Genomic DNA, 57671 nt, shown 5'->3' with positions numbered 1-57671 from the left:
AGCTGTCTGAACTCCGACTTACTTCGGACAGCTTTTCTTCGTTTCGCACTAAACCTGTCCGAACTTCGGCTTACTTCGGACAGCTTTTCTGCATTTCCCGCTAAACCTGTCCGAACTTCGACTTACTTCGGACAGCTTTTCTGCATTTCCCGCTAAACCTGTCCGAACTTCGACTTACTTCGGACAGCTTTTCACCTCCAGCACCCAAACCTGTCAAAATTACCTCACTTTCTTGACAACTTTTCACCTCCAACACCCAAACCTGTCAAGATCCCCTCGATATCCTCCCACCAACCACAATCCAAAGCAAACAAAAAAAACCGTTCAGAGTATCTCCTGAACGGTTTCCAAATCGTAATTATGCTGCTGGGTTTACTTCTAGTTCTACTTTGATCTTGATGTCTTTACCAACCAGAACGCCGCCTGTTTCTAGTGCTGCATTCCATGTAAGACCGAAGTCTTCACGGTTTACCTTTGCTTCTGCTTCGAAACCGTACACTTCGACGCCCCATGGGTTTGTACCTTTGCCGCCGTATTCTACATCGAATGTAACCGGCTTTGTTACATCTTTGATTGTCAGGTCGCCAGTTACTTTGTAATCGTCGCCATCGCGAGTGATGTTTGTTGATTTGAAATCGATTGTTGGGTAGTTCTCAACATCAAAGAAGTCTGCTGATTTCAGGTGGTTCTCGCGGTCCTCGCTGCGTGTGTCGATGCTTGCAACATCAATTTTGAATGCGATTGAAGCTGTTGTTAAATCTGCCAGGTCTGCTGCCTCAACGTCAGCTGTATAAGAGCCGAATTGTCCTTTTACTTTTGATACCATCATGTGTTTCACTTCAAATCCGATTGCTGAGTGTGCCTGGTCTACTGCAAATTTAGCCATTATTAATTCCCCCTGTTTTGTTTTTATCTCGAATTCGAGATATGATTCTAAAAAAATATCTCAAAACTAATTATTTTTAATTCGAGATAAATTTATCATGAAATGAACTTGATTGTCAACACCATTTCGCAAAAAAATTTACATTTAGGCGTACCAAAATTTACAACGCCTGCCCCTCTTTCCCTTTCAGCCTGATCTCTTCGATCCTCCACTTTTCCGTCATATCGTAAAAGCCCCCACCTTTTGACATGACGAATTGATAATTGTTTTCCAAATCGTCAACGGTAAGATAAGTAAGGACAATTTTTCTTTTTTCAACATTAAACTCGCTAAGGTCCAGGACTACACCAGGGTTCCAATCATGAGTACGATATTTAAAAGTAATAGTGCATGGACAATTGCCAGCACCATCAAAAGTGCCATAACCTATGAAATTTTGATGCAATATTAATTCCATCGCTTCTTCAATATTCCCCGCCGCTTTAAAAGCTTCAACAACTTCGATCGCATCCAAAAAGTCCTGGTATGAAACAGCGGATTGCGCTGCGGCCATTTCATCCTCCAAGGTTGAAAGATTCCCGGCCAAAGTATCATTCTCATTCTTCAGATCATCCGCGATCCTCGACCGGTTTTCGACCTCTTTTTCCAGACTGGCAACCTTCTCTTCTAACCACTTTTTGTCCTCCGCCAACCTCGAAGCCGAATCTGCTGTTCTGGCATTATCCAAAAGAGCAATCACTGTGATGACCAATAAAATAATGAGACTGAGGTTACGTAATTTTTCTTCCCGCCCACCATTTTCACCCCAATTGCCTTTTTAAAATTTCATAGTGACTTCTTCTGCGTCCTCCCAATTCGGATCAACTTGAGGAATGTATTTTTTCAATTCATCAGAGTAATCTTCAGGCTCTACCATGTTGAAAAGCTCAATATTCACCTCGGTATCATCTTTTTTCAATAATCCAAGGTAGCTCGATGACCCTCTCCAGAAATGGTAAAAGCCTTTAATTGACTTAATCTCTGCCGATTCCAGGTCTGATTTGATCCATCCATCCTCAACTACAAAAACCACTTTCGGCTTGATTAAATAAATCGTCGCACGAATGAAAATCGGGACAAAGAACAAACACCCGATTCCAAATGCTATCAAAATCCAATTAAGATTTAGGACGCCAAACAACAATGCCAGCAAACCCGGAACTGCGAAAACCGCTGACGCTAAAAATTTTACAACCAGCCTTCTCCGCCTCATCACTACCTTCATACTTTTGCCACCTTCCCATAGACATTTATAGGAAAATTATAAACTCTCATCCTTCCATTTTCAAAAATTTTCCACAACATCTACAGTAAAAGCATCCGCCCTCGTGTCGAAGGCGGATGCTTTTACGATCTCAGTTCAAAATAATCCATCGTGGAAGTCTCTTCAAAACCGCATGATTTATAGAGGTTAAGCGCATTGGAATTGTCTGCCGCTACCTGCAGCATGATTTCCTCTGTGTTTGCCTCTTTCAGTTTTTCGATTGCCAGCAATAAAAGTGCCCGTCCGTATCCTTTGCGGCGGTGCTCCGGCAGTACGCCAAGGCCAAAAATCGCGCCAAGCTTCGAGGTCACCTGCAGATTCACTTTCCCGATGATTTGTCCGTCTTTTTCAACAAGGTACGAAGTCATCCCCCGCTTTTCCTCTTCCTCGGGAAGAATCATATCCTCGGCTTCGACACTTTCTTCGTCATCATTAAAATAAATCACATTTTGCCTGGCAATCTCCTTCGCGTCCGCATTCGTCGCTTTCCTGAAAGCGAGACCTCCCCGCTTCTCTGTCGCAAAGCCCAGCGCCTCATTTTTCAAAAACATCTCATATTCCGTGTGCTTATATTGCGCTCCACTCCCGGCAATAAACCCTTGACCGGCAGCCGAATCGCGGTCACTTAACAGCAGCATGCTTCCTGAACCCCTGCGTTTCCACTCATTGACAACAAGCTCAAACAATTTTGAAAAAATCCCCTGGCGCCGATACTCTGGATCGACCATCCCATTTACTTCCCATGGTCCGCCAAAGCTGCCAATGCCAATATACCCAATCAGTCTCTCCCCATCGAAGTACATGAATTCATTTACTGCCTGAATGCCTTTTTCATTCCCGCCTACGCCCAGTTTATAATCAAGCTCGAGCTTCAAAGCAGTACGGTCATGTTCCATGCATCGCTCCTGGAGTTGGCCGACTATTTCATAATCATCTTCATCAATTCCCTCTTTTAATTTGATCCACGGTTTCCCGATTTTCCTCACAAGCAGCACCCCATCTGTATAAAATCCCCACAATAAAGGATGTAACCATGATAACAAGCGGAACCGCCATACTGCGGTCTACCCCTTCCATGATCCCAGCCACCATGATTCCCAACAGCATAAAACCTGATAGGGTAAAATAGACTAAAGACTGATCCTTCTTCTGTTTGGTCGTATATTTTATTCGCTTAAACACCGGTTCACACCTCTTTCTCCCAAGAAAATTCTAACAAACCATCATGTAAAAATAACATCCAGAATATTTTTTTAAAAAACCAGTCTAAAACAGTGAAAAAAATAAAAACAGCATGCTAAATCTCATATGATTTTTAGCATGCTGTTATTGTTGCCATAAGAATTTATGCCATTTGAACATTAGAGTTTGCACTATCATTAATACGCCATGATCTTGATGCACAACAAATGGTCCGGCTTTAGATGACAGTCCTTGTCCAACAAAGCACCCTCTAAATTAATAATGAAAATGAATACGTATTGTATATTGTCTTCTTACTCACGAGCAGCTTAATTGAAACCAGAGATAAAGATTGTAAATCCAATGTATTAGTGATAGCCTGTACAGACATAGTGTCTTTTCCTATGTAAAGGAGTAAATACACTATGCTTAGTAAGGATGAACACTTACTATTTATAAGAGAACTTGGACGTTTACAGAACGAGTTAAAATACTGTAGCGATGACCAAGTAGGGAATGCTATTCAACAGGACATTCTACTACTCCTAAACGTATTATCTTTGACTGCTAGAAATTAGCAGTTTTTTTAATTCCGTCCATATGTATAAATACACTATCTTACTAAACATTCCTGCTTTGTATGTTCAATATGACTCTTTAGCTTCTGTTTCTAAAATTATGGAGTGACATTAGGATTAGAGATGATGTGGCAAATAAGAGGCTAATCCCTACCCATAGTCACATTCCATCATAAATACCTCGTATACTCCTTCAACAAATAAAAAAATGGCTCCCAGTCATACTGGCAGCCATTTCTATTTAAAAGGGGGATTTTACAAAGGTTAAGCAGCGTTGCGTTCGACGGCTTCTCCGCGTTTGAATACAGTTTTGCGGATGAATGGAACAACCCAGCGGTCCAATCCGTATTTACCGGCGTTGAAGCCAGCAGCCAGGATGATGAACCCGAAGAAGATGTCAGTTGGGTTGTGAGATACGGTTCCGGCAAGGAAGAAGCTGAAGTTCATCACAAGTCCAAAGAACATCGCGGCAGTTGTCAGTGTTCCAAGCAGCAATCCAAGTCCGACAAGGAATTCCCCCAGCGGGACGATTGTATTGAAAATATCAACATTCGGGATCGCGAAGTTTTCAAGGAAGTTCACGTACCAGCCATACACCATATTTCCATCTGGACCTTTAACCGGGTTTGCGACAGCTCCTTTTAAAAAGCCAGTAGCGTCGAATCCAGGGCCTGTTAATTTACCCCAGCCAGCAGTCATCCAGTTGTATCCAAGCCATACCCTAATGACAGTCAATATACCAGCAGCAACATTGTTTTCTCTTAACCATTTAGCAAACATGTTCCTCACTCCAATAAGTTAATTATTATTATTACACTTATAAGATATCAAATTTATCTTGAAAATAGGGTGTTTTGTGAATGAATTCACAATTCCGTTGAAATCTTTTGAACGAATGGTGACAATGGCGTTTTTAGAGGGCAATTTTTAAAAAGGCTGCCTTCTCTTGACTATTGCTGATCATCTTTCTTCCGCAATTCAACCAACTTCCGTACTACAGGAAGAAGCAAAACTTCCTTTCTGCCCCCTGCATATCGCTCCAAAATTTAGACATCATAAAGATGACTAAACCAAACTAGGAGTGATCTGGATGAAAAAATCAATCATCATTGCAGGATGTGCAGTTTTTACAATGGGCCTGGCCGGATGCGGAGCGAATAATAATGCAGCCGAAAACAATCGTGACCAGCAGGTAGAAATCAACCAGGTTAGACGTGGTCCTGTAGCTACCGAGGATAACAGACTTCAGCTTGCTGACCGTACGGAACGCCAAATTGAGCAGATGCCGGAGGTTGATGATGCACGGGTCATCATCTCCGATAACAATGCGTATGTTGGAGTAAGACTGGCGGACAATAACCTCGACAACTATGGAAATGCCCAGGTCAATGATGCACTGGATGGCAATGGAAGGACTTTTGCCAAAAATGGCTGCGTTGACCAGGATGAAAGCTCAGCCGGGAATGATGGCATTATTGACGGGCAGGGCGATGCTGGAAAAGACCGCAGGAATGATGGCAATAATGGTGCCAATATATTGGGCAATGGAAATGACAATGACATGAATGGAACAGTCGGCAATAATGGCGAGGACGTTACTTTATTGGAAAAGCAGATTGAGCAAAGAGTCCGCCAGACTAACAAAGGGATCGACAGAGTTTATGTTTCTGTTGACCGCACCGCTTATAACAGAATGGGAACCTTCGCCGATGATATCCGCACCGACAGAAACAGGGACGGTCTGTTCGAAGATTTCCGCAATTCGATGGACGATCTCTTCAGAAGATAAAATCAAAAGCATAGGATTTGCTTCCTATGCTTTTTTTGCTGCCCATTAAAAACAGGAATTTCTCCCTTTCCTCGCGAAATATATCTTAGATCTATACTAAGGGAGATTAACATGGTAGTTGACACTGAGATAAAAGAGGAGATCTTTGAAGCGGTCACACGCTTGTTTGGAATCGAAATTCAAAGCTGGAATCCAATCCATTTAGGATATAAAAACTTAAAATGGCAGGTCAAAACAACTGCCGGCGATTTATTTGTAAAGCAATATAACAAGCAGCGATATCCGGAGGAAAGGGTTCCCGGCCTGGAAAAAGCACTGCAGATTCAAAACATGTTGTACGAGGAGGGCCTGCCGTGTCCTAAGCTTTTTCCCTATAAAGGGAATTTCGTCTTAAATACGGAGAATGGCGAACGCTTCGTTCTCATGGGTTTTAATAAGGGATTCACCCTCCCTCCAGGCAGCGCTAACTCCTATCAAATGTACAGTCTGGGAAAGGTCATTGGCAGGATGCACGTGCTGCTTGAGAAAAATATAGCCAGGGAACCGCTTCATTGGGATCTTTTATCAAAACCTGAAATGCTGGAAAACTGGAATGAGAGATATGAAGAAGCCATTGCTCTTGATTGCAGCAAAACCCTTCAAAATCTGGAGATACAAAGAAGGATTCTCGCGGAAAACGATACATCCTTATTTACTCAATGTGATAAAGGCTGGGCACATTGGGACTTGTTTGCGGATAATATTTTATTCAGCGAGAATGGGGTTTCTTCAATTCTTGATTTTGACCGGATGAATGTTGTCTATACCGATTTTGATATTTCACGGCCGATCTTGTCATGCTGCGTTGATGAAAATCGAATGAACGTGGATGGCGTTTCGGCATTTGTCAGAGGTTATCGGAAGTACAAGCCCCTGCCTTTTGCACAACTGATAAAATCGATAAAACTAACCTGGTGGAGAGAAGCTGAATGGGTCCGGGTTGAGAAGCCTGGAGACTCCACGCCCCTTAAACGGTTCAGTGAAGAGAATGTGTGGATAGCGGAAAATTGGGATTGCCTGGAGGACTTGTTTTCAGGAATATAAAAATGCTGCCAGGATTTCCCGGCAGCACGATTTATGAATATGGGGGGAGTTAACTCTGGTTATGCTGCGTTTCGGACACCATCTTCACCGCGTTTGAATACTGTTTTGCGGATGAATGGAACAACCCAGCGGTCTAATCCATATTTACCAGCGTTGAAACCAGCAGCCAGGATGATGAATCCGAAGAAGATGTCAGTTGGGTTGTGAGATACAGTTCCGGCTAAGAAGAAACTGAAGTTCATCACTAGGCCGAAGAACATTGCGGCAGTTGTCAGTGTTCCAAGCAGCAATCCAAGGCCAACAAGGAATTCCCCTAGTGGCACGATTGTATTGAAAATATCGACATTCGGGATCGCGAAGTTTTCAAGGAAGTTCACGTACCAGCCATATACCATGTGTCCATCTGGACCTTTAACCGGGTTTGCGACTGCTCCTTTTAAAAATCCAGTAGCGTCGAATCCAGGACCAGTCAACTTGCCCCAGCCAGCAGTCATCCAGTTGTATCCAAGCCATACCCTAATCACAGTCAAGATACCAGCGGCAATATTGTTCTCTCTTAACCATTTTGCAATCATGTTCCTCACTCCAATAATTTAATTATTATTATTACACTCTTAAGATATCAAATATATCTCGAAAATAGGGTTATTTGTGAAACTGTTCACATTTCTGTTGAAATGTTTTGAACGAATTTTGACAGCCTTTCATTTTAGGGATCCTTTTGCTTCTAAAAGCACCTTTATGATTGCGATTCCAGCCGCATAAGGGTCCCTTTCTTCTCTAAATACATCCCCTTTCTTGCCTCATAAGGGTTCCTCTCCTCACGAAACCCACCTTTCTTTCCCTTTCCAGTCATATAAAGAGGATTTAAGTCGGCTGTTCTAGAATGTAGAATTACGAGTCATGCTTAGTAAATGGAGGGAGGATTTTTAAAGTGTACGAACTAAAAACAAAAGAAAATGATCATAGTGTCATCAGCTTTATCGAGAGTGTAGAAAGCCCAAAGAAGCGTGACGAGGCTTACAAATTATTAGATATTTTTACAGAAACGACAGGGTATCAAGCTAAAATGTGGGGGCCAAGCATCATTGGTTTCGGATCCTACCACTATAAATATGAATCCGGCCATGATGGAGATGCCCCGCTTGTCGGCTTTTCACCGCGCAAAGCCAAAATCAGCTTGTATTTTGCCACTGGCGACACCGAAAGAGAGGCTTTGTTGAAGGATTTCGGCAAACACACCTCAGGAAAAGCATGTGTGTACATCAACAAAGTGGACGATATTGATACTGAAATATTGAAAGCACTGATTCATCAGTCTGTTGCCTTTTTAAAAGAAAGATACCCTGCAAGATAAGGAGGAATACGAATGGAACCTGTAACAATCCCAGATCTTACTGCCAGGCCATATGGCTTCACCGTTGAAAGGATCATGAGTTCCCCGCCTGAGGTTCTTTTTGAAGCGTGGACCGAAAAGTTCGACGAATGGTTTGCGGCCCCCGGCACGCTAATTATGAAGGCCGAGGTCAATTCAGTTTTTTTCTTTGAAACAGTGTTTAAATTGGACGAAAAAAGTGAGATACAGCGGCATCCTCATTACGGAAGATTTCTGCAAATCGTACCGAATCGCCTGATTGAATTCACCTGGCTGACAGGTGCAGGTGGAACAGAGGGTGCAGAAACAGTGGTCACGATTGAATTAACATCTCATCAAAATGGGACACTTTTAACCCTGTCACACAAAGGTTTCCCTAATGAAGAATCAAAAAGCCGCCATGATTCGGCTTGGGAAATGATCCTTGAACATCTTGATGAGAAAATGAGATAAATGGTTCCCAATCTCCCCTCCTGCAACAAAAATGTAAATAACTGGTCTTTTTAAAGACATATAAAACGGGAATTAAAAGGGCAAGAGTAGTTATTTTCAGATGGAGGGACCGATGATGAAAAAATCGACCAAAAATTTTGTACTGGCTTCCTTGCTATCAGCGGGCGGCGCTGTACTTCTGACAGCTGCCTACCGCAAGAGCCAGCGGGATGCGATACGCTTCCTTGAGGATACCGACATGAGGAACAGCGCGAAAATTGACCAGATGGAAAGTGTCGATGCGGGCATCGATCCCGCGGAAAAAGGGCTTACCCAGCTAGACTCTGCGATGCGCGCTGAGTGGATCGCCAATGGATTCCCGCAGACTCATATGGAAATGGAAGTATTGGAGAAGGAAACAGATGTTGAAAACAACACGAACTATGCACCGATGTAAAAGGTATAAAAAGAACCTCACCATTGTCTGGTGAGGTTCCTTTTACGCATCATGCACAAGCCTGTTTTCTTTTTTACCATGTAAAAAGTAATAGAAAATAAACCCTACAAGAATCAGTGGCACCATGGCAAGATACAAGCCGTTATAACCATAATTCGGCACCATGAAGCCGAGCAAGAATGGCCCAACACCTATGCCCATGTCCATTGCAATGAAAAACGTGGAGGTTGCGAGTCCCATGCGGTGCGGCGGTGTCATTTTGATGGCAACCGTCTGGGCGATGGATTGAAAGTTTCCATATCCTAAACCGATCAGCGCTGCAGCTGCCAGGAAAATCAGACTGGAACTGACCTGGCTCAGGGCATACATTCCGACCGCAAATAAAAGCAATGCAGGGTATGCCACGCTGTTTGCGCCTCTGGCATCCATCAGTTTGCCAGTGAATGGCCGTGAGAATAAAACGGCGATCGCATAAACGAAGAAGTACATGCTGCCCACCTCAACAAGGCCTGCCTCTTTCGCATATGATGCGATAAAAGAAAGCGTTCCTGAATACGCAAGCGCGATGATGAACATGACAATCGATACCGGAAGGGCATTGGGCTCAAAATAATTAGCCAGGCTGAACCTTCTGCTTTTCGTTCCATCGGCCTGGTAGTCCACGACCGGTTCTTTGATTGTGAGTGCAATCGGCAAACACGCAGCACCGACGACCAGGGAGAATATGAACATGCTCATATAACCAAACTCATTGATCATCGCCAGGCCAATCAGCGGGCCAATGGCTGTAGATAAAATCACACTCAAGCTAAAATAGCTGATCCCTTCCCCTTTCCTGCTGGCAGGAACAACCTGCGCCACAATCGTTCCGGTTGCTGTCGAAGCAAACCCGATCCCAATCCCATGCATGAAACGGATGACAAGCAGAAAATAGATGTTAGAAGGAATGAGATAAAGAGCAGATATAAGAACAAAAAACTGAATTCCTCCAAGCAACATCTTTTTGCTGCCAATCCTTGCAATTTCTTTACCGCCATACAATCTGGCAAAAAGAACCCCAATGATGAAAATACTCGAGGCCAGCCCCGCCATACTGCTGGTAGCGTCGTATGTATCGGCAGCGTATGAGGCCATTGTCACAATCAAAAGATACATCGACAACATAATGACGAAGTTCACGACCGAGATTGAAATAAAATCCTTCGTCCAAAGTTTTTCTTTTGGCATCAAGCTTCCTCCTCGCTTTACTTGTTGAATGCAATAGTCTATTTTGCTTGATAAAATTATTTCGGAAAACGAATTAAATTATAACGCTTTAACATGGATGTGTCCAGAGCCTTAAGTATCTGCCTGCATGCAACCATACTTTTAAAAATGCTATAAACCTTGTAGAGGTGGAGTTACCATGATCAAAAACATCACGGACAGCGCCACTAACCTCCCTTCCGAGCTGATGGCGAGATATGACATAACCGTTGTTTAGGATTATCTGAAAAAAGCAGAGCTGACTCCACAGGAATTTTTTCATAAAATGTTTGCTTCTAACGAGCTGCCAAAGACGTCAAAGATTACTCGGTACATATGCCGGGAAAATGGGATGATAATATCTTTTTAGACGGGATAAAATAAGAATACTTCAGCCACGCCTCCCCTCACACCACAGTTTTGTTCCAATCATAAGCGGGTAGTTTTATTTATTATGAAAGGGGAGTACATATGTGGAATGCAGCATTTTGGGGAGCAGTGTCAGGATCTGCAGTATTGCTAGGTTCCCTGGCAGCAATGATTTTTTCCATTCCTAAAAAGGTCATTGGTTGGATCATGGCCTTTGGCACAGGTGTCCTCATTGGCGCCGCTTCCTATGAACTTTTAGGAGATGCGGTTTACGAAGGCGGAATTTTCGCAAGCAGCATCGGGTTTGTCGCAGGTGCTTCTATCTTCACTCTGCTAGATATACTAGTATCCAGAAAAGGAGCATCCGACCGGAAACGTTCCGGCAAGCAGGCAGCTGAAAATGCAGGAATTGCGATCTTTATAGGGACAGTCATGGATGCCATACCAGAGTCGATCATGATTGGCGCAAGCCTTCTTGAACAAAATACTGTTAGCTTCCTTCTCGTCATCGCCATTTTCGTCAGCAACATTCCTGAAGGACTTTCCAGTACAGCAGGATTGAGGAAAAGTGGATATTCACGCCTGAAAATCTCAGTGATGTGGGTTTCCGTCCTGGTGATTGCCACGCTTTCTTCCTGGTCTGGCTACTTTTTTCTCAAAGATGCCTCGGAGGCTTTCATGTCTGGAATCTCAGGATTCGCAGGCGGCGGCATTATTGCCATGATCGCATCCACGATGATGCCAGAAGCTTACGAAGAAAGCGGACCCGTCACCGGCCTGATCACCGCGCTTGGTCTGCTGGCTTCATTGGTTCTGCATCATCTGTCATAAACTATGCCGGGCGACAAGCCCGGTCGTTTTCTTGGAACTTTTCCTCTTTCTCGGGCACATATTCTTCGTTTATGTTACCGAACTCTTCTACTTTTCTCTTTTACGGACACATATTCCCCTTTTATCTGACCCAACTCCTTCACTTTCCTCTTTTACGGTCACATAATCCCTTTTTATGTGACCCAACTCCTTCACTTTCCTCTTTTACGGGCACATATTCCCCTTTTATCTGACCCAACTCCTTCACTTTCCTCTTTTACGGGCACATATTCCCCTTTTATGTGACCCAACTCCTTCACTTTCCTCTTTTACGGTCACATAATCCCTTTTTATGTGACCCAACTCCTTCACTTTCCTCTTTTACGGGCACATAATCCCCTTTTATCTGACCCAACTCCTTCACTTTCCTCTTTTACGGGCACATAATCCCTTTTTATGTGACCCAACTCTTCCACTTTGCTCTTTTACGGGCACATAATCCCCTTTTATGTTACCGAAATCCTTCACTTTGCTCTTTTTCGGGCACATAATCCCTTTTTATGTGATCCAACTCTTCCACTTTGCTCTTTTACGGGCACATAATCCCCTTTTATGTTACCGAAATCCTTCACTTCGCTCTTTTTCGGGCACATAATCCCTTTTTATGTGATCCAACTCTTCCACTTTGCTCTTTTACGGGCACATAATCCCCTTTTATGTTACCGAAATCCTTCACTTTGCTCTTTTTCGGGCACATAGGACTCTTCAGCATTACCGTTCCCTTATGTATCTTCCAAATCAAAAACCTATGAAGCTTCATCATCGAGAGCTATGTCAAGAAGCCGGGAAAGTTCAAATAAAGGCTGCCAGCATCATACCGGCAGCCTTCACTCTTTTATTCAGTCATAATGTTTTCCATTTCATTGAATTCTTCTTTTACCGCTTTGCCTGGTCCTGTTGTGATTTTACTTACAACGATCACGGCAATCAGGCTCAGGAAGAATCCTGGGATCATTTCATACATGAACTCTGATAGTCCATCGATGCTGATCCAGATGATGACGGTTAGCGCACCGACAATGATTCCGGAGAGTGCCCCCCATCGGTTCATGTTCTTCCAGTATAGGCTCAGGAGCATGACCGGTCCGAATGCAGCACCGAAACCAGCCCATGCGTTACCGACCAATGAAAGTATTGTATCGTTTGGAGTGTATGAAAGCGCGATTCCGACCAATGCTACAAGCAGCACGGCTGCACGTCCAACAAATACTAATTCCTTGTCCGATGCTTCGCGGCGGAAGAACGCTTTGTAAAAGTCCTCCGTCAGCGCACTTGATGTAACAAGCAGCTGAGAAGAAATCGTACTCATGATCGCAGCTAAGATCGCAGCGAGCAAGAATCCCGTGATATATGGGTTAAACAGGATGTTTGCAAACATGATGAATACTGTTTCAGGGTTATCAAGTGCAACATCATTTACCTGAACATAAGCTATCCCAACCAGTCCTACTGCCAAAGCACCGATAATCGATACGATCATCCAAGTCATCGCGATTCTTCGTGCAGGCTTAAGCTCTTCTACAGAATTGATTGCCATAAAGCGTACAATGATGTGAGGCTGGCCAAAGTAACCAAGACCCCATGCCAATAGTGAAATGATTCCAAGGAAAGTCGTCCCCTTGAAGAGATCCATCATTGTAGGATCAATTGCACTTACTGTTTCCATGACATTTGTTGGTCCTCCAAGTTCTGTGAAAGCAACCACAGGCACCAAGACAAGCGCAAGGAACATGATGACACCTTGTACGAAGTCAGTCAAACTAACAGCAAGAAAGCCGCCGAATAGCGTATAAATGATGACGACACCAGCTGTCACGAACAATCCCGTACGATAATCAAGCCCGAATGCCGATTCGAACAAAGTACCGCCCGAAACAAAACCCGCTGAGGTGTACAGCGTGAAGAAAATGATAATAACAACTGCAGAGACAGAACGCAGAATTTTAGTTTTATCTGAAAAGCGGTTTTCAAGGAAATCGGGGATTGTAATTGAATCATTTGCCAACTCCGTATAAGTTCGAAGTCTTGGAGCTAAAATGAGGTAGTTCAAATAGGCACCAATCGATAGCCCAATTGCGATCCAGGCGCTGGAAATACCCGAGGCGTACATTGCTCCAGGCAAGCCCATCATCATCCAGCCGCTCATATCAGACGCACCTGCTGAAAGAGCAGTTACCGACGGCCCAAGACCTCGCCCTCCAAGCATATAGTCTGACAGATCAGACGTTTTGCGGTATGCATACAATCCAATGAGGATCATTGCAATAAAGTAAATCCCTAAAGATATAAATACTTCAAAAGTCATGAAATCTCTCCTTTTCGTTTTCCCTAAACGAAATAATTAACATAGTGGTAATATACTCAGGCATACAAAAAAATTCAGCCGAACCACACTGAAAAAATCTTTATGTTAATTATGCCGTCCAAGTTTTTTTTGCCCTCAGGGGGCTTACGGTTATCTAACCTAACAAACATCCTGAATTGTTTCAAGGATGTTACACCTTATTTTGAACAGGCAAAAACCGCGCCCTGACTAGTCCGTTGGGAATGGAAGCGCTTCCAAAATTAATAGAAGTAAATATATTTAAAAAATTCAGAAATGCTTATTCAGCGACTGTGCAAGTAATATTTATCCAAATTAAAACTCCATGAAAGCAAGGAGTTTTGATTATAATCCACAATTGAACAGTCATTTGCAATCACGGCACTTTCACATCAAGACAGACAAAATAAGGCTGCTCAATGTGATGAATGACTAACCAGGTAAAGCACCATGAACAAACTGCCCATTCCAAGAACAATCAGACTTGCATAAAACAATTTTCGCGCTAAACCTCCGATGAAATAGATGTTCAGCAGAACATAATAAATAAAGGCACTGCCCGCGATGAAAAGCAAATATTCTTTAAGGTACCCGACTGGCATTGGGTTAGTGATACTTGTCAGTACTAGCCCTCCAAATATGAATAGACCGATTATATTCATTACCTTTTTCAAATCTGAGTCCCGGTCCTTCTCATTTTTCGCATTTAGCTGAGTTTTCATCTTCCACCCCATTAATCAGACTTACTAAGTTCTACGATTTCAAACATCAAAGGTTCCAGTAAAAAAGAAAAACTACCCTCTTCCCAAGACAGGCACCCTTACCAATACATTTCCCCAGCATATCCTATATGGAAAGCAAATTATAAAGGAGGGAGTTTGATGAAACTATATTTAGATCCTGGCCACGGCGGCTCGGATCCTGGCGCGCAGGGAAATGGTCTCCGTGAAAAGGATTTGACCCTCGATATTGCGCTTAAACTCCGTTCAATACTGGAAAATAACTATAAAAACGTTGAAATCAGGATGAGCAGGACAGGCGATGTCACGAAAAGTCTGGTTCAGCGTACTGATGAAGCCAATTCATGGGATGCTGATTTTTATCTGTCGATCCACATAAACTCTGACAATGGTTCAGCCAGCGGGTACGAGGATTATATCTATAGCAGCCTTTCAAATAATTCATCAACCGCGAATTACCGCGATACCATCCACACTGAAGTCATGAAACTGAACCAGCTCAATGACCGCGGCAAGAAGAATGCCGATTTTCATGTTCTACGAGAATCAAAGATGGATGCCATGCTCTCAGAAAACGGCTTTATCGATAATGCCCAGGATGCCGCCCTCATGAAGCAGGAATCCTGGCGACGCGATGTTGCCCGGGGACATGCCAATGGCATTGCGAAAGCATCCAATCTGACACCGAAGGATAATGTCGATCGGGAAGAATCAGCGACCGATAGCGTACAATCTCTACACAAAGTGATTGCCGGTTCTTTTAAGGATAGATCGAATGCTGATCAGCTAGCCGCAGACCTGAAAGCAAAAAGGTTTGAAAGCTTCGTAACAACTGATGAGATTTCAGGCGAGACCTGGTACCGTGTACAAGCTGGGGCCTTTTCGAATCGTGAAAATGCAGAAACTCTGATCAAGCAGATTGAAAGCCAGGGAATCGATGCATTTATCACGACAGACTAATATGTATGAACAGCCGGATCCTTCCCGGATTCGGCTGTTTTCATGCAGTTACTGCTCGTAGCTTTCTTCCAGCTCGGTGATGAGCTTACCGACATATTCAACTGCCTCATGGATTGGTTCCGGCCTGGACATGTCGACTCCTGCCTTTTTGATTAAGTCCAATGGCTTCATCGTACCTCCAGCCTTCAACACTTCGAGCCATTTTTCCACTGCCGGCTTGCCTTCTTCAAGTATTTGCCGGGAAACCAGCGTGGAGATGGTTAATCCGGCAGAATACGTATATGGATATAAGCCCATATAGTAGTGTGGCTGATGCATCCAGGTCAGGCCGGCTCCTTCATCCATTTCAACAGAATTTCCCCAGAAATTTTTCAAAACCTCCAATTTTAACTTGGATAATAAATCTGCTGTCAACGGTTCTCCCTTTTCGGCCAGATTGTATACCCTGCGTTGGAGCTCTCCCTCAAGCAGGTGGGTAACAAAATTATGATAATATGTCCCCAATAACTGCAGGATGACCCAGCGCCTTTTACGAGTGTCGTTTGTGTTTTTCAATAAATGATTTCCAAGAAGCATCTCGTTCATCGTTGACGGCGCTTCGATAAAGTACCTAGAGGGGCGGGTGTTCGTCATCCTCTGATTTTTACCTGCCAGGTAAAAATGGCCGGCATGGCCCAATTCATGGGCGAGTGTGAATGCGCCGCGCATCGTATCTGGCCATGTCATCAAAACGTATGGATGTGCGCCATATGGACTCGAGCAAAAAGCACCCGTACTTTTCCCTACATTGTCCGCATAATCAACCCATCTCTCGGAAAAAGCCATCTTGATCATCTCGCTGTACTCTGGCCCCATTATTTCTAACGCTTCTTTCACTGTTTCAGCCGCTTCCTCGTAGCTAGTCTCTATTTTATAATCCGGGTCCAAAGGGGCTTTAAGATCGGCGTTTTTCATCTTTTCCAGGCCTAAGACACGCTTTTTTAAATTTGCATAGCGCCTCATATGCGGAGCCAATTCTTTCTGAATGACATCCAGCTGGTTATCGTACATCTCCTGGGTGACCTGCTGATCATGCAGAAGCATTGCCGTGGCAGACTCATAATTCCTTAGCCTGGCCATGGTCACTTCTTGATTCACCTGGGTTGCGTAGGTTGCAGCAAAGGTATGTTTATAACGGTTCAAGGTCTTGTTAAAAGATTCATATGAATTCCGCCTTACCGTGCTGGAAGGTGATGAGGCATATTTTCCTGCATACAAAGCAAAAGATAAAGGAATTTCATTTTCCTCATCATCAATAAAAGGAACGAATTGCATATCAGACAATTTGCCGCGATTATAAATATTGTAAGGCGAACTGAACAATGAACCGAGAGCTGCCAGCGTTCCCTCCGTTTCCTCACTAAGTGCATACTGCTTCCGATCCTGCAGGTCGCTTAAATACTTTTTGAAAGGGTCTAATCCTGGCTCCTCATTTAAAAAACTCTCTAGTTTCCCTTTCGGAAGCTTGATGATTTCCGTCTCTGCAAAAGCCAGCTCCGCATTGACAATCGACTGGGCATCACTTGCGAAAGCCGCATCCTTCTGCCTTTCAGAATCGGAATGGTCAACCGATTGCCGCAAATCTGCATACATCGAGACAAGGTTAAGACGCTCCAACAGCTTCTCTCTTGCCTCAAGGCATTCGAGCAGTTCAGCTGCACTATTCCCAAGCTTCCCCTTATATTGAGTAACTTTCGGCAAATCTTCCTTGACAGCCTTCAGTTCCCTCTCCCAGTCCTCTCTCGTTTCAAAAAGAGCCGTCAAATCCCATGTCTGTTCTTGATCCACATCCTGCCTTTTCAATCGTTCATTTGATTTCGTCATTTGCTCCCCTCCTCATTATTTTTCGTCTATTACAGCTATACCACAACAAAAAATCAATACACTTGGAATCTTTGGACGTCTCAGAGCAGTAAAAAGCCTGGCACTCAAACAAATGCCAGGCTTTGTCTCCACTGTCAGATGTCCATCGTCCATCTCTCTTCTTGCGTCTTTTTAAGCTGCTTTTCCGTCTCCTCTGGATAGACCGTCCGGAATTTATGATGGTCGGCAGGAATGACCTCAACCATTTTTGCGATCATGTCCTCAGGATCAAACTGATCCTTCAGTCCTTCTTCCTGCTTTTCCATATCCTCTTTCCTGGTAAAATTCTTCTCCTCATCGTACCACTTCCATTTCTCCTCAGCTGCACGCTTATTGAAGCCCGTTTCAAATGCTCCAGGGTTAATCGTCGCCACTTTCACATTGAATTCCGCAAGCTCTGACTTCATTGTTTGCGCGATTCCTTCAATTGCATGCTTGGTAGCCGTATAAGGTCCAACATAAGGCGTAGCCGATATGCCAGCCATCGAGCTCATGAAAATGATTTTCCCGCTGCCTTTCTCCACCAGCTTTCGCGCTGCGATTTGCACCGTTTCAAGCGTGGCAAACACGTTCACTTCAAAAAGCGCGCGGATCCGATCCATCGGCACCTCGGCCAGCGGTCCGCCCTCATTGATCGCCGCATTCGCGACAAACACATCAAAATCATATTCACGGATCTGTTCACGATCCCGCGCATTGGTTATATCAAGCTTGAACACTTCCATATCAAGTCCAAGATCCTCAGCCTCTCGCATCAAATCCGTCTTCTGCGAAGTCAGCTCCGTCGTCGCAATCACACGGTGACCCTTTTTCGCCAGGCCCAGAGACGCTCCTCGGCCAAGACCGCTCCCGGCACCCGTGATGAAAATCGTTTTCGCCATTTCCGATTCCTCCAATCCTATAACAATAGTTCCCTCTTCCCACGATAATGTCAGGCGAAACATAGAAGTCTTACATGTAAAAAAAGCCCAGAGCATTAACTCTGAGCCTGTTGCTGCTTGCAATCAATATAGTGACTTGAATTGGGATACCGGTCACTCTTCGAAAACCCAATGGAACAATAAAATAGATCCCCCTGTTCCGTGTCAGTATGAAGCACCAGAACCTTATAATGTTTATTCGCTTCATCCATGATCCTTTTTACCAGAAGGCTTCCGATCCCGTGTCTCCTATACGCCTTCCTTACATAAAACCTTCTCAGCCTGCCAATTTCCTTTTCATTCGAAAACGGGTCTTGATTCAAGCCGCCAATCGCAATCAGAGTACCTTCCTCACTGAAAACGCCAAACAACCCTTCCCCAGCATCGCTGAACGTATTACTGCCATATTTATAGTCATTGATCAACCTTTCCACAAACCGAAAGCCCTCTTGCTTGCTTTCAGTCACCAGGTCATCCAGCTCAATATCCAGCAGGTTATTTATTTGCTTGATCTCATATTTTCCGATTAAGTCCCCCTCCCGTTCAATCAATCATTTATTTGTTCCGCTTCACAACGCAGGCTATAAAAATACTGAATAATCTCCAGTTCGTTTTTGATCGATTCCCTCAGCTTTATTAAAGTTCGCTTCCCTGCCCTCCGGTCGATCAACGCAAGAATTTTCACGACCATATCTTCGGATTTCAAAGCCTGATCTATTGGCAGATTCAAAAATTCTTCTACACTATCGTAAAAATCGTACTGTGCATAGATTCCTTCTTTTTTTACCAATTCGTGTGCTGTAACACCTATCTCACGATTAATTCCGGGATCATCATAGCCCATTTCATTCAGTCTGTGTAATTCACGATCCTTTCTATGAAGTCTTATATCAGAAGTAATCGTACACATATTAAGAACTTCCTTTTTATCCACTGTGACAAATGCCCTTCCCATCTGATCGTGTGCCCTTCGATAGTTAGTGACTGTAAAATTCACTCTCCCTTTAAGAGAATCGCATATTAAACTATCCAATCTTTTCTTCAACTTACTCCATAGTTGGCTGCGCAATTATGCAAGCTCCTCCTCCATAACCTCTTGTATTAACTCTTCCAAACTCCCAATACATTTCTGCACTTCAGGCAAATGATAGAACGTACTGGTTGTTTCGAAATGATCCACTTCGCCATTTGGTGAATATAGATAGATTCGTTTCCCAAGTCCAAGTGCTATCCCCATTTCGATATGGCTGCCTTTTCCTGCTGGCAAAAGAACGATCACGACATCGGCCTCCATGACTGCGGCCTTTTCTTTTTGGCCTATTTCTTTTAAGTCTTTAAATGTAGAGGCTCTTTCATTCCTCGTCCAATCATATGTCTGAATATAACCTCTATCGATCAGCTGCTTGCTGATATACCGAACTGCCTCTATGTTCTTAAAGCTCGATGCAGCGTAAAACTTTTTCACTTTCCTTTTCCCCCTCTAAAAAAAGACCGCCGTCCAAAGGCAGCCTACGCTATAAAACTCACTTCCAAACTTCCTCCAGCGTATCCCTGAAAAGCTGGTCCAGCTTTGGGGTGAAATCAGGCAAATCAATTTCAAGTGTTGATGCATATTCTCTTAATCGTGTAATCTCTTCGTTCAGGAATTCGTTGATGACATCAATTTTCGGTTCAAAATCCAGTTCATCCCCGCTTATTTTCCTTTTCAGCAAGGTATCAATCTCGCCCTTCAATTCCCCTTCAGGCAAAAGGTCCTCGAGTAGTTTCGGAAATTCTAATGGCGGGAACTCGTTGTACTTTTCAATCCATCGGGCAGCCAGGACCGGCCTTAGGACATAAAAATACTTTTTGATTTTCACTTGATCTCCCTGCAAGTACTCCCTGAAATTATTGCTCGCCATATTCAAATAATGGTGCAGGCAGGAATTCGGCGCGAAAACCTCTTTGCTTAGCTCCTTCATCTTGTCGACAGTTGAAAAATCCTCATAGTACACGATCCCTGATCGCAGCCATTCCATTAACGGCGGATTTGATTTTCTGAATAACTTCAGGGCCTTGGTCAGTTCCCACCCGGTGATATCCAGCAAATCATTGATCGGCAATTCGATCACATCTCTTTTCTTGCCGATCCCCATCTGGTCAATCGTCAGATAGTCTTCTTTTTTATGAACATAGATGAAACGGACATCATAATCACTATCCTTTGAAGGAAATTCCCAGGCCCTGCTGCCGGATTCAACCGCATAAAGGATTTTCACATCAAAGTCTTCTTCGATTTTTGTAAGGGATTTTAAAATGGTCTCTTTCAAAACGATTCTCTCCATTCACTTTGCTGTTTTCACGGCCCATCTGATGGCCAAAAATAGATACAGGATTGCGGCATATATAATGACGCTGATCATATAAAAAACTGGACTATCATATTCCCTGTTGATTCCGTGCATCCTGTCATACTCTTCAGCTGATATAAAATATGACCTGATGCTCATCACCGTAAACAATAACAGCAGCAAAGCAAGAATGGCCATTTTATGTAAAATCAACCTCTTCAAACTCACCCGGAAAGCCTTTGAAAACGCCACATTACCATCCAAACGATATCGATCGTTAAAAGGAGTCAGGAAATAGACCATCAGCCCGCCCCAGACAACTGCAAAGACCACTATTGCTGTGAGTTGCATTCAGATCCCCCGCTCGGTTGCTTTCCTGCCAGGTGTTTTTTATACGCAACCGGACTTTGCAAATGCTCCGGAATGATTTCTGACACCTGCTTCTGCTCCGAAACCTCCTTTATATCCGGCGACATGATCACCAGCCTTTTACGAATATCATTCAGCAAGTAAACCGCTCTGAATAAACTGCCTGCAATCACCCCAAATGCAATTACACCGCCAAAAATCGGCCCGATCACTAGTAAAAAATATCCCAGAACCAGGCTTAGTAAGATCGCTAATAACAAATACATGCCCGCTCTCTCCTAATTCAATAAAATGAAATTCCCTCGAAACTCTCTCTCATTGACCGCAATCCTCGTCGTCAAATCTTTAGTGCGCAGCACATACTCTTTTACACCGATGAATTCGGAATCAGCTATCAAATAGAATTGCGTCCCTTTCTTCAATCCCCTGAAATTCTTTTTAAGCATATATCTCTTCATTCTCTTTGCTCCTGTAGTTTCTCTTCGTTTATTTCAACAAAAAGAAGCGTGAATCCTGCTGATTGACGCTTCTGCTGGTAATATTCAATTACTCTAAAAGAAAAAATGCTGCCAGGATTGGCAGCATACATTCTATTCAATTAACGTGAAGCTTTCGGCGGCTGGCACACTTCGCATTTGCGCTGATGATTATCCTTGAACTTCTTGAATGATTTTTCGAAATTGTTGCCGCATTCGCATTTAAACAGTAGTTTTTGCGAAAAGCCATGGTACTCCGTCGTCAAAAGCTTACTCGCTGAATTTTTCTCTACAAACTCTTTAATCTTATCGATCGTCCATCGCTTGTTCATCTTTATACCTCCATATTTGAATCGCCAGGCGGAGGCTTATCAGGCATCCGTGCAATTTTGGTGAAATTCATATAATCCTGAGTTCCTCATTATACCATGTGCAGACATACAATTATATAAACTGTTTATTCCTTATTATCCTTTTCAAGCAGCTCTATAATCCGATCCAGTTTTTGTTCCATGCTCTACTGCTTGTCAGGCCCTATGACCAGTGACCGAACTGCATAGAAAACCGCCGCGAACATTCCGATTAGAAAAATGAAAAATAATAGTTGAAATAACAGATCCCCAATATTCATATTATCCACCCTTTTTTGCCCAATTTTATCATAATTTAGTGATAAATAGACCTAATCCATTTACATTCCACCCCTGCTGGATTTACTATTAAACTAAATTCTGGACAGGGGTGGTAATTTTGGGAAAGTTTAGAGTGGGAATAATCGGAACGGGTTTTGGCGCAAAAGTCCATGCACCAATGATGGACTACCACGTAGGGTTCGAGGTTGTAGCTGTATCGAGTGTATCGAGGGGCAATATTGAGGAAGCAAGGAACGCAAGCGGGATTGAAAATATCTATACTGACTGGCGGCAAATGCTTGAAGAGGAAGCTCTCGATTTAGTAGTGGTCGCATCTGCAGTTAATTTACATAAGGAAATGGTTAAAGCTGCCTTTGAGAAGGGCGTCCATGTAGTATGTGAAAAACCAATGGCTCTGAATGTTGCCGAAACAGAAGAAATGATTACGGAGAGAGACAAGGCGGGAAAACTTGGGCTGATCAACCATGAATTTCGCTTCCTTCCGGCCCGTACAAGGGTAAAGGAAATCCTTGAGAGTGGGAAACTCGGGGAAGTTTTACATGTCCGTTACTTGTGCTCATTTGCGAGCTATACTGGCCTGGTATCAAAACCCCGCGGCTGGCTGGGACAGGAAGAAAAAGGCGGCGGCATGCTTGGCGCGATTGGCTCCCATATGACAGACTCCCTTCAATGGTGGCTTGATAGCAAATTTAAAGAGGTGTTTGCGCAGCTCCCAATCCATGTTCCCAATCAGACGGATGATAACGGGAATACAGAACACCGGACAGCGGATGATGCTTTCCAGATCATCGGCTCACTGGAAAACGGCGCGACTGTAACACTGGAACTCATTTCTGCTGCGCGCAAAACCGAGAACACATGGCGTCTTGAAATATTCGGTACGGAAGGCACCCTTGTAATGCTGGATGACAATAAGGTCCTGCTTTCCGCCGGAGATTCACCACTCGAAGAAGTTGACCTGGTGCCGGATATAGAAGCTCCTTCTGGTATGCCAGAGGTTGCAGCCCGATATTATAACGGCTTCCAGAGGGCTTTGGATGCGCTACATGAAACGCTGGTTTCCGGAGAAAAGCACCCCTATCTCGCAGATTTTGAGCAGGCACATTCGACACAAAAAGTATTGGACGCAGTCAGGGCCTCTGCTCGCGAAGGCAGGAAAGCAGAAGTGAAATAAACGATCCCAGTTTGGAATTACAGCCACAAGTATGTGAGGAAAAGTCTAAAGATGGCTCACATCCAAATTATTAATCAAACGTTTGATTAATAATGCCTAACGCTGTGGCCGATGGGAAAAATGGGTTTAATCAACCCTGTGGTTTTGCAAAATAACCAGGCATGAGTCCCATATCCAATTGGACTCATGCCTTTTATATCCCGAGAAAGAAACCTAATCAAATATTAGGCTGTCGTTCTACATCTCACGAAGCATAGTATTCAATGTGCTTAATTCCTCTTCAATCGCGGCAAGACGCTTTTCCAGCGGATGGAGATTGCCTTTTACGGATTCCAATTTCTCGAGATTATGCTGGAGCTGCAGGTACTCATCCTTTAGTTCGACGATTTTGTATTCAATTTCTCTTTTATCCATTTCCATTCCCCCTGCTTTGACGTTTTCTTCCTATAGGATAGCATTCTCCAAGCTTTTGGGCACACAAAAAGGCGTACAGCATTGTACGCCCTTCCATCTGATTATTTATTCACTTTTGATAAAAGCGTGATGCTGTAGATAGCTGCGAGACCTACAAGAATGTAGACTACCTTTGCGATTGGGCTGTCCATGCCGCCGAAGATTCCTCCGACTAGGTCCCATTCAAATAATCCAACTAAAAGCCAATTTAGACCGCCGACAATAAGCAATACTAATGATAACAGATTTAAAGTTTTCAAGATAACACCGCCTAATGTATAATTTTTGTATAACCTTTCAAAATTAATTATACAAAACCTATACAAATAATGCAAACATTTTAGATAATATTTTCAGAAAGTTGATTTAACAACATTTTGTCTGTGTAATTTTTGTATAACTTATCTATAATGAGGAGTGGAGGTGAATAGTTTGTATAGCATTAAACAGGTTTCTGAACGATTGGATATTCCTGCGGTCACAATCAGGGCTTGGGAAAACCGCTACAATGTCGTTACGCCTAAAAGGACGGAGGGCGGCCACCGGTTATATAGCGAAAAAGATGTTGAAACACTCAAATGGATCAAGAAACAGGTGCATGAAAAAGACATGAAAATCAGTGATGCAGTCCGGCTTTTACAGGAATCTGCGCCAGCACCTGCCACACCTCCATCTGAAAATAGTAAATTCAGCGAGTTGAAAGATGAGCTCTACAATGCCCTGGTCAATCTAGATTCCCAGAAAGCGAATCAGCTTACGGATCTCGCTTTTTCTTTATATGACTTTGAAGAGGTCTTCCATTTTATCCTGGTTCAGGTTTTGTATAAGGTCGGGGATGAGTGGGAGAAGGACGTTATCAGTGTCGCCCAGGAGCATTTTGCTTCGCAGTTCATCCTTAACCGCTGCAGCCAATTTTTGCGGGTCCTCCCTGTTCACCCCGCACTCCCAAAAGTACTGGCCTTTTGTCCAGAGGGGGAACACCACCAAATCGGACTGATGGTCTTCAGCTTATTCTTGAAAAAGAAAGGCCATGACGTCATCTATTTAGGCCCTAACACCCCTCTTGAGGGATTGGCGGGTTTGATAAAAATGAAGGACATCAGCATTGTGGCCATCTCGATGACCAACCCTGCTCCGATTGCCAAGGTGGAGGATTGGATTCGCTCTAGTCTCAAAATGGATCCATCCCTGAAATTCATCGTTGGAGGAAGCTGCATCAAAGACTGTCCGAAGCTTGAATCCAAATCGGTCACCTACTCGCTCGGTTCTGATTGGGATGAATGGTATGCCTCATATATGCGATGATGTTTAACAAAAATGCCTTAGACAAGCTGACACTATAGAAAAGCGAAATGATAAGCTTGAACTGTAGTATTATGAGGGAGGATTATTTGTGAAAAAACTTTTACATCCAATTACCGATTGGGTCTCAACAAAGCGCGGCATGTGGATCACACTTATCGCCTGGCTTGTCCTGATGGTCGGCTTAAGTGCTGGTCCGATGCTTAGCGAGTACAAAACGACCAACTTTCAATCGCTTCCTGATGAAGCAAAATCGATGATTGCCGAGAAAAAGACGGAAAAACTTTTCCCGAACGAACAGGGAACGCCGGGAATCCTGGTTTTTCATAATAAAAATGGTGACATCAACCTGGATGAAGTCAAAGAAATATTGAACGGAATCATCGCTGAAGATATTGATGGAATCGACAATATTGTCAATATCAGCGCGCTCCCGCCTCAGGCATTGGGCGGTTTCATCTCTGAGGATGGGTCGACGATCATCGTCCCGATGGAGCTGGAAAAGGGACTCGGAAACAGCGAGTATTCCGAGATCAACGACAAGACACTCGAAACCGGCAATAAGATTGCTAAAAATCTTGAAAGCACCGAGTTTTATATTACAGGACCAGCCGGGATTGCCGGAGATACCGTCAAGCTGTTTGAACAAGCTGACTTTGTCCTGCTGATCGCAACAGTCCTTATCATTTTGATTTTGCTGATTGTCATTTACCGCTCACCCCTGCTCGCGATCATCCCGCTGCTTGCGACGGTCATCGTCTATCAGGTCGTGAACCAAACTGTAGCGCTCATGGGTGCAGGTGGCCTGGAGGTCAGCAGCCAGACTTCTTCGATCATGAGTATCCTGCTTTTTGCAGCGGTCATTGACTATTCCTTGTTTGTTTTCTCCCGCTATCGCGAGGAGCTGAACAAATATGAAAGCAAATATGAAGCAATGAAATATGCGATGCGTGCAACTGGCGAGCCTGTGTTCTTTGCAGGTGGCACTGTTCTCGCTGCCATGCTTATCCTGTTCTTTGCCGATTTCCGTGATTACCTGAATTTCGCACCCGTTTTCGGGACGGCCATGTTCTTCATCATAATTGCATCGGTCACGCTGCTGCCGGCGCTGTTCACGTTATTCGGACGCAAAGCATTCTGGCCGAAGGTTCCAAAATACGGTCAGGAAACCGAAGTAAAGCATGGGATCTGGGGGCCGGTCGCCAGATTCGTTGTCAACAAGCCTGTCATCTCGGGCGGACTCGTCGCTGTTTTCCTGGTTATCACCGCATTCAATGTCCTCAACCTCGACTTTGAATTCGATACGGTAAAAAAATTCCCTGAAGACCTGCCGTCACGAGTCGGGTATGAAATCGTCGAGGCCCGGTACGATAAAGGGGAACTGGCACCAACAACCATGCTTGTTGAAAGTGATGACGCTTTTACAGAGGAAGATACAAATGCCATCATCGAACAATGGCAAAAATATGATGAAATTGCGTCCGTCCGGGTTTCTGCACAATCCGAAGATCAGAAGGCCCTGAAGCTCAGCGTTGCTTTATCGATGAATCCATATTCCATAGAAGCTATTGATTTCATCGGGAAACTGCGCGAAGAAACGCCTGGGTTATTGAAGGATCTTTCGATTGACGGCGAAGCTTATTATAGCGGAGTCACAGCAAAGCTTCTGGACGAACGCGAAATCAATAACAGAGATATCGTAAAAATCGTACTCCTTGAAACCATTTTGATTTTGGCTTTATTATTCGCTCTCACTCGATCACTGAAGATGTCCATCTACATGATGGGGACTATTCTGCTGTCCTATTTATCAGCGCTGGGACTGGGAATCTTCCTCGTCGACGTCCTATTCGGCTTCGACGCATTAAGCTCCCGCGTCCCTGTCTATGCCTTCATCTTCCTGGTGGCACTGGGAATCGACTATAATATCATCCTTGCCTCCCGATTCATGGAAGAGCGAAAAACACACAGAGTGAAGGATGCCCTGGAAATCGCGATCCGCAATACCGGCGGCGTGATCTCATCAGCCGGTGTCATCCTGGCCGCAACCTTCGCAGCCCTTACGACAATGCCAATCGCCGACTTGTTCGTATTCGGCTTCATCGTCGCCGTCGGCATCCTGCTCGACACCTTCCTGGTACGCGGCATGCTGCTGCCGGCTCTGATCCTATTCTTTGAAAAAGAACAGAAAACAGCTGCAGTGCAGGAAAGATAAGAAAAGGCCGTCCCGTTTTAATATGGGACTGCCTTTTTTCATGACCAGAGGTGTGTTCGTTTTTCGATACCGATGACGGACATTTTTTCTCGATTCACTCATGTTTCTGTCCATCATCACCTTGATGACGGACACTTTTTCTCGATTCCCTCGTGTTTCTGTCCGTCATAGCCTTGATGACGGACACTTTTTCTCGATTTCATCTTGTTTCTGTCCATCATCGCCTTGATGACGGACACTTTTTCTCGATTCCCTCGTGTTTCTGTCCGTCATAGCCTTGATGACGGACATTTTCCCACGATTTCCTCGTGTTTCTGTCCGTCATAGCCTTAAAGCAAAAGCACATCAACCCAATTCATGTTCCGCAAAACGTCCGATATGGCTTAGCTGTTGGCGGTGCGGGCTGGCAGAATTCGGCCTGCTCAGGTGAATGTTCGTATGGGTTTGCCAGGATTTCAAGCAATTTCAGCATGACGCTCATGTCACCTTTTACCGCGGCATTCAGTGCTTCCTCTACCCTGTGGTTGCGCGGAATGACTGCTGGATTGTTATTGCGCATCAGTTCATGGACATCTTCCTTTGATTCTTCCTGGCGCCCAAGCCTTTCTTGCCATTTTTCATGCCACTGATTAAATTCGTCACCCTTAAATAACTCGGATCCTTCAAGCTTTCCGAAGGTCAGGGCTTTGAACGTATTCGTAAAGTCGGCTTCTGACTTATTCATGAGATTAAGGAGTTCGGAAATTAGTTCTTTGTCTTCTTTTTCCTCAGTAAAAAGCCCAAGCTTCAGCCTCATACCCAACAGGAACTCTGTTTCAAAACTCCCCGGATATTCAGAGAGGGCTTCCTCGGCCAGTTTTACCGCTTCATCTTCATCCTCATGTAACAATGGCAATAAAGCCTCGGCAAATCGAGAAAGATTCCAGCCGCCAATATACGGCTGATTTCCATAGGCATACCGTCCCTCCCGATCAATCGAGCTGAATACAGTTGCCGGGTCGTAGGTATCCATAAAAGCACAAGGACCGTAATCAATCGTCTCACCGCTAATTGTCATGTTATCCGTGTTCATGACACCGTGGATAAAGCCGACATGCTGCCACTTCGCGATCAGGGCTGCCTGTTTCTTGATCACTTTTTTCAAGAATAAGAGGTATCGGTTACCCTCCCCTTCGAGTTCAAGATAATGGCGTTTGATTGCATAATCAGCCAGCTCCCGGAGGTCTTCCTTCTTCCCCCAGTTGGCAGCAAATTGGAATGTTCCTACTCTCAGATGGCTCGCTGCCACGCGTGTCAAAACTGCTCCGGTCTGCATCGTTTCCCGGATGATTTCCTCTCCCGTCACAGCCACAGCGAGGCTTCTTGTTGTTGGGATCCCTAAGCCCGTCATCGCTTCACAAATGATAAACTCGCGCAGCATCGGCCCAAGTCCTGCACGGCCATCGCCGCCTCGTGAATACGGAGTCCGGCCTGAACCCTTCAGCTGGATGTCAAACCTGTCGCCGTCAGGGGTGATTTGCTCACCAAGCAGGACAGCCCGGCCATCCCCCAGCATCGTAAAATGTCCAAACTGGTGTCCCGCATATGCCTGGGAAAGGGGAGTTCCTCCTTGTGGAATCTCGTTCCCGCCAAAGATTGCAGCCCCTTCGTCACCTTGAAGTGCCTCGCTGTTCAAACCCAGTTCTTCCGCAAGTGACTCATTAAAAATCACTACCTCAGGTGCTTTCACTGGAGTCGGTGTTTGCAGACTATAAAATATGTTCGGCAGCCGCGAATAGCTATTATCCATTTTCCAGCCAGCATGGTTGTCAGTCATTGGATTACCTCCCTTTGTTCGTACTGTTTAGCTTTAATATACCCTCGCCTGAAAAAGGAAAGCGGTGTTTCGGCAGAAAGGAATATATAACCAGCAGAATCCATATATACATTTTACCATCATCTAGGGAGTGATAATGATATAGCAGCTTATCAAACTGCAGGGAAAGTCAGCTTCGCCTTTCCGTTGCCGCAGCGGTTATTGCCAGCCTGCATGGGGAGCCTGGGTGTTTATTAGGCCTGATTTAGAAGATATTCCCGGAGATTAAAATGGACCTCAATGAAAAAAGCCTAATTCCCCAAGGAATTAGACTTTTGCCATTGCTTATTGATTCCCGTTCTTTACCCAGCCGGCAACGGTCACAGTGCGTTTTGCCTGATGTTTTACCGCTGCTTCTACATCCTCGACCATATTGCCGTCCTGGTCGACTGTTACGCTAGTGCCGTATGGGTTGCCGCCAGCTCCGAAAGTGACTGGATCGGTATAGCCAGGAGCTGCGACGATGGCGCCCCAATGGTACATAGTTGTGTATAGTGACAGAATGGTTGCTTCTTGTCCGCCATGCGGATTCTGAGCAGAGGACATCGCACTGACGACTTTGTTCACCAGCTTGCCCTGTGCCCACAGACCGCCTGTCGTATCAAGGAATTGTTTCATTTGCGATGGCATGTTCCCGAAACGTGTAGGGACACTGAAAATGATGGCATCTGCCCATTCAAGATCATTCGGAGTCACTTCAGGGATATCCTTTGTTGCCTCAACTGTCGCTTTCCATGCTTTATTGCCTTCGATAGCTGATTCAGGAGCCAATTCTTTCACCTTAAAAACTTTGACTTCCGCTCCTGCTTCCTTCGCGCCTTCTGCAGCCCATTTGGATAGCTGCACATTCGTTCCACCCATGCTGTAAAAAATAACTGCCAATTTAACCATTTTATCTGCCTCCTTTAGTAGTATGATTCCACACTTGTCCAAACTGCAAACTCGGCTTACAGGTATTCTTTTTCGATTTTACGCATGCTTCGTACAGTATCAATCGGACGCACGAAATCCTCGATCTGCTCCCGCTTTGATTCAAGGAACGGCGGAAGGGATAGCTTTTCACCAAGGGTTTCATATGGCTCATCACCCATGAAGCCCGGTCCGTCAGTTGCCCATTCGAACAGGATTCCCGGTGCCACACGGGCGTACAATGATTCAAAGAAGAACCGATCAACATAACCGGATGTACCGAATCCTGCAGCTTTCATATGATCGATCCACTCATAAAGAACCGATGTGTCAGCAACACGGAATGCCGCATGGTGCACAGTTCCGAATCCCTGGCGGCCAGCAGGCAGCACTTTATTGTCTTCAACAATGACCTGCGCGCCGTTCCCGCCTTCACCCATTTCAAACAGATGCAGGGAACCCTCTTTTCCCACTTCACGCATATGCATCACTTTTTCAAGTACCTCTTTAAAATAATCGAAACGTGAAATGCGGACATGAAGCGGTCCAAGACCAGTAATCGCGTACTCCAGCGGTACAGGTCCATTTTGCCATGGCGTACCCGAAGCTACACCTTCATTATGCTCATCGGATACCAGCATATACTGCTGATCGTCAAAATCGATGAATGAAATCGTCTTCTTGCCGAACAACTCCTTGATGCCAGTGTGTTTGACTTCATATTTATCAAAGCGTTTGACCCAGTATTCCAGCGCGGCATCTGTCGGCACACGGAAACCGGTTTTGTAAATCTCATCAGTTCCGTGAGATCCTTTAGGAATCCCAGGGAAATCAAAGAATGTCATATCCGTGCCAGCAGACCCTTTATCATCCGCAAAAAATAAATGATACGTACGGATATCATCCTGATTGACCGTTTTTTTCACAAGACGCATTCCGAGTACATAGGTGAAAAACTCGTAGTTTTTTTCAGCACTGCTCGTAATCGCTGTTACATGGTGTATTCCTCTTAATTCGTTCATGGTCTCTCTCCTTTATCTTGAAATCGAGATATATTTTCAAAAAAATATCTATCCTTACTATAACCTGTTTTCATCTCGAAAAAACAAATTATCTTGAATTCGAGATAATTTTATCACGCAACAGCACAAAGTGCAAGAAAGAAGTCTCCAACAAAAAAGCCTTTGGGGTATCCCAAAGACTCAACCCTTTAATACCCCGCTGTATTCAGGCTTCCTCTCAAGCTCTTTTTTTGCATAAGAACAAACAGGATCAATCTTCAAGCCCTCATTCTTCGCTTTTTCAGCAACATGGCGGACCAGCTCCTCCGCTATGCCTTTACCTCGGTAATCTGGATCCACACCAGTGTGATTGACCACGAGAAAATCATCGCCATCCCTCGTAAACGTCACTTCCCCAACCTCGAGTCCATCTGCATCCTTCGCAACAAAACGGCCATCTTCTTCAGAAAATTCAAATGCCATCCTTACACCTCCGCAGTTTCATTCAAGATACCTAATTATACCCTTATAACCCTCAATCATGCATATATCAAGCCCCAAATCGGTAATCTAAGAAAAAACAGAACGGATGATACAAGTGGAAAAAGTGAGGATAAGTGAGTTTGACAAGATCGTCGAGCTGGGGAAACAAGGTCAAAAGGCCTTGAACCAATATTGGCTCGATTACACCCTTTATGCTTCAGTTGAATATTGGCTGATGGTTCTATTCCTTATCGGCCCGCTTATCTTATTGTTTTTTAAAATCGACCGGACAAAGATCTTCAGAATCGCTTTCTATGGTTACAGTGTCCATGTTTTCTTCGGATATGAAGATCTTTATGGAAGAAATATGGGGTTCTGGAATTATCCCTTTCCAGTTCTCCCGGTTTTACCAGGAATCTCGCTCGACTCAAGTCTGATCCCTGTAACTTTTATGCTCGTGTATCAATGGTCTATTAACCACAAAAAGAACTATTATCTTTATGCAATCCTGACTGCAGTCATCCTCTCATTTGCATTCAAACCAATGTTGGTCGGTTTGGGGCTGTTTAAAATGTATGGAAACCTCCACTATGTCCACTTATTTTTGAGTTATTTATCTGTGCTCATTTTAGCGAAATTATTGACAAATTTTTTTGTATGGATGAAGTCACGGCCAAAAAGAGGTCACGACCTGAGCACCTCAAAAACCGAAAGAAGGCCCGATTCTACATAAGGATTCGGGCCTTCACCGAAAGACACTTCCCGGCACATCAAACTGATTCCATAAAAACAATATAAACACCGCAGAGGCTATCCAGGCAAACAATGGATTGTGAAAATGAAGCTTTAAAATAAGGAACATGACCGAATTGAATAACGCAGACCACCACAAGTTCCAGCCATTGAAGTATTTTATCAGCTGAAAATTAATGTCTACCAGCTCATTCACAAAATAGACAACCACCCATGCAAGATAATAAAGAATTTTTTTTATGATCCCATGCCTCGGAAAATGCGCCAAATAAGCCAGGCATGTGGCCGGATACTTGATCGCCATGATGGAAAAAGAAATATGGGTATTCGTGATTCCAGCACCTTCATCCCCGGGTGAAGGATTATACTTCCACATTGGATAATGATCGGATAATAAGTACATGTAGAGAAAGTCGCCCAGAATAAAAAAGAGAACGGTTGGATAGTACTTTCTCCAGTTCTTCCAGTCTCCCCATTTCACTAATATGCCTGCCCAAACCAGCCCATAAATTGTATTTACCATAAATTCTCCTCTTTTTTACAAATAAAGGAAATCGAACTTAGTATAACCAAGAAGCCCTATTGACAATCATCGAATAACGTAAAAGTAGACAAGATACAAAATAGCTGTGAGCTGGTTAACAAAAATCACTTTGGAGGTGGCTGCTTTGAAGAGGAAAGCAGAACAGAACACACTTAGGGCCCTATTGGCCATTGGCATCCTGGCTTTTTACAGGCTGATGCGGAAACCGCCTGTCAAAGACTGGATGCTGATCTTCTTTTTAAAAAGCTATATAGCCTCCATCCTTGATAACCTGCTCGTGAAAAAAGGCTACCCTAAGTATCCTGTATCCCTATTCAGGACATTTGATATCAGCCTGATGAGGAAAAAAGTTCCCTACTTTCTGCCATCGAACGGCTGCCCAATAACACCCAAAAGCGCCATAAACCCATGGCGGCATTGGAAGGCAAATAACAGTGGATCTCACTGTTATTTTTTTGCCCATTAAAAAAGAAGAACAGGGACGCCCCCATTCTTCTTTCACTTCCTTATTTCAGTTCTTCCAGTTCAGTTAATGTTCCCTGGATGTCTTCATCTGTCAATGGTGCGAAACCAGTTTCCGATGCGACTTCCTGTGCATTTTTCATAGTGTAGAATGCGTAGTCAAGTACTTGGGCCTTCTCTTTAGCCATGTTTACATTCAAGTATGTGAACACTGGGCGTGTGAATGGTCCGTATTCGCCATCTTCCTTGATCGTTGAAAGAGATGGTTCAACAGGTCCGTTGCCGAAATCGACGTTCACTGCTGCCAATTTATCTTTGTTGTTCGCATAATATCCGTAGCCGAAGAATCCAATGCCGTTCTTATCCTTGGAAACAAGATCAACCAGTGTTGAATAATCCTGTTGCAGGTTGATGCCTTCAACCAGGTCTTTTTCTTCTAAAATATTTTCAAACATGAATTCGTATGTGCCATGGTTTTCATTCGGGCCATATGTGTTGATGGCTTCATCCGGGAAATCAGGGCGTACATCAGACCATTTCTTCTTGCCGCCTTCAGCAAGGAAGATGTCGATGACTTCTTCTTTCGTCAATTCCTTCGCCCATTCATTGTCCTTATTGATGACAATCGTCAAACCATCCAAAGCGACCTTCATTTCTTTTACATCGATGCCAAGCTCTTCAGCTTTTGCCTTTTCTTCGTCTTTGATCTGGCGAGATGCATCGTTATAGTCTGTTCCATTTTCAACAAGGAATTTCTTGAAACCAGCCGAAGTCCCTGAGCGGCTTACTTCCACAGAAACATCTTCCTGCTTGCCCATGTAGTTTTCAGCCATTTTAGCCATGAATGGATAAACCGTACCAGAACCATCAATCACTACGCTGCCTTCAAGTTGAGTTTCATTTCCATTAGATCCATTCTTTGCTTCAGCGTTGCTTTCACCATCCGAACAAGCTGTTCCGAAAGCCATTACTCCAGCAAGCATTGTAAACATCGCTAACTTTTTAAAACCCTTCATTCCATAATTCCCCCTAATATGATGTCCGTTGCTACAAGTACAAGATTACTAGAGAGTTATTAATGGGGTTTTAAGGAGTTGTAAATATATTGAAAAGGATTGTTAAGAATTGTGAACCTCTTTGATCATCCATACCTGTTCTTCCCACTGTTTGAATCCAATAGCGGTTAATAACTCTAATAACTCAGCATCTTCTTCTGGCGTATTGACCGTCGTCTTTTTGAATGACCGGTCCAGCGGCGAGAAAGAGTGCTTCAGCAGCGTTTTCATCACATCAGCCCGGTCTTCACGGGCTTCTGCCACTTCCAGCTGCAGCAGCCCGATGTTTGCCACTTCTCCCTCTTTATAAAACTTTTTAAAAAGAGAGTAACCGGCAATCTCGTTCTGTTCATCACGCAGGATGACCGCATTTCCACCGTTGACATTATCCTTGTGGTTTTGCCAAGGAGTTTTATTGCGGTAAAAATGGATCTGACTCAATTCATTTGGTGCCACATGCTCGACTTGATAGTTAGGAGTGGCATCCAAAGTACCTGCTGGAAATGGCTCATTGTACTGGAGGAATTTCAGCTTTTTCACCAGCCTAAAACCAAGAGATTGATATAGTTGAATGGCATCTTCATTTCTTGAGATCGCCTCGAGAGTTGCGTACTTCACCTTATTCTCACGGTAAATATCCAATGCCGCATTCATCAACTGCTTTCCGATACCTTTTCCCCGCAGCTCCTTCGCGATCCCGGTCCCTCCATTCCAGGCAATCACTTCACCATTAATCTTCTTGATGCCGCTCAGCACAATCCCGGCAGGCCTGCCTTCATAGTAAGCAATCACCGAGTGCTCCGGAGAAATACCATCTAGCCCAAAACGGTTCGCGAATGTCTCTATCGTTTTCGACTGGTCGTAAAAATAACCCTCAAACCCTCGATTATAGGCTTCCACCCCGTCTTTTAACGGACAATCACTCAGTCTTTTGATCTCAACTTTCATGAAGAATCTCCTCTTTTCTTTATAAAATAAACCGACTGTTTAGTTTATTTTATGCTTTGTTTTCATAAAATTGCAAAAACTTTTTTCGACAGTATCCAAACTTTTATGCTTTACAAAAAGGGATGTCTACATCCAGGGAGGAACATGGCTCTATTCAGCCGAAGGAAAACTCTTGTGGAAGCATATCGATGAATCACCAGAAGATCACGCAAAATCGATGAAGTTTTGGAGCAAATAAAAAAACGCTGATCAGCCTGCTGCGATCAGCGTTTCTTCTCGTCTTTTTTATCAGATGCTTCTTCAAATAGTTGAGAAAGATAACCTTTAAGCTCAAAACCTTCTTCATTCATAAACTCAGTGATTTGTTTCATTGTAATCTACCTCCGTTTTAATTTGTTGTTAGAAATAGTATTCCCAATCTAGCAAACTTTTAATCAGCCAAAGATTGGCAGTCTATTATTTTAGACGGATAATAGTTAGAAAAGTTGCATAAAATTTAGAAAAAAGAGGGCTGAATCAATGCCCTCTCACTTATTTAACTTCCACATGCTGTAATTGAGCTGAAGAGCGTACGACACCCAGGCAATATAAGGCAGCATCAACCTGCCTGCTATTTTATCCTTTTGATAGTATTGATAGGTTGTCAACGTAATCATACCGAGCAGCAATCCGATCTCCGCAAAAGCCGTCCCGCGCAGATTCCACTTAAAAAACAAGAAAGACCAGAGAAAGTTCAATCCGAGCTGGATATCATAAAGGGTTTCCGCCGCAGCCGTCGGTTCCTTTTTCATCGAAACCCGGTAATTAGCAAGTCCCATCGTAGCATACAGACCGGTCCACATAACCGGAAACACCCACGACGGAGGCGCATAATCAGGCTGCCTCAGCTTCCTGTATTTCTCCTTCGCATTCCGCGTCGCAAGCATCCCTGTTACCATGCCGCCAACCACCGGAATCAATATCTCCTTCACTAATTTTCCCTTGTCGACTCTTCCATTCACCGATAACACACTCATCTTTGTTTCTCACCTTCCTTTTTCTTACTTTTACCTAATGCTAGAGAAAAAAACATTTGAATGTGCAAAAATAAATGGTGGTTTGATGACTATTTTGACAGCCTTTCTCCTTGAGACCTTGTCCCTGTCTTAATTACAGGCTTTTCTTGACAGCTTTTCTCCTTGAGGCCTTATACATGTCAAGATTCCAGGCTTTTCTTGACAGCTTTACTGCTTGAGACCTTAAACCTGTCAAAATTACGGGCTTTTCTTGACAACTTTTCGCCTTGAGGCCTTAAACCTGTCTTAATTACAGTTTTTTTTTGACAGCTTTTCTCCTTGTGACCTTATACCTGTCAAGATTCCGGGCTTTTCTTGACAGCTTTTCCCCTTGAGACCTTGTACCTGTCTTAATTACAGGCTTATCTTGACAGCTTATCTCCTTGTGACCTTATACCTGTCAGGATTCCGGGCTTTTCTTGACAACTTTTCTCCTTGAGACCTTGTCCCTGTCTTAATTACAGGCTTATCTTGACAGCTTTTCTCCTTGAGACCTTGTACCTGTCTTAATTACAGGCTTATCTTGACAGCTTTTCTCCTTGTGACCTTAAACCTGTCAGGATTCCGGACTTTCCTTGACAGCTTTTCTCCTTGAGGCCTTAAACCTGTCTTAATTACGGGCTTTTCTTGACAGCTTTTCTCCTTGAGGCCTTTAACCTGTCAAAATTGCAGGCCATTCTTGACAGCTTTTCTCCTTAAAATCTCAAACCTGTCATAATACCGCTTTTACCTTGACAGCTTTTCCTCCGATTATCCTCAAACTTGTCCAAAGGCAATACTATAAAAAAAACGCCAGCCAAATGGCTGACGCTATCTCCAATCTTCCTATTTCACAAACACATAAGGGTTGCCGCTGAGGGATTTTCTAATCTCTGGAGTAAGAGTGACGCTGACTTCCTGCGGGTTTGCAGAACTAGTAACCTGTTTTTTTTCTCCGATCCCATCGTAGAACATTGGCTCTGTAGGCATTTCTTGTCCCCCTATAATCGTTTTGTTGACATGAGTACGATTAACCATGACAGTTGCCTCATGTTTGATGCCGTTTACTGCTTTTTGACAAGCTCCCGATACTAAGCCCGCAGTTTGCCGTCACCATACAGCGGCTTGCTTTTCAATAGTCTTTGATAACATTGCTGGGACAGCCGCCTGAAGCACAACCCGAATAGAGCTTTGTGCCTATATATATTTTATAACATATATACTCGACTAATGTATAGAAAATTCTAACTATTAAGACTGCATTATTGTTCCTTCCCTCTATACCACCTAAAAAGGGAAGCATGAACACCATGCTTCCTCTCAATTACTCCCCGGCACTAAGCCACATTTCCATCGCCAGCTCGAGTTCGTTATTAAGCTGCTGCTTCCTGCTGTACAACTGATCCAACTCGACATAATCCTGTTGAACACCCATCACCAGATCAAGCTCCGAAATTTCTTTTTCCAGGCTTTCGATTTTCTTTAAGAGCTTTGCATCCGGTCCCGCTTTCGCAGGATGCGGCTCTTTCTTCTTTAAAACAGGAACCTGCTCGGCTACGGCCTGCTCCCTTTTATAATCATCGTAATTCCCCTCATAGCTCTTCAAGCCAAAGTCCTCGACCGCAATCACGCGCTCTCCGATTTTATTGATAAAATAGCGGTCGTGTGAAATGAAGAAAATCGTGCCTTTGAAATCCTCAAGAGCGGCCTCAAGGGTTTCAATCGAATCAATATCCAGATGGTTCGTCGGCTCATCGAGGATCAGCAAATTGATATCCTGGAACATCAGCATTGCCAGCTTCAGCCTGATCCGCTCGCCCCCTGAAAGGATTTTCACTTTTTTGAAGACACTCTTTTTATAAAACATGAACTTCGCCAGGTACTCGCGCGCTTTTCCCTCGACAATCGAGATATCCTCCCGGAAGCATTCAAGCACGGTCAGCTCTTCGTTTGCAAACACAATCTTCTGAGGCAGATAGGCAGCCATTACATTCGCTCCCAATTCAACCATACCTGCATCAGGCCGTTCCTTGCCGAGAAGCATCTTAAGGAACGTCGTCTTTCCGCTCCCATTCGGGCCAACGAGACCCACTCGTTCACCATAATGGACCATCAAATCAGCACCATTAAAAATCACCTTATCCTCATACCGCTTAGAAACACCAACCGCCTTGATCGTTTCATTCCCGGACCTCATCGTTTCGTTAAAATGAAGCCTCATGTTGCGTCGCTCAAAAACCGGCTTATCAATGCGCTCCAGCTTATCAAGATTCTTCTGGATGCTTGCCGCGCGCCTGAAAAATTTGTTATTGTCCGCCCTCAGCGCCCAGTCACGCAGGCTCGTCACCTGCTTCTCCATTTTATTGACCTTCTTTTGCTGCTCGCGGAACTGCTCATATTGCACCCGCATATTTTCTTCCTTTTGGCTGATAAAACTTGAATAGTTTCCCCTGTAGCAGATGGTCTCCATGTCTTCGATCTCGACGATTTTGTTCACAACGTTATCGAGGAAATACCGGTCATGCGAAACAATCAGCACGATGGCTTTATAATTTTTCAAAAAGCCCTCCAGCCATTCGATCGATTCCATATCAAGATGGTTGGTCGGCTCATCGAGAAGCAGGATATCCGGCTGGTGAACCAGGATTTTCCCGAGACCAACAGTCGTTTTCTCCCCGCCGCTCAGCAAATCGAAATCCCTCTGTAAAAAGTCCTCGGAAAACTTTAGCCCGGTACAAACCTTGCTCAGCTTCTCCTCCTGTTCGTACCCGCCTCTTGCTTCATATAAATTCACAAGATCACTATATTTATTGAGCGCTTTTTCCAGAGCCGCCTCTTCCAAGACCTGCATCTGCCCCTCTAGCTCGCGCATCTGTTTTTCAATCCCGTGGACCTCTTCAAAGGCAAGGTTCAGCACATCGATCACTTTCAAGCCAGCCGGATATGAAGGCATTTGCTCCAGGTAAGCAAATGAGGCTCCCCGCGGGCGATGAATCAGCCCCTCATCATATCCCGGGCTCGAGGTCTGCGGATAGCCTGGATAATAATGCATCCTCTCGATCCCGGCAATCACTTTAAGAACTGTGCTTTTGCCGCTGCCATTCGCGCCAACGATCCCGACCTTATCCCCTTCAAAAGCTTCCAATGTAAAACTGTTCACGACCAGCGTCGCTTCCATATATTTTTTTATTCCATGCACTTTCAGTTCTAACATACAAATTCCTTCTTTCATCCATAATGAAGCTACGCTTTTTATGGACAGCACAAAGAAGAACTTATCTACTATTCAATTTTTGACTCACACAGCTTTCCCGCTGCCAAAATAAAAAAGACTGCAGAAATCCCTACAGTCTTGAATCAACATCTTCAGCAGGCCAAAATAAGCCATGCGAAAATACACCTATCCCGATTCAGTAAAGTAAGTTTTCTTCTAATTGCCGTAATTCCATAAAGAGCATAACGAAATAAACCTATGCAAATAGGCTTTGTACACTCAATACAAAATTCTTATTAATAAAATTAATAATCAGCAATTAGATGTTGGTTCCATAAACTTACTTTCCCTCCTAAACCATTTGCTTTATTATCTCAGCTTTGCATAATTTTGTAAATGTAGTATTTTTCACACTTCTTCTTTCATTAGGACAGGCATAGGATGATAGAAAACTTGTCCTTCAGAAAGGATTCCGTGTTATGTTACCGTTTCGAACCAGGCTTACTGCTTCTTTTTATGCTTTACTATCAGTCAGTTTTTGGGGAGTTTCCTTTGTTTCTGCGAAAGCCGTTCTCGGAAAGCTTGACCCCTATTCCCTGTTGGTGCTTCGCTTTGGCATCGGTGCTTTGTTTCTGCTGATGATTTTGCTGCTCAATCGTTCCCGGCTCCGTATTTCGATTGGTTACATCCCTCATCTGGTTGTCCTCGGGATTCTGGGTGTGTTCATTCATCAGGTCCTGCAGGCAACGTCTTTGTTGACGATCAATGCCTCTTCTGCCGGATGGCTGATTTCGTTCTCACCGATTTTCACCGTCCTTCTTTCAGTGTTATTTTTGCATGAAAAGATGGATTTAAAAAAAGCGCTTGGAATGCTGGTGGCAATCTCAGGCGTTTTTATCGTCACGACCACCCGAAGCGGTCATTCGTTCGAATTCGCCCTTAACATCGGCTTCATCCTGATGATCATTAGTACGCTGAACTGGGCAGTATATTCGATCCTTTTAAAAAAGCTGCAAATCCCCTATCCCGCTCTCGTTGTTACATTCTACATGAGCTTGATCGGCTTCATTCTCACTCTCCCTTTTATGGTCCGGAACAAAGGCTGGGAGTCGATTCCTCTGCTGACACAGACAGAGTGGGCCCACCTTTTGTTCCTCGGGATATTCGTTTCTGGAATTGGGTATTGGTATTGGGGAAAGGCGCTTGAGGTATTGGATGCATCAAGGGTATCTATTTTCATTTACCTTGAACCGCTGGTCACCCTGATTGCGGCCATTATTCTTTTACATGAAAAATTTATCCTCATAAGTGCGGCCGGCGGAATCATAATTATGATAGGAGTGGCCATTGTCAATGGCGGTCTTGCACGTTTAGTAGCGAGTGTCATTTTTAAAAAATGAAGAAGGTGGGAGTGCCCATGAATTTGAATCATAAGGCAAGGAATGTGTTAGATTCTTTAAAGAATCCTTCCAGGCAAGAGATGAAGGAAGCGCTGGCTAAAATCAATATGACGATTGAAGAGTTGGAGACATTCCTTGAATCGCCATCCGGAAAGCCTTATTACCGCAAGCTTCTGTACAAAAGTGAGGATGTCGAGCTGCTTGTGATGAACTGGTCGGATTTAGAATGTGCTCCCCATGACCACGGCGATTCCCATGGTTGGATCCACGTCCTGAACGGGACTTCCATCAACTACGTCTACGAAGTCAAGAACAGCAAGCTTCCGAAGGAGTTGTTCAAGGAGTACCATCATCGAGATCAGCTTTTTTTCGCGCCTAAAAATGGTGTCCATAAAATGCAGGGTGATGGTACAGAGGGACTCGTTACCCTCCATCTCTATTCCCCGCCAATCAGCGGAATGAAAGTCTACGACCTCGAAAAATGCGCAGCCTGTGTTGTTTCAGATGATTGCGGAGCATGGTGGCCAGATGAACAGCACCAAAAACTGAAAGAAATCAAGCTAAAAAAAGAAGCATAGGGACGCTGAACTGCACCACGTCCCCATGCTTTCCTTATTCCCTATTCTTCAAGGTCAGGCCTTTCAGGAAATTACGGGCGAACTTATCACCGCATTCACGGTAATTCTTATGCCCTTCCTTCCGCAAAATCGCTCCAAGCTCGCCTTTGGAAACCCGGACACCGGCAAGATCGAAAAGCTCAAGGATGTCCTCGCTCGTCAGCGACAGGGCAATTTTCACCTTCTTTAACAGCTGGTTATTCACACTTTCCCCAGTCAAAGGCGGAGCACCCGTTTCCCCAGGCCGTTTCCCTCTTTTAAACGTAACCAGGCCATTCAAGAACTGCTCCATCATCGCATTGTTGACCCTTATGTAATCCTCGGGCAGTTCATCGTACTCATCTTCATCCACTTTCTTCAGCATCAGCTGCACATCTTCTTTCCTCATGTCCACGCCGCCAAGCCTGAACATCTCCGCCATATCGGTATCCTTGATATCCAGGGCGTAACGTAAACGGATCAATATATCATTGTTTAGCATTGGAAGTCCTCCTATAGCTTGCCTCATCACTAGTATTGTTCAATTGTAGCATATTTACTTCATGTGCTGGAAAGTAGGATAAAAACGGTTTTGCAGCCAAAGAAGCATAGGAACGGACTTTTCCCCTCTCAAAAAGAAGCACAGGTACTTATTTATTCATGTCTTAAAACGGAAAAAACAGCTTCCCTGATTTCTTTATAACCTGTGCAGCGGCATATGTTTGATTCGAGCCAGTCTTTTATTTCAGCTTCGTCTGCCCCTGGTTTTTTATTGACGAGTCCATGGCAGTTCATCAGAAATCCGGATGTACAGTAGCCGCATTGAAAGCCAAATTTTTCAATAAAAGCTCTCTGAATCGGTGTGTCTTCAAGACCTTCAATGGTGGTGATTTCTTTCCCCTCTGCTTCGACGGCGAGCATCAGACAGGATTTCATTGGAACGCCATCTGCCAGTATCGTGCAGGCTCCGCAATCGCCATTCAAGCATCCAGGCTTTGCACCTGTTAGCCCAAGTCTTACTCTGATGACATACAACAGCGTATCAGCTGGTCTAATAGTCAGGTTATTTTCATCGTTGTTAACTATGAGCGAAACACTAGTAACTGCATCATTGGACATATTAATCACCCTCCAACTGCCTGAATCGCATCAATAATCGTATTTTTCAACACAAATAAGCGGTACTCTGCTGAACCCTCCACATCATTCAGGACAGGTCCAGGGACGAATGGCATTGCTTTCTCTGCTCTCTCCTCAACTGAGAGGGCCAAGTCATTCAGCACAAGCTCCATTTCTTTTGAACGGAACGGGAATGGACAGACTCCGCTGAATGCCATCCTGATTTCATCTTCTATTTTAATGGCGGCTACTGTCACAAGCGGATAGCCAATGTTCCATTGTTTCCGTCTTTTAATGCTTACATATGGTTTGGTTAAATACTTCTTTTCAATCAGGATCGAAAAAATAAATTCTTCTTCGTTTAATTGGATTTCACCATTAAAAATATTATTGATCGGCTTATAGACGATTCCTTCCGCTCCGGCAATTACACAAATGCACTCTGAAACTAGCAGGGGCAAAATCGCTTCCCGGTAAAAAATCTGACCGCATATATTTCCCGCAAGAGTGATTTTATTGCGTGCGGTCCTGTCTGCAATCCCGCTGACTGTTTTGCCGAGCAGCGGAAATTGATTGGACTCTTCAATGGAGGTCAAGGTCGCTCCTCCTCCAATGACTAAATAATTCTCGTGGAGGAATAGAGCAGAATAGTCAGGAATTCCTTTTAAGTCAATCGCCGCATCAGTATAGACAAGATTTAATCTTCCTAAAGTAATCAACTCGGTTCCGCCTGAAAAGTACATTGGCTTTTTCTTATCCCTTCTCAAATCCTGAAAAATCCTGACAGCCTCCTGAAACGTTTGTGGTTTAACATATTCAAAATTAAATGGGATCATTGCTTTACACCTTCACGCATGCGCCATAATTGTTCCGGAATTAGCGGAAGATGCTGCAGCTGAACACCAAGTCCCACAGATAAACAATTCGCCAGCGCCGCAGGCATTCCCAGCAATCCATGCTCACCGGCTCCTCTAGCCCCGTATGGTGCCGCAAGATGAGGGGTTTCGATGAAGTCGATGATATAATCAGGTTCCTCACCATAACGAAGTGGCCGATAGGTCCGAAGCTGCGGATTCAGTACTCTGCCATACTCATCAAATACAAATGTTTCCCTTCCCGCGAATGCAATACCCATGCTCATCGCCCCCATTACCTGGCCTAAAGCAGCTTTTTCATTCATTACTTTACCTATGTCAATCACAGAATAGGCTTTCAGGATCCGGTAAGTATAGTCACGGGTATCCAGCTCCACTTCGATTCCCTGGGCTGCTACTGTCCATTCGGGTCCCGGGTTTCCTTTCCCCGTTTCCCGATCCAAATAGGTGATCCGGGTTAATGTATAGGTACCAGTGGCGATGATCTGTCCTCCAAGTGTGTTTCCGGCCGGATACTTATATCCATAAGCTAAATCCTTTATTTCCAGGCTGATAGTCGGATTATCGATAAAATACACCTTCTCATTGGCGACCTCCAGATCCACAGCAGGAACTCTTAAAACACAGGCCGCACGCTCCTTGAGCTGCCGGATTGCATCCTCCGCCGCCTCGAGAACTGCCCTCCCTGCCATGAAGACCCCCCGGCTACCGACCGTCTTCCAATGTTCAGGTGTGGTTTGAGTATCAACGAGCATTTTCACATGGATCCTGTTTATATCCATCTTCATCCGTTCAGCCAGTATCTGCGCAAGCACAGTTTTCGTCCCCGTTCCAATTTCCACCACACCGGACATCAGGTTAATGCTTCCGTCAGAGTTAAAAGTAAGGAGCACACCGGAGGATGCATCGGTATCAAAGGTCGATGTTTTCCAGATGCAGCATGCTCCCTTCACTCTGATTCTTCGGCTATCTATTTGAATCCGCTGCCCCTCTTGCCAATTCATCAATTCCCGCAATCGATGGATGCATTCAGGCAGGTTGCCGACCGTGCTTGAAGTAAGCTGAACCTGTGTTGGCGTGGTATCTCCAGGAAGGATCGAATTTATATAGCGCAGCTCAAGCGGATCCATCGATAATTTTTCAGCCAGTACATCCATTGTCCGTTCAAAGGCAAACAGTACTTCAGAATGGCTATAGCCCCGATAGGCCCCGGCATAAGGGTGGTTAGTATAAATACAGTAAGAGTTGCACCATATATTTTCGATCTCATATGGACCCGTACAATCCACCGCTCCTGCTCGGCTTATGTCCACTGCTTTGTCGGAATAGGCACCGCCATCGAACAGGAATTGGATTTGCGCCGCCTTCAGCTTTCCATCGCTTGTCGCACCTAATTTTACAGTTGCGTCAAGCCCGATATGTACGGGTGAAGTAATCATATCCTCTTCTCTTGTGTTGACAAGTTTGACAGGGCGACCGCTGACTGCTTTTGAAGCTAAGTAAGCAAGCACCTCTAATTGGACCGAGGCTTTCCCGCCATAGGCACCGCCGACGAATGGCGTATTGACGATGACTTTACCAGGCTCAATTCCAAAATACCAATCCATTAGTTTTTTTATGGCATAAGGAGCCTGGGTTGAAGCCATAAAAACGACTGTTCCGTCCGGACGGATTTCGGCTATTGTACTCCGGGTTTCCATCGCTGCATGGTCGGATGGGCTGAAGGATATGGCGAACTCGGCAACCACATCGCTTTCGCCAAAACCCTTTTCTATGTTTCCTTTTCGTATTTTGTTCAGATTTGCAATATTAGTATTGGGAACAGGGTAAACACCCGGCATCTTTTCATAGCTTGCGATATTTTCATGGACAAGGGGGGCATCCTTTTTGATTGCTTCTGTCGGGGAATTGACAACTGGAAGAGGCTCATAGGTAACTCTGATTGCATCCACAGCCATTTTCGCACTAACGGGCGTCTCAGCGACCACCAACGCAACAGGCTCGCCGTGATATCTCACCTTCTTGCAGGCGAGTGGGGGTCTGTCCTTAATTTCCTCCCCTGCCAGAGGATATGGTTCGCCACCTAATATCGCTTTTACTCCGGGGATTTTCCAGGCTTCCGAAAAATCGATCGAAATAATCGTGGCATGGGCATACGGACTAATCAGCATTTTTGCGTGCAACGTTCGCGGAGATCCAAAATCACCGGTATATTTTGCCGCTCCCGTTACTTTTTCATATGCGTCCTTGCGAATGACACTCTTCCCAATATACTCCAACTAAACTCCCCCCTTTGTTCATTCCAAGGCTTGCAAAGTAAAATAATCCTCTTCAGTATCCACATCGAAAAAAAGCAGCGGCTCATGGAAATCAATAATTTTGCCTTTAGTAAAAAGCTCCCCACGGATGATGTTCCTTGCTCCTTGATCCCCCTTCAATTTTTGGAGATACGGAAAGCATTCGGAAGAAAACAACACCGGCGGCATAGGAATCTGCCCCTTCCCCGCCGCTATATAAAAACAGCCGGGCTCTGTTTTATACGACTCTATTAAATTATTTATTACCTCTCTATTAATAAAAGGCTGGTCTGCCAGAAGGATCATGACAGCATTCGCTTTTGCTTCAAGGGCTTTCTTCAGGCCGCATTGAATCGAGAATCCCTGGCCTTCGCTCGCATGGAGACAATCCACTCGGCTCCATTTATCAGGTAGTGACTTGCACTGAAGCCAGTCAAGCGAATCCTCCGTTCTTGTCACCACAATTATATGGTCGAGATGCGACTCCAAAGCTTCTTTCAGGGCAATGGACCCTAAAGGAAGCTGATGATAAGGCAAGTACCGTTTGTCCCTGCCCATGCGTCTGCTTTCGCCAGCTGCCAGATAGATTCCGATAATGTTCATGAATCAGCCTTCCCCGTTGTCCTCATTTTTCCGATCATCTCAGCCACTATGCTGACGGCTATTTCCTCAGGACCCTCTGCCCCGATCGTAAGTCCAACTGGTGAGGAAACATGATTAGGGATACGCTCACTTCCTAATAGTCGCTGCGTACGTTTCCGGGAACCTAACACACCTAAATAAAACAACGGTTTGTTCAGCAACCGCGAAAGGATATATTGATCTTTTTGGAATTGATGGGTCATCACCACCACAAAATCCTTTTCAGTAAAACTGAGGGTTTTCATAACTTCTTCCGGAGGACCTACAATAAGTTCCTTTGCCTCCGGGAAACTATCATGATGGCAAAAAGCAGGGCGCCAATCAATCACACAAACTTCAAAGCCAGTACGTGACGCCAATGAAACTAGCGGTTTCGCATCCTTTCCTGCCCCAAAGACATATAACAGCGGCTTCGGGGCGATTTCATGAATGAAAAATAAATCGGAGTCATGCTTGCTCCTAATTAAGCCATTTTTTAGATCGTAAGGATGGACTCCTTCATCAATGGCTTCAAAAAACTCGCCGATTCCGAAGTTTGAACCATCTTCAACCGCATAGAAGTCTTCCAATTGCTCGAGGCTTTTGGTGAAGCGGGTGATTCTGGCTACTTTCTGTTTTTCCTCCAGTCTATTTTTTAACAACAGAAGGTTTTGCCGCAATTCTCCTGCCACAGGCTCCAATAAAACCGTGATCACCCCATTGCAGCCTGCTCCCTGACCCCATGACGAATCGTCTTCAGCGCTCAAATCATATTCAACGGTACATGTTCGCCCTTCACACCAGACTTGTTTCGCTCTTTCATTAAGATCCTCTTCCAGGCAGCCTGCTGTCAATGTTCCTACTGTCCGATTGTTATCCAGTATCAGCATCATGGATCCTTCCTTCTTATAGGCGGACCCTTTTACAAGAATAATAGTCGCGAGCACCATAGGCTGTTGATCGGAACAACCGATTGTTTCCAAAATCCGATATAGATCCTCCACGAGTTCCCCCCACTTTATATACACATCTCTATATGAATATTCTGCATCACAAAATTTTATATTAATTCTTTTAAGAAATTCCTGGTTGCGACATAGAATGATCCCTTAAATCCCTCGTGGGAAACCTGCGGTAATGCCTGCAATTCGGAATTAAGCACATTATACAGGGTTGCTTGTTCTGTTTTGTCCCACTTATCCGCCTCAATTTGAAGGGAATTCCCAAGATTCTTGAAATGCTTGCTGAAATTCTTTATTTGCCTTCCCATATCCGCTTGCTCTTCAGGCATTAAAAGGAGCTCTTTCTCCCAATTTTTAAAAGTACCGGTGACTGTAGATAGATAGGTATGTGCTTTCTCTAGCTTTTTCATTTCTGATTGGCATCTGGAAATGTTGAATTTATGCTTTTTTCCAAAAGGATTGAACTTCAGGCTTTTGGAGGCGCTCTTCAACAAGGTCTTGGCGGTGCTTAGCTCTTGCTGGAATTGGTTTATGCTGTTCTCGACTTCAGTCGATTTCCCCTGTCCCCATTCAAATTCAATCCAGTGCGAAACTTCCGCAAATATGTCTGATATCTGCCGTGTCAGTCTTCCAACGGACGCAGCTGCCTGTTTTGTGTAATCCGGAGGATAGAAAAACATGTGAATCAATAAAGCAATCACTGCCCCAACAATGGTATCTACAATCCGGTCCATCGCATAATCCTTTGAATTCCGTTCAAAAACGAAAATAAATAAAATCGTGAGGGCTACCTGATGCAATACCGTTTCATCACGCCTCAGCCATTTTGCGATGAATGTCCCACCTAACATCAATAGCCCCAGCATCCAGCCATTCATGCTTAAACGGCTGACAAGGTATACGGTTTTTATGACACCAATCACTGTCCCGATAACACGGTGAATCGAAAAAAAGATCGATTGATAGACGGTCGTCTGTAAGCATAAAACAACGGAAAGCGGCGCCAGGTAAGGGTGATCTGAGCCAACCAGCTTGGCTACCTCCCAGGAAATTGCCGAGGCAATAGCCATTTTCCAAATCAAAACGGTTTTATTTTCTAATTCTTTTAGTTGCATGCCATCATTCTCTCATTCGTTTTTCCGTTATTTTTCTATTTTCCATAGGTTCTTATACAGAGGAGGAAAGTCACTTTCTTATCAATTTGAAATTTCATTTAACAAGTGGAAAACTTTTCGAAAATCAGCTCGTCATTTTTCGTCACCCAGATGCCAGCATCATGAGTCATGGGCACAAAAAAGCCATGATCAGAATCATGGCTTTTTCCGTAAAATATATTTCTGGTAATTTTCCAAGGTCATTGCGTTTTCGGCCAAAACTCGGAATAATAGCCAGTTCGAAGCTAAAGGCTCTATTATATGCACTAGATACCAGGACCAATAGCCACCTCTAAAGCTCATCAAACCCATTTTCATCCGATGTTTTCGTGTACTGTCTTGATTTTTGCTCAAAGAAATCGGTCTTGCCAAGGTCTACCTCCTGATAAGCGATGATCCATCTTAGCGGATTGGTGCGATGTCCTTCGAATGGCGCTGCAAATCCCAGCTGTTCTGCCCGTTTGTTGGCCATGAATTTTATATAAGCCTCCACGTCTGACATCAGCAGGCCATCGATATTGTTGCCGATAATATATTCAGCCCATTCAATCTCCAGCCGGGCAGCTTCCCGGAAGGCTGCAGTCCCAAACTCCCTCAATGATTGTGAGTCATACTTAGGGTTTTCACGGAGAATCTCTTTGAAAATCTTCTCAAATAATCCTACATGGAGCTGTTCATCACGGTTGATGTAGTTGATCATCGTGCTGGTGCCGACCATTTTCTGATTCCGCGCCAGATTATAAAAGAAGGCGAATCCCGAGTAGAAGAACAGGCCTTCAAGGATGACGTCATAAACGATGGAATGCAGCAGATTCTCGACATCAGGATTTTCAGCAAAATCCTTATACCCATCTGTTATAAACTCATTCCGCTTGCGCAGGATTGGTTCTGTCCTCCAATAGTCGAAGACTTCCTCTTGTTTCGATTTGGATACGATGCTTGACAGCACATAGCTGTAGGAATGATTATGGATCACTTCCTGCTGCGCCAGGATGATCATCAGCGCATTTAGACTAGAGTCGGTCAGGTAATCAGCCACCTTGCCGGCATAGTCTGTCTGAATGCTGTCAAGGAGGGCCAGAAGCCCAATTATTTTTAAAAAGGCGTCCCTTTCCTTTTCAGACAGCTGGGAAAATTGCTTGATATCCTTTGACATATTGATCTCAAAAGGGGTCCAGAAATTCCCCAGCATTCGCTTGTATTTTGGATATGCCCATGGAAAGCGGACATCATCCCAATTCAGGATATTTGAACTTTGCCCATTTATAATCCCTGTCGAAGCATTCGGTGCCCCAACATCTACAAGTGATCTTTTCTTTAATTGGGTCATGATTTTCCCTCCTCCCTTAGCTATGGCAGCTTTCACATTCATCAAAATCACTGCTCGACGTGGAGCGGACATAATATGTCGTCTTCAGCCCTGATTTCCAGGCATCCATATGCAGGTCCAGCAGCGCTTTTGCCTTGATTGTATTTTTCACATAAAAATTAAATGAAATCGATTGGTCGATATGGCGCTGGCGCCGCGCATTCTGTTTGATGCTCCAATGCTGGTCAACATTGTAGGCCGTCTTGTAAAACCACATTGTTTCTGCTGATAGATCAGGTGCAGTCACTGGAATCTTGTAATCTTTCTTTTCCTCAGAATATTCGAGCCTGAAAATTGGATCAATACTTGCTGTCGAACCCGCCAGAATCGATGTTGAAGAGTTAGGTGCCACCGCCATCAGGTAACCGTTCCGGATGCCATTCTGCTTTACCTCTTCGGCTAAATCATCCCATCTTTCACCGTTGTACTGTCTCTTCTCGAAAAACTGTCCTGTCGACCAATCGGAACCTTCAAAATAAGGATATGCCCCTTTTCCTTTTGCCAGCTCAAGGCTTGCGCTGATGGTTAAGCAGGCAATCTCTTCATAGAGGGCATCACAATATTCTGCCGCCTCTTCGCTTTCCCATTTGATTCCTTTCAGAGCCAGAAGATGATGCCAGCCGAATGTTCCCAGACCGATTCCCCGATAATTCTTGTTGGTTATTTGTGCCTGCAGCACAGGGATTTCATTGATATCGATGACATTATCCAGCATCCTGACTTGAATATTGATCACTCGTTCAAGTACATCATCCATTACACTTTTGGCAAGGGAAATCGAGGACAGGTTGCAGACGACAAAATCACCCGGCTTTTTATAAATTAAAATTCTTCCGTCCTCGATTGTTTCTTCTTCAAGGAGAGTTGGGCTCATGTTCTGGGTGATTTCCGTGCATAGGTTGCTGCAGTAAATCATCCCTTTATGGTGATTGGCATTCAGCCTGTTGACCTGATCCCTGTAAAACATGTAAGGCGTGCCGGTTTCTAGCTGAGAGACCATGATCGATTTAAAGATTTCAATTGCCGGCACCACTTCACGTGACAACCCTGGATGGTTGACGCATGCCCAATACTTTTCCCGGAATGAACCTGCACCCTTTTCCTCATCAAAATGATCTTCAAGCGAAAATCCCATTACCCGCCTTACTTCATGTGGATCAAACAGATACCAGTCGCCCCGTTTTTCTACCTGTTCCATAAATAAATCAGGAATGCAAATGCCTGTGAATATATCATGGGTCCGCTGGCGCTCGTCACCATTGTTCAGCTTTGCATCAAGGAACGGGAAGATATCTTTATGCCAGACATCAAGGTAAACAGCAATTGCACCCTGCCGCTGCCCTAATTGATCGACCGAAACCGCGGTGTTATTCAGCTGTTTCATCCACGGGATCACTCCGGAACTGATTCCTTTGAAACCTTTGATATCACTGCCGCGGCTTCTGATTTTGCCCAGGTACACGCCTATGCCGCCGCCATTCTTGCTCAAGGTTGAGATATCCGTGTTGGAATCATAGATGCTTCTTAAATCATCCGCTACCGTATCAATAAAGCAGCTCGACAGCTGGCCATAGCTTTTGCCAGCATTCGCAAGTGTCGGTGTTGCTACGGTCATATAGAGATTGGACAGCGCCCAGTATGCCTCCTCTACCAATCCAAGCCGCTTTTCCATCGGTTCTTCTGCCAGCAAGGTCATCGCGATGATCATGAATCTCTCCTGCGGCAGCTCCGCAAAATCGCCTTTTTGAGTGCGTGCAAGATACCTTTCCGCCATCGTGGCAAGCCCTATGTAGGTAAATAATTTGTCTCTCTCGGGATCGATCACTTTTTCAAGATATTCGATTTCTTCCTGGGAATAAGCCTTTACTATTCGGCTATCATAAATCCCAATTCCTATCAGTCTATTGATTAAATCATAGAAGGATCCATAACCAACTCCTTCCCGAAATCCTGCACTAAGCTTGTACAATTTCTTCAAGTAAAAGCGTGCTGCCACATAGGTCCAGTCAGGTTCAATACGGCCGATTCGTTCGACTGCTGTCAAAATTAACATGTTCTCGAGTTGATCGTCTGTCATATTCTTGGCTTCAAGGACCTGGTCGACCTTTTCTTTGAATGGTGAAAAATTTAATTGAGGGAACGATTGTTCAATTTCTGCAATCCGTTTGGCTGAATGATCATCCTTTACTTGAATTTTCATCGATGACTCCTCCTGCTTGTTTACTTTTTTTCTTTTCCAGCCTATGCTGCTTTCTCATGTCCGCCGTGTTGAACAGCTCCCATTCTTCAATACTTTCCGGAATGACCCCGGCGACCGGAACGGGCACACCTTTTTCATCCTTTGCCACCATGGTTAAAATCGAGGTGGTCGTCAAAGTCTTTTTACGCGTATTCAAGTTCTCGCTTTCCACTTTCACGAACACTTCCATCGACGTCCTCCCTGTTGAAATCACCACAGCTTCAAGCGTTAAGATATCGCCCACTACTGCCGATGACAGGAAATTCACTGAGTCAATCGAAGCCGTAACAACTGCCATCCTGCTGTGCTTCATCGCTGCAATCGCTGCGATTTCATCAATATAGGACAACACGGTGCCGCCAAAAATCGTTCCAAGATGATTCGTGTCCGGAGGCAAAACCAGCCGGTTCTGCAAAGTCCTGGACACATTTGTAGATAATCCTTCCATTCCTGACCTCCTGTTTGAAAAATGCTCCCTGAAAATGAGAAAAACCCATCTCGAAAGATGGGTTTAAGTAACGTTGATCAATTAACACCTCATATGTATCTGCAAAACTACATGAGCCTATCAATTTATCCCCGTAATACCTTCCCAATTCCCGAAGAAGATAACACGCATAAATATGGCAGGTCTCCTGACTTGTGCTTCACCCTACTTTAAGGCCTTCCCATCCATTTTTAAGACAGTGGTTCATCCTTATTTCGTCAGCACTTACAGTTGCGGGAACAGTTCTGGACTTTCACCAGATTCCCTATTAAGTCTTGTTCAGACACCATACTTACCGGCAATTTCAATATTTAGTTATATTAATCTCTTTCCAACACAATATATCGTGTTATGAATTGATAGTAAATCATCTCTGAGGGTTTTTCAACTATTTTCATAACAGCACGCCAATTATGAGTGTGGTCGATATATTGCGAAATGTGGTCGATAAATCTTTAAATGTGGTCGATAAAATCAAAAATCCGCTGATATATTTGGAAATATGGCCGATATAATTAAATTTTCGCCAATAAATTGAAACGCTGATGCTTGGAACATAACCCCGCAAGCGGAGAATCCCATGGGGGCCGGCCACGCTCAACCTGAATTCGCTTATTATCAATAAATTTAATCAAACGTTTGATTAAACATTACGGGCACAAAAAAAATCCACAAGAAGAAGTCTTTTGTGGATTTAAGTTTTGGCCATGCCTCGAGCGCACTTATTCAATCATCTCGGATATTGTTCACCTACCAAAGATTCTATTTCGCATTCTCATCAGGTTGATGAATTCCGAAGACATTTCCTTCAGTATCGTTATAATATCCTTGCCACGCCATTCCAGGGAGGGCATATTTCGGTATTGACACATTGCCGCCGTTTTCGAGAATTTTCGCTTCAGTTTCATCATAGTTTTCTACTCCCATTGTGCATGCAAATCCATTTAATGCTTGGTTAGCTTCTGGAGGAGCACTCTGCCGCTGCATTAATGCACCATTGATTCCAGGCTCTTTTTCATCGCCAGTCACAGCACCGAAGTATGGCATTCCTGCATATTCACTCCAATCTTGAAATGACCATCCGAATACCTCTCCATAAAACTTCTTAGCCCGATCCATATCACTCACATGAATTTCAAAATGAACTAATCTACCCATGATAACCTCCTGAATAAAAATTAGATGCTATTTATGTATATCGTGAGGACAAACTTATCTCCCTTTATTATAGGATATCCAAACAAATATATTCAATATTTTTAAAAATCTAACTTTTTATTCATCACCATGTATTGGCAAAACGGTAGAATCCTTAATTTCCCTCAAAGCAAGGCTTGTTTGTATCCTGGTGACCCCCAGCTCATTCAGCTTTCTAATAAATATCTCCAGGCCTTTGCGATCCTTGCAGGCAACCTTTAGCAGATAATCATACTCGCCTGATAAGCAATGACACTCGAGGACTTCCTTCATTGCTTCCAATGAACCTTCCAGTGATGCGAGCTTTTCAGCCTGGTGCATATTGGTGCTTATAAATACAAAGCATAGCAAATCAAAACCAAGCTTCTCATGATTTAAAATCGCGACCTGCTTTTTGATATATCCTTCAGACTCCAATCTCTTGATTCTTGCATGAACCGCCGGTGCCGATAAATTCACACGCTTTGACAGTTCAAGATTGCTTAGCTGTGCATCCTTTTGCAGTAAATCCAAAATTCTAATATCCACATTGTCCAAAACTTTGCTGACAATCGACTCCATGACTCATCACCCTTTTCAATTATTCAAAAAACAGATCTAACCACTATTCGAAAATGAATTTTTTAAACTAAAAACCTATATTACTTTCATTTATTTCAAATAATATAAATTATACAAAATATCATTATGTTTTTTAACTAAAATGTTAAAATAATTCATATGAACAATGTCATTGTGCACAATGGCTCTTTTAGAAGGGGAGCTAAATGACGTGAAATATTATATCTTATTGCTACTGACCAGCTTTCTTTGGGGCGGTAATTTTATCGTGGGAAAAACGCTAGTTGAGCATGCTTCCCCTGCCACCCTGACCATCCTAAGATGGGCTATTGCAATCATCTTCCTGATCCCGCTTGTCTGGCGGATAGAAAAAAAGCTGATTCCTCCAAAGGAATCGATCCTCCCGTTATTTTTGATGGGGGTCACTGGCGTGGCCTTGTTTCAGGCATTGCAATTCATGGCCCTGGAAAAGACGTCGGCTACCAACGTCGGTTTAATATCGACGTTAAACATGTTTTCAATTGCTGCATTCTCTTTCTTTTTTCTAAAGGAAAAAATAAACTCTCTTCAGGTCCTTTCAATGGTCGTCTCATTATTTGGCGTTTTGCTTGTTCTTTCAAAAGGAAATTTCGAGTCATTGTTTGCCTTGAAGGTCAACACTGGGGATATCTATATGCTGGCAGCAGTGGGCATGTGGGGAATGTATTCGGTCTTTAGCAAATGGGCGATGGCATCCGTTACACCGATGATGTCCACCCTTTATTCTGGCATTTTCGGTTTGCTGGTCCTTCTGCCTTTTACGATTTCAGATTTCACAGTCACAAACGTAAATGCATCATTCATCCAATCTATTTTATATACAGGCCTGATCTCCACAGTCCTTTGCATGGTCCTATGGAATATCGGGGTAAATAAACTCGGCCCAAGTGCCGCCGGGCTGTTTCTGAATTTCAACCCAGTATTCACAGCTGTTTTAGCCTTTGCTTTTTTGGGTGAAAAAATGACATGGACCCAGGGCGCCGGCAGTATCATCGTCATCGCAGGCTGCTTCTTATTTACCTTTTTGAAAAACAAGCCTGCTCCTTTAAAAGAAAAGCAGCTGGCAATTTCTAGACCTATTTTAGCTGGAGAGCCAATCAAGCAAAGAAATTAACAAAGAACAGCCTTATCCATAACCGAATAAGGCTTTTTTATGTTTCTGGATTCCATAATGAGTTGGTCGATATATTGCGAAATGTGGTCGATATAATCTTAAATGTGGCCGATAAAATCAAAAATCCGCTGATATATTTTAAAATGTGGTCGATATATTGGAATTTTCGCCAATAACATGAATTAGTGAGGCGCCCGGACATGCTTTTTGCCTCTATTTCGAGGCTAACCCCGATCTCGTTGTCATGTATCGCAGACTTTTTATGTTTTCTCCATGTAAATTAATCCGTTTGAGCGCCATAAATCAAAATAGACTCCCCATGCCCAAACACCCCTATAGGTGTTTTCCCTCAGACTTACACTGCTCCTTGTCAAAATTTGTTCAAGACTTTTTGACAGAATTGTGATGGTGTCTCCAGATGTGAGGTTCGTCACAACTGATGTGTGATATAAATGGTTTATTAATCTTGTAAACACTCATATCACATATGGAGGAATTAAAATGGCTCGCATAAATACATGGAACCCTGAAGACGATCGTTTCTGGCAATCTGAAGGAAAAAAACATGCCCAACGTAACTTATGGATTTCGGTACCTTCCTTGATGCTCGCATTCATTGTCTGGCAAATCTGGTCTGTGGTTGCAATTCGCCTTAATGATATTGGTTTTAATTTTACTGATCAACAGCTTTTCGCATTGGCAGCCATGCCTGGTCTTGTTGGTGCCACGCTGCGCTTTGTGTACACATTTGGAGTAGGAATGATGGGCGGACGCAACTGGACAGTCCTGACAACTGCAGTGCTCGCAATTCCGGCTGTCGGCATCGGCTTCGCGGTGCAGAATCCTGACACACCTTACTCAGTGATGCTTTTACTCGCTGCACTGTGCGGCCTGGGTGGCGGTAACTTTTCAAGTTCTTCATCCAACATCAGTTTCTTTTTCCCGAAAAAAGCACGTGGAACGGCGCTCGGCATCAATGGCGGTTTAGGCAACATGGGTGTATCTGTCGTTCAATTCGTAACACCATTAATCATTACAACTGGAACATTCGCTTTCATCGCTGGTGATGGACAGAAATTGTCTAACGGTCAGGAAGTATGGCTTCAAAACGCAGCATTCATCTGGCTGATCCCAATCGCCATCGTCACAATCGCTGCATGGTTCGGCATGGATAACCTGCCTGGCACAAAGCAATCATTCGCTGATCAATTCGTCATTGTAAAAAGAAAGCACACTTGGATCATGACATGGCTTTACGTTGCAACATTCGGATCTTTCATCGGTTACTCAGCGGCATTCCCGCTTTTATTGAAAACACAGTTCCCTGAATATATCTCACTTGCCTTCCTTGGCGCCTTCCTTGCTGCAGGTGCACGCCCTATCGGCGGATGGATGGCTGATAAGATGGGCGGAGCCAAGCTGACATCCATCGTCCTTGTTGTGATGATGGCTGGTGCTGGAAGCGTCATTTACTTCCTTGGCACGAAGCAATTCGGCGGCTTCCTGGCTTCATTCATGGTTCTGTTCATCGCTTCTGGCATCGGTTCTGGTTCAACATTCCAGATGATTCCTGGAATCTTTATTCCGAAAGAAGCGGCTCCAGTACTCGGCTTTACGGCAGCATTCGCAGCGTACGGATCCTTCCTGATTCCAAAGCTGTTCGGCTGGTCCGTAAAAATTTCCGGAGGATATGTACCAGCATTCTCCATCTTCATCGGCTTCTATGTGATTTCAATCGTCCTCAACTGGTACTACTACCAGAGGAAAGAATCTGTGGCCGTATTTGAAGCACAAAAGACAACAGCGTAAATTTGAAAGCCTCTCCCATAATGCGGGGAGGCTTTTTACCATATTTTATGTTTTAAAACTAAGAAACTTGGGTATATAGAACTATACAGATAGAGAGGATGATTATTTTTCCAAAGGGGGAGATTAAGCTGCTCACACTTTTTCTATTCCAAAGGGAACTGATCCAACTGAAAATTGAATATCAATTA

General features: G+C 44.1%; 62 protein-coding genes and 1 riboswitch (1 of these 63 only partly in view). Of the genes, 17 read left to right on the top strand and 45 right to left on the bottom strand.

What is annotated here, in order from left to right; genetic code table 11:
• Positions 1-358: 358 nt before the first annotated feature.
• The 6 genes from QNH36_RS02470 to QNH36_RS02445 all read right to left on the bottom strand — a co-directional run bounded on the left by QNH36_RS02470 (position 359) and on the right by QNH36_RS02445 (position 4729).
• Positions 359-886, bottom strand: a complete 528-nt coding sequence (locus QNH36_RS02470) for a YceI family protein (protein ID WP_283904599.1) — start codon at positions 884-886, stop codon at positions 359-361.
• Positions 887-1046: 160 nt separating this feature from the next.
• Entirely contained in the window at positions 1047-1613 is a 567-nt protein-coding gene (locus QNH36_RS02465; protein WP_283904598.1) for a hypothetical protein, read from the bottom strand.
• A gap of 90 nt (positions 1614-1703) precedes the next feature.
• Positions 1704-2150: a DUF5381 family protein gene (locus QNH36_RS02460; protein WP_283904597.1), complete on the bottom strand. Its 447-nt coding sequence runs from the start codon at positions 2148-2150 to the stop codon at positions 1704-1706.
• Positions 2151-2272: 122 nt separating this feature from the next.
• Positions 2273-3175: a GNAT family N-acetyltransferase gene (locus QNH36_RS02455; RefSeq protein WP_283904596.1), complete on the bottom strand. Its 903-nt coding sequence runs from the start codon at positions 3173-3175 to the stop codon at positions 2273-2275.
• Positions 3129-3371, bottom strand: a complete 243-nt coding sequence (locus QNH36_RS02450; RefSeq protein ID WP_144480178.1) for a hypothetical protein — start codon at positions 3369-3371, stop codon at positions 3129-3131. Before QNH36_RS02450 ends, QNH36_RS02455 begins: the two co-directional genes overlap by 47 nt.
• Positions 3372-4213: 842 nt before the next feature.
• Entirely contained in the window at positions 4214-4729 is a 516-nt protein-coding gene (locus tag QNH36_RS02445) for a DoxX family membrane protein (RefSeq protein WP_144480180.1), read from the bottom strand.
• A gap of 310 nt (positions 4730-5039) precedes the next feature.
• Between QNH36_RS02445 and QNH36_RS02440 the strand changes: the two genes are divergently transcribed.
• A complete protein-coding gene (locus QNH36_RS02440) occupies positions 5040-5738 on the top strand; it encodes a YhcN/YlaJ family sporulation lipoprotein (protein WP_283904595.1) in 699 nt (232 codons plus the stop codon).
• Positions 5739-5849: 111 nt separating this feature from the next.
• Positions 5850-6821: a phosphotransferase gene (locus tag QNH36_RS02435; protein WP_283904594.1), complete on the top strand. Its 972-nt coding sequence runs from the start codon at positions 5850-5852 to the stop codon at positions 6819-6821.
• Positions 6822-6880: 59 nt separating this feature from the next.
• Here QNH36_RS02435 and QNH36_RS02430 read toward each other — a convergent pair whose 3' ends face one another.
• A complete protein-coding gene (locus tag QNH36_RS02430; RefSeq protein WP_144480186.1) occupies positions 6881-7396 on the bottom strand; it encodes a DoxX family membrane protein in 516 nt (171 codons plus the stop codon).
• 359 nt (positions 7397-7755) lie between these two features.
• Between QNH36_RS02430 and QNH36_RS02425 the strand changes: the two genes are divergently transcribed.
• From QNH36_RS02425 to QNH36_RS02415, 3 genes are all read left to right on the top strand, one after another.
• Complete coding sequence (locus QNH36_RS02425) at positions 7756-8178, top strand: DUF1801 domain-containing protein (protein ID WP_283904593.1); 423 nt, start codon at positions 7756-7758, stop codon at positions 8176-8178.
• Positions 8179-8190: 12 nt separating this feature from the next.
• On the top strand, positions 8191-8649 hold the full coding sequence (locus tag QNH36_RS02420; protein ID WP_144480206.1) for an SRPBCC family protein: 459 nt from the start codon (positions 8191-8193) through the stop codon (positions 8647-8649).
• Between the two features lie 115 nt (positions 8650-8764).
• Positions 8765-9085, top strand: coding sequence for a hypothetical protein (locus QNH36_RS02415; RefSeq protein WP_144480483.1), 321 nt, complete (start codon positions 8765-8767; stop codon positions 9083-9085).
• 42 nt (positions 9086-9127) lie between these two features.
• Here the strand turns inward: QNH36_RS02415 and QNH36_RS02410 are convergent, their stop codons facing one another.
• On the bottom strand, positions 9128-10312 hold the full coding sequence (locus QNH36_RS02410) for an MFS transporter (protein ID WP_283904592.1): 1185 nt from the start codon (positions 10310-10312) through the stop codon (positions 9128-9130).
• Between the two features lie 489 nt (positions 10313-10801).
• On the opposite strand from QNH36_RS02410, the gene QNH36_RS02405 reads away from it, so the two are divergent.
• Entirely contained in the window at positions 10802-11530 is a 729-nt protein-coding gene (locus QNH36_RS02405) for a ZIP family metal transporter (protein WP_144480210.1), read from the top strand.
• 874 nt (positions 11531-12404) lie between these two features.
• Here the strand turns inward: QNH36_RS02405 and putP are convergent.
• Both putP and QNH36_RS02395 read right to left on the bottom strand, forming a co-directional pair.
• Positions 12405-13874 carry a sodium/proline symporter PutP gene (gene putP / locus QNH36_RS02400; protein WP_144480212.1) on the bottom strand — a complete coding sequence of 490 codons (1470 nt, stop codon included), beginning with the start codon at positions 13872-13874 and terminating at the stop codon, positions 12405-12407.
• Between the two features lie 434 nt (positions 13875-14308).
• On the bottom strand, positions 14309-14614 hold the full coding sequence (locus QNH36_RS02395) for a hypothetical protein (protein WP_144480214.1): 306 nt from the start codon (positions 14612-14614) through the stop codon (positions 14309-14311).
• Positions 14615-14773: 159 nt separating this feature from the next.
• Between QNH36_RS02395 and QNH36_RS02390 the strand changes: the two genes are divergently transcribed.
• The gene (locus QNH36_RS02390; RefSeq protein ID WP_283904591.1) at positions 14774-15592 is read left to right on the top strand and encodes an N-acetylmuramoyl-L-alanine amidase; all 819 of its coding nucleotides are present in this window, start codon (positions 14774-14776) and stop codon (positions 15590-15592) included.
• Positions 15593-15640: 48 nt separating this feature from the next.
• Here QNH36_RS02390 and pepF read toward each other — a convergent pair whose 3' ends face one another.
• From pepF to QNH36_RS23945, 11 genes are all read right to left on the bottom strand, one after another.
• Entirely contained in the window at positions 15641-17455 is a 1815-nt protein-coding gene (pepF, locus tag QNH36_RS02385; protein WP_283904590.1) for an oligoendopeptidase F, read from the bottom strand.
• Positions 17456-17589: 134 nt separating this feature from the next.
• On the bottom strand, positions 17590-18375 hold the full coding sequence (locus tag QNH36_RS02380) for an SDR family oxidoreductase (RefSeq protein ID WP_283904589.1): 786 nt from the start codon (positions 18373-18375) through the stop codon (positions 17590-17592).
• Between the two features lie 95 nt (positions 18376-18470).
• Entirely contained in the window at positions 18471-18965 is a 495-nt protein-coding gene (locus tag QNH36_RS02375) for a GNAT family N-acetyltransferase (protein ID WP_283904588.1), read from the bottom strand.
• Positions 18962-19483, bottom strand: coding sequence for an SF0329 family protein (locus QNH36_RS02370; protein WP_144480222.1), 522 nt, complete (start codon positions 19481-19483; stop codon positions 18962-18964). Before QNH36_RS02370 ends, QNH36_RS02375 begins: the two co-directional genes overlap by 4 nt.
• Positions 19484-19879, bottom strand: coding sequence for a TIR domain-containing protein (locus QNH36_RS02365; protein ID WP_144480224.1), 396 nt, complete (start codon positions 19877-19879; stop codon positions 19484-19486).
• Positions 19880-19937: 58 nt separating this feature from the next.
• Positions 19938-20723, bottom strand: coding sequence for a nucleotidyltransferase domain-containing protein (locus QNH36_RS02360; protein WP_144480226.1), 786 nt, complete (start codon positions 20721-20723; stop codon positions 19938-19940).
• 15 nt (positions 20724-20738) lie between these two features.
• Positions 20739-21095: a hypothetical protein gene (locus QNH36_RS02355; RefSeq protein ID WP_283904587.1), complete on the bottom strand. Its 357-nt coding sequence runs from the start codon at positions 21093-21095 to the stop codon at positions 20739-20741.
• Entirely contained in the window at positions 21077-21379 is a 303-nt protein-coding gene (locus tag QNH36_RS02350; RefSeq protein ID WP_144480229.1) for a hypothetical protein, read from the bottom strand. The genes QNH36_RS02355 and QNH36_RS02350 overlap by 19 nt, the downstream gene beginning before the upstream one ends.
• 12 nt (positions 21380-21391) lie before the next feature.
• Positions 21392-21571, bottom strand: a complete 180-nt coding sequence (locus QNH36_RS02345; protein WP_144480231.1) for a hypothetical protein — start codon at positions 21569-21571, stop codon at positions 21392-21394.
• Positions 21572-21711: 140 nt separating this feature from the next.
• Positions 21712-21921, bottom strand: a complete 210-nt coding sequence (locus tag QNH36_RS02340; protein ID WP_144480233.1) for a hypothetical protein — start codon at positions 21919-21921, stop codon at positions 21712-21714.
• 125 nt (positions 21922-22046) lie between these two features.
• On the bottom strand, positions 22047-22103 hold the full coding sequence (locus tag QNH36_RS23945; RefSeq protein ID WP_481825313.1) for a DUF4083 family protein: 57 nt from the start codon (positions 22101-22103) through the stop codon (positions 22047-22049).
• A gap of 236 nt (positions 22104-22339) precedes the next feature.
• Here QNH36_RS23945 and QNH36_RS02335 point away from each other — a divergent pair, with 236 nt between their 5' ends.
• A complete protein-coding gene (locus QNH36_RS02335; RefSeq protein WP_186326845.1) occupies positions 22340-23416 on the top strand; it encodes a Gfo/Idh/MocA family protein in 1077 nt (358 codons plus the stop codon).
• A 237-nt stretch (positions 23417-23653) separates the two neighbouring features.
• On the opposite strand, the gene QNH36_RS02330 is transcribed toward QNH36_RS02335, so the two are convergent.
• Together QNH36_RS02330 and QNH36_RS02325 are read right to left on the bottom strand one after the other, a co-directional pair.
• Positions 23654-23830: an SE1832 family protein gene (locus tag QNH36_RS02330; RefSeq protein ID WP_186326846.1), complete on the bottom strand. Its 177-nt coding sequence runs from the start codon at positions 23828-23830 to the stop codon at positions 23654-23656.
• Positions 23831-23931: 101 nt separating this feature from the next.
• Complete coding sequence (locus QNH36_RS02325) at positions 23932-24129, bottom strand: DUF378 domain-containing protein (RefSeq protein WP_144480239.1); 198 nt, start codon at positions 24127-24129, stop codon at positions 23932-23934.
• 172 nt (positions 24130-24301) lie between these two features.
• Between QNH36_RS02325 and QNH36_RS02320 the strand changes: the two genes are divergently transcribed.
• Both QNH36_RS02320 and QNH36_RS02315 read left to right on the top strand, forming a co-directional pair.
• The gene (locus QNH36_RS02320; protein ID WP_283904586.1) at positions 24302-25174 is read left to right on the top strand and encodes a MerR family transcriptional regulator; all 873 of its coding nucleotides are present in this window, start codon (positions 24302-24304) and stop codon (positions 25172-25174) included.
• Positions 25175-25262: 88 nt separating this feature from the next.
• On the top strand, positions 25263-27386 hold the full coding sequence (locus QNH36_RS02315; protein WP_283904585.1) for an MMPL family transporter: 2124 nt from the start codon (positions 25263-25265) through the stop codon (positions 27384-27386).
• Between the two features lie 355 nt (positions 27387-27741).
• Here QNH36_RS02315 and QNH36_RS02310 read toward each other — a convergent pair whose 3' ends face one another.
• The 4 genes from QNH36_RS02310 to QNH36_RS02295 all read right to left on the bottom strand — a co-directional run bounded on the left by QNH36_RS02310 (position 27742) and on the right by QNH36_RS02295 (position 31634).
• On the bottom strand, positions 27742-29202 hold the full coding sequence (locus tag QNH36_RS02310) for a protein adenylyltransferase SelO (RefSeq protein WP_283904584.1): 1461 nt from the start codon (positions 29200-29202) through the stop codon (positions 27742-27744).
• A 324-nt stretch (positions 29203-29526) separates the two neighbouring features.
• Positions 29527-30132: an NAD(P)H:quinone oxidoreductase gene (wrbA, locus tag QNH36_RS02305; protein ID WP_251544575.1), complete on the bottom strand. Its 606-nt coding sequence runs from the start codon at positions 30130-30132 to the stop codon at positions 29527-29529.
• A 56-nt stretch (positions 30133-30188) separates the two neighbouring features.
• Positions 30189-31172 carry a ring-cleaving dioxygenase gene (locus QNH36_RS02300; RefSeq protein WP_283904583.1) on the bottom strand — a complete coding sequence of 328 codons (984 nt, stop codon included), beginning with the start codon at positions 31170-31172 and terminating at the stop codon, positions 30189-30191.
• A 180-nt stretch (positions 31173-31352) separates the two neighbouring features.
• Entirely contained in the window at positions 31353-31634 is a 282-nt protein-coding gene (locus QNH36_RS02295) for a GNAT family N-acetyltransferase (RefSeq protein WP_144480251.1), read from the bottom strand.
• Between the two features lie 115 nt (positions 31635-31749).
• Between QNH36_RS02295 and QNH36_RS02290 the strand changes: the two genes are divergently transcribed.
• The gene (locus QNH36_RS02290) at positions 31750-32367 is read left to right on the top strand and encodes a hypothetical protein (RefSeq protein ID WP_283904582.1); all 618 of its coding nucleotides are present in this window, start codon (positions 31750-31752) and stop codon (positions 32365-32367) included.
• A gap of 12 nt (positions 32368-32379) precedes the next feature.
• On the opposite strand, the gene QNH36_RS02285 is transcribed toward QNH36_RS02290, so the two are convergent.
• Positions 32380-32910 carry a CBO0543 family protein gene (locus tag QNH36_RS02285; protein WP_251544572.1) on the bottom strand — a complete coding sequence of 177 codons (531 nt, stop codon included), beginning with the start codon at positions 32908-32910 and terminating at the stop codon, positions 32380-32382.
• 145 nt (positions 32911-33055) lie between these two features.
• On the opposite strand from QNH36_RS02285, the gene QNH36_RS02280 reads away from it, so the two are divergent.
• Positions 33056-33397, top strand: a complete 342-nt coding sequence (locus QNH36_RS02280; protein WP_283904581.1) for a hypothetical protein — start codon at positions 33056-33058, stop codon at positions 33395-33397.
• A 40-nt stretch (positions 33398-33437) separates the two neighbouring features.
• Here the strand turns inward: QNH36_RS02280 and QNH36_RS02275 are convergent, their stop codons facing one another.
• From QNH36_RS02275 to abc-f, 5 genes are all read right to left on the bottom strand, one after another.
• Positions 33438-34409, bottom strand: a complete 972-nt coding sequence (locus QNH36_RS02275; protein ID WP_283904580.1) for a PstS family phosphate ABC transporter substrate-binding protein — start codon at positions 34407-34409, stop codon at positions 33438-33440.
• Positions 34410-34511: 102 nt separating this feature from the next.
• Positions 34512-35396 carry a GNAT family N-acetyltransferase gene (locus tag QNH36_RS02270; protein ID WP_283904579.1) on the bottom strand — a complete coding sequence of 295 codons (885 nt, stop codon included), beginning with the start codon at positions 35394-35396 and terminating at the stop codon, positions 34512-34514.
• Positions 35397-35923: 527 nt separating this feature from the next.
• On the bottom strand, positions 35924-36412 hold the full coding sequence (locus tag QNH36_RS02265; RefSeq protein ID WP_283904578.1) for a TspO/MBR family protein: 489 nt from the start codon (positions 36410-36412) through the stop codon (positions 35924-35926).
• Positions 36413-37276: 864 nt separating this feature from the next.
• Entirely contained in the window at positions 37277-37420 is a 144-nt protein-coding gene (locus QNH36_RS02260) for a hypothetical protein (protein ID WP_283904577.1), read from the bottom strand.
• A 334-nt stretch (positions 37421-37754) separates the two neighbouring features.
• Positions 37755-39644, bottom strand: coding sequence for a ribosomal protection-like ABC-F family protein (abc-f, locus tag QNH36_RS02255; RefSeq protein WP_283904576.1), 1890 nt, complete (start codon positions 39642-39644; stop codon positions 37755-37757).
• Positions 39645-40123: 479 nt separating this feature from the next.
• Here abc-f and QNH36_RS02250 point away from each other — a divergent pair, with 479 nt between their 5' ends.
• Together QNH36_RS02250 and QNH36_RS02245 are read left to right on the top strand one after the other, a co-directional pair.
• Positions 40124-41044 carry a DMT family transporter gene (locus tag QNH36_RS02250; RefSeq protein WP_283904575.1) on the top strand — a complete coding sequence of 307 codons (921 nt, stop codon included), beginning with the start codon at positions 40124-40126 and terminating at the stop codon, positions 41042-41044.
• A gap of 17 nt (positions 41045-41061) precedes the next feature.
• Positions 41062-41622, top strand: coding sequence for a cysteine dioxygenase (locus QNH36_RS02245; protein ID WP_283904574.1), 561 nt, complete (start codon positions 41062-41064; stop codon positions 41620-41622).
• A gap of 34 nt (positions 41623-41656) precedes the next feature.
• Here the strand turns inward: QNH36_RS02245 and QNH36_RS02240 are convergent, their stop codons facing one another.
• From QNH36_RS02240 to QNH36_RS02185, 12 genes are all read right to left on the bottom strand, one after another.
• Entirely contained in the window at positions 41657-42142 is a 486-nt protein-coding gene (locus QNH36_RS02240; protein ID WP_283904573.1) for a YehS family protein, read from the bottom strand.
• A gap of 152 nt (positions 42143-42294) precedes the next feature.
• Positions 42295-42759, bottom strand: a complete 465-nt coding sequence (locus QNH36_RS02235; RefSeq protein ID WP_144480271.1) for a (2Fe-2S)-binding protein — start codon at positions 42757-42759, stop codon at positions 42295-42297.
• 5 nt (positions 42760-42764) lie between these two features.
• Positions 42765-43595: an FAD binding domain-containing protein gene (locus QNH36_RS02230; protein WP_144480273.1), complete on the bottom strand. Its 831-nt coding sequence runs from the start codon at positions 43593-43595 to the stop codon at positions 42765-42767.
• Entirely contained in the window at positions 43592-45913 is a 2322-nt protein-coding gene (locus tag QNH36_RS02225; protein WP_283904572.1) for a xanthine dehydrogenase family protein molybdopterin-binding subunit, read from the bottom strand. Before QNH36_RS02225 ends, QNH36_RS02230 begins: the two co-directional genes overlap by 4 nt.
• Positions 45914-45931: 18 nt before the next feature.
• Positions 45932-46534 carry an NTP transferase domain-containing protein gene (locus QNH36_RS02220; RefSeq protein ID WP_283904571.1) on the bottom strand — a complete coding sequence of 201 codons (603 nt, stop codon included), beginning with the start codon at positions 46532-46534 and terminating at the stop codon, positions 45932-45934.
• On the bottom strand, positions 46531-47556 hold the full coding sequence (locus QNH36_RS02215) for an XdhC family protein (protein ID WP_283904570.1): 1026 nt from the start codon (positions 47554-47556) through the stop codon (positions 46531-46533). The genes QNH36_RS02220 and QNH36_RS02215 overlap by 4 nt, the downstream gene beginning before the upstream one ends.
• 56 nt (positions 47557-47612) lie before the next feature.
• Entirely contained in the window at positions 47613-48629 is a 1017-nt protein-coding gene (locus tag QNH36_RS02210; RefSeq protein ID WP_283904569.1) for an FUSC family protein, read from the bottom strand.
• Positions 48630-48960: 331 nt separating this feature from the next.
• Positions 48961-49998 (bottom strand): ribonucleotide-diphosphate reductase subunit beta, encoded by a 1038-nt coding sequence (locus QNH36_RS02205; RefSeq protein WP_285848121.1) that lies wholly within the window; start codon positions 49996-49998, stop codon positions 48961-48963.
• Positions 49999-50014: 16 nt separating this feature from the next.
• Positions 50015-52237, bottom strand: a complete 2223-nt coding sequence (locus tag QNH36_RS02200) for a ribonucleoside-diphosphate reductase subunit alpha (protein ID WP_283904568.1) — start codon at positions 52235-52237, stop codon at positions 50015-50017.
• Positions 52215-52724 carry an acyl-CoA thioesterase gene (locus QNH36_RS02195; protein WP_283904567.1) on the bottom strand — a complete coding sequence of 170 codons (510 nt, stop codon included), beginning with the start codon at positions 52722-52724 and terminating at the stop codon, positions 52215-52217. The genes QNH36_RS02200 and QNH36_RS02195 overlap by 23 nt, the downstream gene beginning before the upstream one ends.
• 160 nt (positions 52725-52884) lie before the next feature.
• Positions 52885-53069: riboswitch (cobalamin riboswitch) on the bottom strand.
• A gap of 456 nt (positions 53070-53525) precedes the next feature.
• Positions 53526-53921, bottom strand: a complete 396-nt coding sequence (locus QNH36_RS02190; RefSeq protein WP_251544559.1) for a VOC family protein — start codon at positions 53919-53921, stop codon at positions 53526-53528.
• 117 nt (positions 53922-54038) lie between these two features.
• A complete protein-coding gene (locus QNH36_RS02185) occupies positions 54039-54521 on the bottom strand; it encodes an Lrp/AsnC family transcriptional regulator (RefSeq protein ID WP_283904566.1) in 483 nt (160 codons plus the stop codon).
• A 211-nt stretch (positions 54522-54732) separates the two neighbouring features.
• Here QNH36_RS02185 and QNH36_RS02180 point away from each other — a divergent pair, with 211 nt between their 5' ends.
• The 3 genes from QNH36_RS02180 to QNH36_RS02170 form a co-directional block, all read left to right on the top strand.
• Positions 54733-55674: a DMT family transporter gene (locus QNH36_RS02180; protein WP_144480292.1), complete on the top strand. Its 942-nt coding sequence runs from the start codon at positions 54733-54735 to the stop codon at positions 55672-55674.
• Positions 55675-56175: 501 nt separating this feature from the next.
• Complete coding sequence (locus QNH36_RS02175; RefSeq protein ID WP_251544556.1) at positions 56176-57483, top strand: MFS transporter; 1308 nt, start codon at positions 56176-56178, stop codon at positions 57481-57483.
• 98 nt (positions 57484-57581) lie between these two features.
• Positions 57582-57671, top strand: the 5' portion of a protein-coding gene (locus QNH36_RS02170) for a hypothetical protein (RefSeq protein ID WP_283904565.1). It continues 123 nt past the right edge of the window; only the first 90 of its 213 coding nucleotides appear in the window; its start codon is at positions 57582-57584; its stop codon lies beyond the right edge, outside the window.

Source organism: Mesobacillus sp. AQ2, assembly GCF_030122805.1.
GTDB lineage: Bacteria > Bacillota > Bacilli > Bacillales > Cytobacillaceae > Mesobacillus > Mesobacillus oceanisediminis_A.
This window is presented reverse-complemented; position numbering and strand designations above follow the sequence as displayed.

Coding starts and splice junctions, on each gene's coding strand:
- QNH36_RS02470 (WP_283904599.1), bottom strand. CDS start 886: ATGGCTAAATTTGCAGTAGACCAGGCACACTCAGCAATCGGATTTGAA.
- QNH36_RS02460 (WP_283904597.1), bottom strand. CDS start 2,150: ATGAAGGTAGTGATGAGGCGGAGAAGGCTGGTTGTAAAATTTTTAGCG.
- QNH36_RS02445 (WP_144480180.1), bottom strand. CDS start 4,729: ATGTTTGCTAAATGGTTAAGAGAAAACAATGTTGCTGCTGGTATATTG.
- QNH36_RS02440 (WP_283904595.1), top strand. CDS start 5,040: ATGAAAAAATCAATCATCATTGCAGGATGTGCAGTTTTTACAATGGGC.
- QNH36_RS02435 (WP_283904594.1), top strand. CDS start 5,850: ATGGTAGTTGACACTGAGATAAAAGAGGAGATCTTTGAAGCGGTCACA.
- QNH36_RS02430 (WP_144480186.1), bottom strand. CDS start 7,396: ATGATTGCAAAATGGTTAAGAGAGAACAATATTGCCGCTGGTATCTTG.
- QNH36_RS02420 (WP_144480206.1), top strand. CDS start 8,191: ATGGAACCTGTAACAATCCCAGATCTTACTGCCAGGCCATATGGCTTC.
- QNH36_RS02415 (WP_144480483.1), top strand. CDS start 8,765: ATGAAAAAATCGACCAAAAATTTTGTACTGGCTTCCTTGCTATCAGCG.
- QNH36_RS02410 (WP_283904592.1), bottom strand. CDS start 10,312: ATGCCAAAAGAAAAACTTTGGACGAAGGATTTTATTTCAATCTCGGTC.
- QNH36_RS02405 (WP_144480210.1), top strand. CDS start 10,802: ATGTGGAATGCAGCATTTTGGGGAGCAGTGTCAGGATCTGCAGTATTG.
- putP (WP_144480212.1), bottom strand. CDS start 13,874: ATGACTTTTGAAGTATTTATATCTTTAGGGATTTACTTTATTGCAATG.
- QNH36_RS02395 (WP_144480214.1), bottom strand. CDS start 14,614: ATGAAAACTCAGCTAAATGCGAAAAATGAGAAGGACCGGGACTCAGAT.
- QNH36_RS02390 (WP_283904591.1), top strand. CDS start 14,774: ATGAAACTATATTTAGATCCTGGCCACGGCGGCTCGGATCCTGGCGCG.
- pepF (WP_283904590.1), bottom strand. CDS start 17,455: ATGACGAAATCAAATGAACGATTGAAAAGGCAGGATGTGGATCAAGAA.
- QNH36_RS02380 (WP_283904589.1), bottom strand. CDS start 18,375: ATGGCGAAAACGATTTTCATCACGGGTGCCGGGAGCGGTCTTGGCCGA.
- QNH36_RS02355 (WP_283904587.1), bottom strand. CDS start 21,095: ATGCAACTCACAGCAATAGTGGTCTTTGCAGTTGTCTGGGGCGGGCTG.
- QNH36_RS02350 (WP_144480229.1), bottom strand. CDS start 21,379: ATGTATTTGTTATTAGCGATCTTACTAAGCCTGGTTCTGGGATATTTT.
- QNH36_RS02345 (WP_144480231.1), bottom strand. CDS start 21,571: ATGAAGAGATATATGCTTAAAAAGAATTTCAGGGGATTGAAGAAAGGG.
- QNH36_RS02340 (WP_144480233.1), bottom strand. CDS start 21,921: ATGAACAAGCGATGGACGATCGATAAGATTAAAGAGTTTGTAGAGAAA.
- QNH36_RS02330 (WP_186326846.1), bottom strand. CDS start 23,830: ATGGATAAAAGAGAAATTGAATACAAAATCGTCGAACTAAAGGATGAG.
- QNH36_RS02310 (WP_283904584.1), bottom strand. CDS start 29,202: ATGACTGACAACCATGCTGGCTGGAAAATGGATAATAGCTATTCGCGG.
- wrbA (WP_251544575.1), bottom strand. CDS start 30,132: ATGGTTAAATTGGCAGTTATTTTTTACAGCATGGGTGGAACGAATGTG.
- QNH36_RS02300 (WP_283904583.1), bottom strand. CDS start 31,172: ATGAACGAATTAAGAGGAATACACCATGTAACAGCGATTACGAGCAGT.
- QNH36_RS02295 (WP_144480251.1), bottom strand. CDS start 31,634: ATGGCATTTGAATTTTCTGAAGAAGATGGCCGTTTTGTTGCGAAGGAT.
- QNH36_RS02285 (WP_251544572.1), bottom strand. CDS start 32,910: ATGGTAAATACAATTTATGGGCTGGTTTGGGCAGGCATATTAGTGAAA.
- QNH36_RS02275 (WP_283904580.1), bottom strand. CDS start 34,409: ATGAAGGGTTTTAAAAAGTTAGCGATGTTTACAATGCTTGCTGGAGTA.
- QNH36_RS02270 (WP_283904579.1), bottom strand. CDS start 35,396: ATGAAAGTTGAGATCAAAAGACTGAGTGATTGTCCGTTAAAAGACGGG.
- QNH36_RS02265 (WP_283904578.1), bottom strand. CDS start 36,412: ATGAGTGTGTTATCGGTGAATGGAAGAGTCGACAAGGGAAAATTAGTG.
- QNH36_RS02260 (WP_283904577.1), bottom strand. CDS start 37,420: ATGCCTACAGAGCCAATGTTCTACGATGGGATCGGAGAAAAAAAACAG.
- abc-f (WP_283904576.1), bottom strand. CDS start 39,644: ATGTTAGAACTGAAAGTGCATGGAATAAAAAAATATATGGAAGCGACG.
- QNH36_RS02250 (WP_283904575.1), top strand. CDS start 40,124: ATGTTACCGTTTCGAACCAGGCTTACTGCTTCTTTTTATGCTTTACTA.
- QNH36_RS02245 (WP_283904574.1), top strand. CDS start 41,062: ATGAATTTGAATCATAAGGCAAGGAATGTGTTAGATTCTTTAAAGAAT.
- QNH36_RS02240 (WP_283904573.1), bottom strand. CDS start 42,142: ATGCTAAACAATGATATATTGATCCGTTTACGTTACGCCCTGGATATC.
- QNH36_RS02235 (WP_144480271.1), bottom strand. CDS start 42,759: ATGTCCAATGATGCAGTTACTAGTGTTTCGCTCATAGTTAACAACGAT.
- QNH36_RS02230 (WP_144480273.1), bottom strand. CDS start 43,595: ATGATCCCATTTAATTTTGAATATGTTAAACCACAAACGTTTCAGGAG.
- QNH36_RS02220 (WP_283904571.1), bottom strand. CDS start 46,534: ATGAACATTATCGGAATCTATCTGGCAGCTGGCGAAAGCAGACGCATG.
- QNH36_RS02210 (WP_283904569.1), bottom strand. CDS start 48,629: ATGCAACTAAAAGAATTAGAAAATAAAACCGTTTTGATTTGGAAAATG.
- QNH36_RS02205 (WP_285848121.1), bottom strand. CDS start 49,998: ATGACCCAATTAAAGAAAAGATCACTTGTAGATGTTGGGGCACCGAAT.
- QNH36_RS02200 (WP_283904568.1), bottom strand. CDS start 52,237: ATGAAAATTCAAGTAAAGGATGATCATTCAGCCAAACGGATTGCAGAA.
- QNH36_RS02195 (WP_283904567.1), bottom strand. CDS start 52,724: ATGGAAGGATTATCTACAAATGTGTCCAGGACTTTGCAGAACCGGCTG.
- QNH36_RS02190 (WP_251544559.1), bottom strand. CDS start 53,921: ATGGGTAGATTAGTTCATTTTGAAATTCATGTGAGTGATATGGATCGG.
- QNH36_RS02185 (WP_283904566.1), bottom strand. CDS start 54,521: ATGGAGTCGATTGTCAGCAAAGTTTTGGACAATGTGGATATTAGAATT.
- QNH36_RS02175 (WP_251544556.1), top strand. CDS start 56,176: ATGGCTCGCATAAATACATGGAACCCTGAAGACGATCGTTTCTGGCAA.